This is a genomic window from Polaribacter sp. (assembly GCF_965660385.1).
Classification (GTDB): Bacteria; Bacteroidota; Bacteroidia; order Flavobacteriales; family Flavobacteriaceae; genus Polaribacter.
Genome location: NZ_CBFHZT010000011.1, coordinates 1 through 57,671 on the forward strand (window position 1 = coordinate 1; position 57,671 = coordinate 57,671).

48 protein-coding genes and 1 tRNA gene (1 of these 49 running past the window's edge) are annotated in these 57,671 nt (G+C 29.7%); 25 read left to right on the plus strand and 24 right to left on the minus strand.

Features of this window, described 5'->3' with window-relative positions:
- Positions 1-352: 352 nt before the first annotated feature.
- A tRNA-Met gene (locus ACTG3V_RS05105) sits at positions 353-425 on the minus strand.
- Positions 426-535: 110 nt separating this feature from the next.
- On the opposite strand from ACTG3V_RS05105, the gene era reads away from it, so the two are divergent.
- Positions 536-1,420 carry a GTPase Era gene (gene era / locus ACTG3V_RS05110; RefSeq protein ID WP_439131062.1) on the plus strand — a complete coding sequence of 295 codons (885 nt, stop codon included), beginning with the start codon at positions 536-538 and terminating at the stop codon, positions 1,418-1,420.
- On the opposite strand, the gene ACTG3V_RS05115 is transcribed toward era, so the two are convergent.
- Positions 1,411-1,941: a GTP-binding protein gene (locus ACTG3V_RS05115; RefSeq protein WP_439131063.1), complete on the minus strand. Its 531-nt coding sequence runs from the start codon at positions 1,939-1,941 to the stop codon at positions 1,411-1,413. The genes era and ACTG3V_RS05115 overlap by 10 nt on opposite strands.
- Positions 1,942-2,021: 80 nt before the next feature.
- Between ACTG3V_RS05115 and der the strand changes: the two genes are divergently transcribed.
- The 6 genes from der to ACTG3V_RS05145 all read left to right on the plus strand — a co-directional run bounded on the left by der (position 2,022) and on the right by ACTG3V_RS05145 (position 12,480).
- Entirely contained in the window at positions 2,022-3,332 is a 1,311-nt protein-coding gene (gene der, locus ACTG3V_RS05120; RefSeq protein WP_439131064.1) for a ribosome biogenesis GTPase Der, read from the plus strand.
- Between the two features lie 101 nt (positions 3,333-3,433).
- Positions 3,434-5,371: a leucine-rich repeat protein gene (locus tag ACTG3V_RS05125; protein ID WP_439131065.1), complete on the plus strand. Its 1,938-nt coding sequence runs from the start codon at positions 3,434-3,436 to the stop codon at positions 5,369-5,371.
- Positions 5,372-5,528: 157 nt separating this feature from the next.
- Positions 5,529-7,037 (plus strand): tetratricopeptide repeat protein, encoded by a 1,509-nt coding sequence (locus tag ACTG3V_RS05130; protein ID WP_439131066.1) that lies wholly within the window; start codon positions 5,529-5,531, stop codon positions 7,035-7,037.
- Entirely contained in the window at positions 7,037-8,644 is a 1,608-nt protein-coding gene (locus ACTG3V_RS05135; protein ID WP_439131067.1) for a glycosyltransferase family 2 protein, read from the plus strand. Before ACTG3V_RS05130 ends, ACTG3V_RS05135 begins: the two co-directional genes overlap by 1 nt.
- Positions 8,645-8,723: 79 nt before the next feature.
- Positions 8,724-9,908 carry a glycoside hydrolase family 26 protein gene (locus ACTG3V_RS05140; RefSeq protein ID WP_439131068.1) on the plus strand — a complete coding sequence of 395 codons (1,185 nt, stop codon included), beginning with the start codon at positions 8,724-8,726 and terminating at the stop codon, positions 9,906-9,908.
- Between the two features lie 184 nt (positions 9,909-10,092).
- Positions 10,093-12,480 carry a GAF domain-containing protein gene (locus tag ACTG3V_RS05145; RefSeq protein WP_439131069.1) on the plus strand — a complete coding sequence of 796 codons (2,388 nt, stop codon included), beginning with the start codon at positions 10,093-10,095 and terminating at the stop codon, positions 12,478-12,480.
- Here the strand turns inward: ACTG3V_RS05145 and ACTG3V_RS05150 are convergent.
- The 5 genes from ACTG3V_RS05150 to ACTG3V_RS05170 form a co-directional block, all read right to left on the minus strand.
- The gene (locus tag ACTG3V_RS05150) at positions 12,477-13,184 is read right to left on the minus strand and encodes a DUF2490 domain-containing protein (RefSeq protein WP_439131070.1); all 708 of its coding nucleotides are present in this window, start codon (positions 13,182-13,184) and stop codon (positions 12,477-12,479) included. The genes ACTG3V_RS05145 and ACTG3V_RS05150 overlap by 4 nt on opposite strands.
- Positions 13,174-13,785 carry a DUF4956 domain-containing protein gene (locus ACTG3V_RS05155; protein ID WP_439131071.1) on the minus strand — a complete coding sequence of 204 codons (612 nt, stop codon included), beginning with the start codon at positions 13,783-13,785 and terminating at the stop codon, positions 13,174-13,176. The genes ACTG3V_RS05150 and ACTG3V_RS05155 overlap by 11 nt, the downstream gene beginning before the upstream one ends.
- Position 13,786: 1 nt before the next feature.
- The gene (locus tag ACTG3V_RS05160; protein WP_439131072.1) at positions 13,787-14,536 is read right to left on the minus strand and encodes a polyphosphate polymerase domain-containing protein; all 750 of its coding nucleotides are present in this window, start codon (positions 14,534-14,536) and stop codon (positions 13,787-13,789) included.
- A 25-nt stretch (positions 14,537-14,561) separates the two neighbouring features.
- A complete protein-coding gene (locus ACTG3V_RS05165; RefSeq protein ID WP_439131073.1) occupies positions 14,562-18,368 on the minus strand; it encodes a lamin tail domain-containing protein in 3,807 nt (1,268 codons plus the stop codon).
- Between the two features lie 83 nt (positions 18,369-18,451).
- Positions 18,452-19,651 carry a Pycsar system effector family protein gene (locus ACTG3V_RS05170; RefSeq protein WP_439131074.1) on the minus strand — a complete coding sequence of 400 codons (1,200 nt, stop codon included), beginning with the start codon at positions 19,649-19,651 and terminating at the stop codon, positions 18,452-18,454.
- A 168-nt stretch (positions 19,652-19,819) separates the two neighbouring features.
- Between ACTG3V_RS05170 and msrB the strand changes: the two genes are divergently transcribed.
- On the plus strand, positions 19,820-20,266 hold the full coding sequence (msrB, locus tag ACTG3V_RS05175; RefSeq protein ID WP_439131075.1) for a peptide-methionine (R)-S-oxide reductase MsrB: 447 nt from the start codon (positions 19,820-19,822) through the stop codon (positions 20,264-20,266).
- A 112-nt stretch (positions 20,267-20,378) separates the two neighbouring features.
- On the opposite strand, the gene ACTG3V_RS05180 is transcribed toward msrB, so the two are convergent.
- Complete coding sequence (locus tag ACTG3V_RS05180) at positions 20,379-22,691, minus strand: M56 family metallopeptidase (protein WP_439131076.1); 2,313 nt, start codon at positions 22,689-22,691, stop codon at positions 20,379-20,381.
- A complete protein-coding gene (locus tag ACTG3V_RS05185) occupies positions 22,688-23,059 on the minus strand; it encodes a BlaI/MecI/CopY family transcriptional regulator (RefSeq protein WP_439131077.1) in 372 nt (123 codons plus the stop codon). Before ACTG3V_RS05185 ends, ACTG3V_RS05180 begins: the two co-directional genes overlap by 4 nt.
- Before the next feature lie 112 nt (positions 23,060-23,171).
- Here ACTG3V_RS05185 and ACTG3V_RS05190 point away from each other — a divergent pair, with 112 nt between their 5' ends.
- Positions 23,172-23,801, plus strand: a complete 630-nt coding sequence (locus tag ACTG3V_RS05190) for a peptidylprolyl isomerase (protein ID WP_439131078.1) — start codon at positions 23,172-23,174, stop codon at positions 23,799-23,801.
- A 67-nt stretch (positions 23,802-23,868) separates the two neighbouring features.
- On the opposite strand, the gene ACTG3V_RS05195 is transcribed toward ACTG3V_RS05190, so the two are convergent.
- The 3 genes from ACTG3V_RS05195 to ACTG3V_RS05205 form a co-directional block, all read right to left on the minus strand.
- On the minus strand, positions 23,869-24,483 hold the full coding sequence (locus ACTG3V_RS05195; protein ID WP_439131079.1) for a deoxynucleoside kinase: 615 nt from the start codon (positions 24,481-24,483) through the stop codon (positions 23,869-23,871).
- 73 nt (positions 24,484-24,556) lie between these two features.
- Positions 24,557-25,234, minus strand: a complete 678-nt coding sequence (locus tag ACTG3V_RS05200) for a response regulator transcription factor (protein WP_439131080.1) — start codon at positions 25,232-25,234, stop codon at positions 24,557-24,559.
- Positions 25,227-26,837: a sensor histidine kinase gene (locus ACTG3V_RS05205; RefSeq protein WP_439131081.1), complete on the minus strand. Its 1,611-nt coding sequence runs from the start codon at positions 26,835-26,837 to the stop codon at positions 25,227-25,229. Before ACTG3V_RS05205 ends, ACTG3V_RS05200 begins: the two co-directional genes overlap by 8 nt.
- Positions 26,838-26,959: 122 nt before the next feature.
- Between ACTG3V_RS05205 and ACTG3V_RS05210 the strand changes: the two genes are divergently transcribed.
- From ACTG3V_RS05210 to gldA, 6 genes are all read left to right on the plus strand, one after another.
- Positions 26,960-27,307 carry a hypothetical protein gene (locus tag ACTG3V_RS05210; RefSeq protein ID WP_439131082.1) on the plus strand — a complete coding sequence of 116 codons (348 nt, stop codon included), beginning with the start codon at positions 26,960-26,962 and terminating at the stop codon, positions 27,305-27,307.
- A gap of 5 nt (positions 27,308-27,312) precedes the next feature.
- A complete protein-coding gene (locus ACTG3V_RS05215) occupies positions 27,313-28,155 on the plus strand; it encodes a GLPGLI family protein (RefSeq protein ID WP_439131083.1) in 843 nt (280 codons plus the stop codon).
- A 98-nt stretch (positions 28,156-28,253) separates the two neighbouring features.
- Positions 28,254-29,081, plus strand: a complete 828-nt coding sequence (locus ACTG3V_RS05220; RefSeq protein WP_439131084.1) for a GLPGLI family protein — start codon at positions 28,254-28,256, stop codon at positions 29,079-29,081.
- A 51-nt stretch (positions 29,082-29,132) separates the two neighbouring features.
- Positions 29,133-31,874 carry a carboxypeptidase-like regulatory domain-containing protein gene (locus ACTG3V_RS05225; protein ID WP_439131085.1) on the plus strand — a complete coding sequence of 914 codons (2,742 nt, stop codon included), beginning with the start codon at positions 29,133-29,135 and terminating at the stop codon, positions 31,872-31,874.
- Positions 31,875-31,949: 75 nt separating this feature from the next.
- Positions 31,950-32,711, plus strand: coding sequence for a hypothetical protein (locus tag ACTG3V_RS05230; protein WP_439131086.1), 762 nt, complete (start codon positions 31,950-31,952; stop codon positions 32,709-32,711).
- 43 nt (positions 32,712-32,754) lie between these two features.
- On the plus strand, positions 32,755-33,672 hold the full coding sequence (gene gldA / locus ACTG3V_RS05235; RefSeq protein ID WP_439131087.1) for a gliding motility-associated ABC transporter ATP-binding subunit GldA: 918 nt from the start codon (positions 32,755-32,757) through the stop codon (positions 33,670-33,672).
- 149 nt (positions 33,673-33,821) lie between these two features.
- On the opposite strand, the gene ACTG3V_RS05240 is transcribed toward gldA, so the two are convergent.
- Positions 33,822-34,481, minus strand: coding sequence for an HAD family hydrolase (locus tag ACTG3V_RS05240; protein ID WP_439131088.1), 660 nt, complete (start codon positions 34,479-34,481; stop codon positions 33,822-33,824).
- The gene (locus ACTG3V_RS05245; protein ID WP_439131089.1) at positions 34,468-35,793 is read right to left on the minus strand and encodes a D-arabinono-1,4-lactone oxidase; all 1,326 of its coding nucleotides are present in this window, start codon (positions 35,791-35,793) and stop codon (positions 34,468-34,470) included. The genes ACTG3V_RS05240 and ACTG3V_RS05245 overlap by 14 nt, the downstream gene beginning before the upstream one ends.
- A gap of 411 nt (positions 35,794-36,204) precedes the next feature.
- Between ACTG3V_RS05245 and ACTG3V_RS05250 the strand changes: the two genes are divergently transcribed.
- The 5 genes from ACTG3V_RS05250 to ACTG3V_RS05270 all read left to right on the plus strand — a co-directional run bounded on the left by ACTG3V_RS05250 (position 36,205) and on the right by ACTG3V_RS05270 (position 39,559).
- Positions 36,205-37,077 (plus strand): WYL domain-containing protein, encoded by an 873-nt coding sequence (locus ACTG3V_RS05250; RefSeq protein WP_439131090.1) that lies wholly within the window; start codon positions 36,205-36,207, stop codon positions 37,075-37,077.
- Positions 37,070-37,819: a PD-(D/E)XK nuclease family protein gene (locus tag ACTG3V_RS05255; protein WP_439131091.1), complete on the plus strand. Its 750-nt coding sequence runs from the start codon at positions 37,070-37,072 to the stop codon at positions 37,817-37,819. Before ACTG3V_RS05250 ends, ACTG3V_RS05255 begins: the two co-directional genes overlap by 8 nt.
- 16 nt (positions 37,820-37,835) lie before the next feature.
- Positions 37,836-38,414 (plus strand): hypothetical protein, encoded by a 579-nt coding sequence (locus ACTG3V_RS05260; RefSeq protein ID WP_439131092.1) that lies wholly within the window; start codon positions 37,836-37,838, stop codon positions 38,412-38,414.
- 6 nt (positions 38,415-38,420) lie between these two features.
- Positions 38,421-38,630, plus strand: coding sequence for a hypothetical protein (locus ACTG3V_RS05265; protein WP_439131093.1), 210 nt, complete (start codon positions 38,421-38,423; stop codon positions 38,628-38,630).
- A 143-nt stretch (positions 38,631-38,773) separates the two neighbouring features.
- Positions 38,774-39,559 (plus strand): DnaB-like helicase C-terminal domain-containing protein, encoded by a 786-nt coding sequence (locus ACTG3V_RS05270; protein ID WP_439131130.1) that lies wholly within the window; start codon positions 38,774-38,776, stop codon positions 39,557-39,559.
- A 64-nt stretch (positions 39,560-39,623) separates the two neighbouring features.
- On the opposite strand, the gene dnaE is transcribed toward ACTG3V_RS05270, so the two are convergent.
- A complete protein-coding gene (gene dnaE / locus ACTG3V_RS05275; protein WP_439131094.1) occupies positions 39,624-43,961 on the minus strand; it encodes a DNA polymerase III subunit alpha in 4,338 nt (1,445 codons plus the stop codon).
- Between the two features lie 301 nt (positions 43,962-44,262).
- On the opposite strand from dnaE, the gene rpe reads away from it, so the two are divergent.
- Both rpe and ACTG3V_RS05285 read left to right on the plus strand, forming a co-directional pair.
- Positions 44,263-44,919: a ribulose-phosphate 3-epimerase gene (rpe, locus tag ACTG3V_RS05280; protein ID WP_439131095.1), complete on the plus strand. Its 657-nt coding sequence runs from the start codon at positions 44,263-44,265 to the stop codon at positions 44,917-44,919.
- A gap of 1 nt (position 44,920) precedes the next feature.
- Positions 44,921-46,285: an exonuclease domain-containing protein gene (locus tag ACTG3V_RS05285; RefSeq protein ID WP_439131131.1), complete on the plus strand. Its 1,365-nt coding sequence runs from the start codon at positions 44,921-44,923 to the stop codon at positions 46,283-46,285.
- A 161-nt stretch (positions 46,286-46,446) separates the two neighbouring features.
- Here ACTG3V_RS05285 and ACTG3V_RS05290 read toward each other — a convergent pair whose 3' ends face one another.
- Positions 46,447-46,866 carry a CBS domain-containing protein gene (locus tag ACTG3V_RS05290; protein WP_439131096.1) on the minus strand — a complete coding sequence of 140 codons (420 nt, stop codon included), beginning with the start codon at positions 46,864-46,866 and terminating at the stop codon, positions 46,447-46,449.
- Positions 46,867-47,023: 157 nt separating this feature from the next.
- Between ACTG3V_RS05290 and ACTG3V_RS05295 the strand changes: the two genes are divergently transcribed.
- A complete protein-coding gene (locus ACTG3V_RS05295) occupies positions 47,024-48,304 on the plus strand; it encodes an NAD(P)/FAD-dependent oxidoreductase (RefSeq protein ID WP_439131097.1) in 1,281 nt (426 codons plus the stop codon).
- 75 nt (positions 48,305-48,379) lie between these two features.
- On the opposite strand, the gene prfA is transcribed toward ACTG3V_RS05295, so the two are convergent.
- From prfA to ACTG3V_RS05335, 8 genes are all read right to left on the minus strand, one after another.
- Positions 48,380-49,456, minus strand: a complete 1,077-nt coding sequence (gene prfA / locus ACTG3V_RS05300) for a peptide chain release factor 1 (RefSeq protein ID WP_439131098.1) — start codon at positions 49,454-49,456, stop codon at positions 48,380-48,382.
- A 229-nt stretch (positions 49,457-49,685) separates the two neighbouring features.
- Positions 49,686-51,650 carry a protein-disulfide reductase DsbD family protein gene (locus ACTG3V_RS05305; RefSeq protein ID WP_439131099.1) on the minus strand — a complete coding sequence of 655 codons (1,965 nt, stop codon included), beginning with the start codon at positions 51,648-51,650 and terminating at the stop codon, positions 49,686-49,688.
- 72 nt (positions 51,651-51,722) lie between these two features.
- On the minus strand, positions 51,723-53,171 hold the full coding sequence (locus ACTG3V_RS05310) for a DUF3570 domain-containing protein (RefSeq protein ID WP_439131100.1): 1,449 nt from the start codon (positions 53,169-53,171) through the stop codon (positions 51,723-51,725).
- A gap of 19 nt (positions 53,172-53,190) precedes the next feature.
- A complete protein-coding gene (locus tag ACTG3V_RS05315; RefSeq protein WP_439131101.1) occupies positions 53,191-53,403 on the minus strand; it encodes a DUF4266 domain-containing protein in 213 nt (70 codons plus the stop codon).
- Positions 53,396-54,388 (minus strand): FAD:protein FMN transferase, encoded by a 993-nt coding sequence (locus ACTG3V_RS05320; protein WP_439131102.1) that lies wholly within the window; start codon positions 54,386-54,388, stop codon positions 53,396-53,398. The genes ACTG3V_RS05315 and ACTG3V_RS05320 overlap by 8 nt, the downstream gene beginning before the upstream one ends.
- A gap of 19 nt (positions 54,389-54,407) precedes the next feature.
- Positions 54,408-54,848 carry a Rieske 2Fe-2S domain-containing protein gene (locus ACTG3V_RS05325; protein WP_439131103.1) on the minus strand — a complete coding sequence of 147 codons (441 nt, stop codon included), beginning with the start codon at positions 54,846-54,848 and terminating at the stop codon, positions 54,408-54,410.
- A 90-nt stretch (positions 54,849-54,938) separates the two neighbouring features.
- The gene (locus tag ACTG3V_RS05330) at positions 54,939-55,376 is read right to left on the minus strand and encodes a thioredoxin family protein (RefSeq protein ID WP_439131104.1); all 438 of its coding nucleotides are present in this window, start codon (positions 55,374-55,376) and stop codon (positions 54,939-54,941) included.
- Positions 55,377-55,472: 96 nt separating this feature from the next.
- Positions 55,473-56,387, minus strand: coding sequence for a hypothetical protein (locus ACTG3V_RS05335; protein WP_439131105.1), 915 nt, complete (start codon positions 56,385-56,387; stop codon positions 55,473-55,475).
- A gap of 161 nt (positions 56,388-56,548) precedes the next feature.
- On the opposite strand from ACTG3V_RS05335, the gene ACTG3V_RS05340 reads away from it, so the two are divergent.
- Both ACTG3V_RS05340 and ACTG3V_RS05345 read left to right on the plus strand, forming a co-directional pair.
- Entirely contained in the window at positions 56,549-57,061 is a 513-nt protein-coding gene (locus ACTG3V_RS05340; RefSeq protein WP_439131106.1) for an RNA polymerase sigma factor, read from the plus strand.
- A 50-nt stretch (positions 57,062-57,111) separates the two neighbouring features.
- Positions 57,112-57,671: the 5' portion of a FecR family protein gene (locus ACTG3V_RS05345; protein WP_439131107.1), read on the plus strand. Its footprint extends 370 nt past the window's final position; only the first 560 of its 930 coding nucleotides appear in the window; it begins with the start codon at positions 57,112-57,114; its stop codon lies off the right edge, out of view.

The window sequence follows — 57,671 nt, forward strand, 5'->3', positions numbered from 1 at the left end:
GTTAATTCCAAATCTTAATCTTTTTGCAAAAATCTAAAATCTAAATCAATTTACACACAACTTTTGAACTTGATCCAAATAACTTTTGGTCCAAATAGCAAAATCATTTGAAAAAAGGTCAACCTATAGCAGTATAATACAGTTTGTCAAGAGCTGCTTTTTGTGCTTTTGTAGATAATGAAGACCAAGTGGAAATGCAATTCCTCCTTTGTAAATTTTAGGCTCTGAATAGTTCTTTTTCATGGTAAAATCGTGTACTGAATCGTGTACTCGCTGTAAAAGTAAGAAAATAGAAGACATAAAAAAACGAATTGCGAGACACAATTCGTTGATTTAAATGACTTTAGCCTTGTAGCGGGAACTGGACTCGAACCAGTGACCTTCGGGTTATGAGCCCGACGAGCTACCTACTGCTCTATCCCGCGATTTGGACTGCAAATATACAACATAAAGAAAGTAATTTCCAAACTTTATTTTAAATATTTTTTAATGGACTAAACCTTAACAAACTAAGAAAAGCCATTATCTTTGCTGTATGATACATAAAGCCGGTTTTGTAAATATTATTGGAAATCCTAATGTTGGTAAATCTACACTAATGAATGCTTTGGTAGGTGAGAAACTCTCTATCATTACCCCAAAAGCACAAACAACAAGACATAGAATTTTAGGAATTGTTAATCATGAGGAATATCAGATTGTGTTTTCTGATACTCCTGGTATCATTAAACCTGCTTATGAATTGCAAGCTTCTATGATGGATTTTGTAAAATCTGCTTTAGATGATGCTGATGTTTTAATTTACATGGTAGAAGTTGGCGAAACTGCTTTAAAAAACGAAGCTTTTTTTAATAAAATCATCAACAGTAAGATTCCAGTAATTTTATTATTGAACAAAATTGACAAATCTAACAAAGAGGAAGTTGACAAAAAGATTGCGTATTGGAGAGAGAAAGTACCAAATTCTTTTGTGTACGTAATTTCTGCTTTAGAGAAGTTTAACGTCGAGTCTGTTTTTTACAAAATCATAGAATTACTTCCAGAGGGACCTCCTTTTTACCCAAAAGACCAATTAACAGACAAACCTGAACGCTTTTTTGTAAATGAAAAAATTCGAGAGAAAATTTTAATTCACTACAAAAAAGAAATTCCATATTCTGTAGAAGTAGAAACCGAAAGTTTTATAGAAGAAGAAAACATCGTAAGAATTCGATCTATCATTATGGTGGAACGTGAAACTCAAAAAGGAATTATTATCGGACACAAAGGCACTGCTATAAAACGAGTTGGTGCTGAAGCTCGAAAAGATTTAGAACGTTTTTTTCAAAAAAAAGTGTTTATAGAATTGTATGTAAAAATCAATAAAAACTGGAGAAGCGATAAGAATCAATTGAAACGTTTTGGATACAATCAAAATTGATACTGAATTACTTTCAACATAAAATCGTGTAAATCATTCATTTGATGTTTGCCTGTGCTCTTGCCTATTTTTCCTAAAAAATACAACAACACCCAAATTAAGGGTAAAACTATCATCATTAAAATTGGGAAAAAGACAGATTCACCTAAAGAAAATCTTGTGTACAATAGCACACAAAAAGCAAGAAATGCGAATCCTATAACAAAATGGATAAACATAAAAAGCGTCCAAACTTGTGGTTTTGGACCAAATAAACCCTTTAAAGTTGAAGATTTTGATGTTTTTTCAAGAATTTCTATATGCAATTGAGGAGACCAAAAATGATCATCCTTTTTACAAATTGAAATAAAGATATGCCCATCAACAATATTTCCGTCTATTTTTGTATTATCTCCTTGTAATTCGTTAGAAAAAAGTTGTAATACTGTGTCTTTGTCATCATTTAAATCAATAGAAAATCTTGGTCGTAGAAAAACCTTACTATTTCTTTTCTCTATTAAAATATTTGTTTCTGCTCCCATAAAAACCTATTCTAGAACCCTTTAAATTTACAACTAATATCGTATAGTAAATTGTATCTTTGCAAAAAATATGAATTTAAATGAATAGCATTGTTGCCATTGTAGGAAGACCAAATGTAGGAAAATCCACTCTTTTTAATAGATTGGTTCAAAAAAGAGAGGCTATTGTAGACGCTGTGAGTGGTGTAACTAGAGATCGCCATTATGGAAAATCGGACTGGAATGGAAAAGAATTTTCTGTAATTGATACTGGTGGATATACAATTGGTTCTGATGATATCTTTGAAGAAGAAATCAGAAAACAAGTAGCACTTGCTATAGATGAAGCAGATATTATTGTTTTTGTGGTAGATGTAAGAGATGGCATATCTCCTATGGATGCTGAAGTGGCTAAATTACTACGAAAAGTAAAAAAACCCATTTTTACTGCCGTTAACAAAGTAGACAACGCGATGTTAGAGGCGGATGCTGTAGAGTTTTACAACTTAGGTTTAGGTGATTACCACACCATTTCATCAATTAACGGCTCAGGAACTGGAGATTTACTAGATGCAATAGTAGCAAAAATGCCAGAACCAGAAGTTATCGATTTAGAAAAAGAAGAATTGCCAAGATTTGCAGTTGTTGGAAGACCTAATGCAGGAAAATCATCTTTTATAAATGCCTTAATTGGTAAAGATAGAAACATTGTAACCAACATTGCAGGTACTACTAGAGATTCTATTGATACAAAATACAACAGATTTGGTTTTGATTTTAACTTGGTTGATACTGCTGGTATCCGAAAAAAATCTAAAGTAAAAGAAGATTTAGAATTTTACTCTGTAATGCGCGCAGTGAGATCAATTGAATATGCAGATGTTATCATTTTGGTAATTGATGCAACACGTGGTTTTGAGGGGCAAGATCAAAACATATTTTGGCTAGCAGAAAAAAACAGAAAAGGTGTTGTTATTTTAATTAATAAATGGGATTTGGTAGAAAAAGAAACCAATACCATGCGCGATTATGAGGCTAAAGTAAAAGAACAGATTTCTCCTTTTACAGATGTGCCTATAATATTTATCTCTGCATTAACAAAGCAACGCCTTTTTAAAGCCATTGAAACTGCGGTTGAAGTTTTTGAAAATAGAAAAAACAGAATACCTACAAGCAAGTTTAATGATGTAATGTTAGAGATTGTAAAAAGCTATCCACCACCAGCTATAAAAGGTAAGTTTGTAAAAATTAAATACTGCATGCAATTGCCTACACAAACTCCACAATTTGCCTTTTTCTGTAATCTACCTCAATATGTAAGAGATCCTTACAAACGTTTTTTAGAAAATAAGCTAAGAGAAATTTACAACTTTTCTGGTGTGCCAATTACCATCTATTTCAGACAAAAATAAAATCTTAAAATCATATCATTCTAAAAAATGAAAAAATTTTGATATATAGAATATTTAAATACCTTTGTTTGAATACTTTTATTACCCCTTAAACATCAAAAATGAAAAAAATAATTTATGCCTTCGCCTTGTTTTCTTTACTTATTACAGCTTGTAGTTCACCTACTACAATAGAAAACGATGTTCCTAATGCTGTTGATGATAGTGCCTCTACAGAACAAAATACTTCTATAAATATCAGCGTACTTAATAATGATGATTTTGGAAATGATGGGCCAAACTCTAGTGCTATTTCTGTAACATCAACTACTTCTGTTAGTAATGGTACTGTAAGTGTAAATACCTCAGGTACAAGTGATGATCCAACTGATGACACCATAGATTATACACCACAAACAGATTTTGAAGGAACAGATACCTTTGATTATACAATAACCGATAGCAATGGCGATTCTTCTACTGCTACTGTTAGTGTTGTTGTATTTCCGCCAACAGGGCCTGAAGTAGGAACTCCTTTTACTATTGGCGATTTAAAATATGTGATTACAAGTTCTGAAACAAAAGAAGTATCTGTTGAAAAAAACACAGATGACGGACCTTCAGGAACCTTAAACCTCCCTGAAACTGTGAATCAATTTGATTTAACCTACACAGTAACCAGTATTGCTAATGAAGGCTTTGCTTATAGTTATGATTTAATAAACGTTACCATTCCAGAAAGTATTACCACTATTGGTGAACTTGCTTTTTACGATTCTTCAAGAATAACAAGTATTGATATACCAAATACTGTTTCAGAAATAAAACATACAGCTTTTGGTCAATGTAAAAGTTTAACCTCTATAAATATCCCTGCAGCAACGAATAATTTAGCAGACAATGTATTCTTTGGTTGCGAAAGTTTGGCTACAATTAACATACCTTCTACAATAACTAGCATAGGGAACTCTGCTTTTTACTATTGTAGTAGCTTGAATAATGTTACCATACCTGATAGTGTTGCAAATGATGATATGGGTACAGCTGTCTTTGGATATTGTAATTCATTGACTACTGTGACTTTTCCAACAAGTTATACTACAATTCCTGAAGCCACCTTTTTTGCTTGTAATAATATAGAAACATATACAATTCCTAGCCATATAACCACAATAGGTGCTTCTGCTTTTTATTCTTGTTCTATTTTAAAAGAAATTACAATACCAAATACAGTAACTTCTATAGGTGACTCTGCTTTTGGTTTATGTGTAAATTTAACAAAAGCTGAAATTCCAGAAAATTTTACAAGCTTACCTGACAATTTATTTTATGAGTGTTCTAAACTTACCAATATTACCATACCTACAAATGTAACTAATATTGGCAATGCCGCTTTTTATGGATGTGCAAGTTTAGAAAATATTAGTTTACCAAGTACTGTAAGCAGTATTGGTAGTGCTGCTTTCGGAAATTGTTTTAGCTTAAAGAATTTTGCTTTACCAAGCAGTTTAACAACGATTGAGGCAACCCTTTTTTGGAACTGTAGTAGTTTAACTGAAATTAATATTCCTAATAGTGTAACTACACTAAAAGATGGGGCCTTTGGAGGCTGTAGTAGTGTTAGTGAAATTACAATACCAGAGGGTATCACTACCATTCCTGAAAATACTTTTTACGCTTGTAGTAGTTTAACTAAAGTTAATTTTCCAAGTACCTTAACCAGTATAGGTAAAACTGCTTTTGGTTTATGTTCAAGTTTAACAAACTTTTCAATTCCAAATACAATAACAAGTATAGCCGAACAAACTTTTTTTCAATGTACAAGTTTAACTGATGTTTCAATACCAAATAGTATTACAAGTATTGGTAATAGCGCTTTTTACAATTGTGGCAGTTTGCAAAATGTATCTGTTGATATAGCTACACCTTTAACTATAGATGCTAGTGTATTTGAATTTGTTCAGCTAAGTACTGCAACTTTAAAAGTACCAAGTGCTTCTATTGACTCCTACAAGAGCGCAACAGTTTGGAAAGACTTTGAAACAGTAAATGCTTTGTAAAACAGGAATTATAACCTTTTAGAGCAAAAACTCATCTAAATATTGAAGAACTATTTTAATATAAATATATATATTTGTTGCTTTTTGAAAAAGATTGTGGTTAATTTATATAATAAATATTTTAAAAACTTAAACTTCTTATAAATTTAATAAAATTATGATTTTAACAAGAGCAGGTAAAGTTTTTAAAACAACTGCTTTTTTCCTTTTTATTTTTTTTAATACAACTACTTTTTCTCAAAACACAGAAAATTCCTCCTCTTTAAAAAAAGATTCTATTAGCGTAAAAGATGCAAACGATGTACTAAGAATTTCTAAAGAATTCATTTCTAGAAATGAATACAAAAAAGCAATATTATTTTTCTCAAAAAATTACGATGATTTTTCTGAGAACCTCTACATCAATTGGTTATATGGGTATGTTTTATCAATGAATAACCAGAATAAAGAAGCAAAAAAGAAATTTAAAAAAGCGATTTCTATTAATCCTTCTGATAAAAATCTTCAGTTAGATTTTGCTCGCTTTTTATATAAAATTGGAGAAATCAATAAAGTAGAAACTATTTTAGCAAATTTTTTAGATGAAAATTCTAAAAATTTAGAATTTTTATTAATGCAAGCCAATATTAGTTACTGGAAAGGAGATTTAAAAAATTCCAGAAAAATAATTTCTAAGATTAACGAGATTTACCCAAATACAGATTACACAAAAAATTTAGAATCAGAAATTAATTCTGTTACTGCAACTTATATAAGAACAAATTTTGAATATCAAACAGATTCTCAACCTTTAGACCTTTTTGCGACGCATATAACTGCAGGAGAATATATTTCTAGGTATTTAAGTCCACAGTTAGCAATTTCAAGATATAGTTTCTCACCTCAAAAAGAAAGTGCTTTTATTGTTCAATTAAAAAATCAGTTTTACTTTAATAAAATACAGCTTACTGCAAATGTATTTGGGGGTTTTTATCAAAACCATTCTGATACTTCTGATTGGATTGGAGGAATTAGCCTTACTAAAAACATCTTTAAAAAAGCTTCTGTAAAAGTTGGTGCTACAAAAAATAGTTTATTAGGTACAATAGCCAGTACTTCAATCAATTTAACTTATCAAAGCCTTTTTAGTGAGTTAGATTACCAGAATAAATGGGTGATTTTTCATGCTTGGTACGACCATCAATTTTTTAAAGATGATAATGAAATACAATCACTTGGCGCTTGGATTTTATCACAACCTATCACATTTAAAAAACTTAGTTTTCAACTCGGTTATAGTTTTAATTATACCGATTCTAAAGACATCTTATTTTTCTTTGACAATCAAGGCGTTGGTGTTTACGACCCTTACTTTACCCCAAAAGAACAAGAAATTCACTCTGGTATATTTATCCTAAATTATAAACCCTCAAAAAAATTATCACTTGAAGCTAAGGTAAACTATGGTTTTATTGGTAATATTAGAAACCCTTACCCTGTAAGAACGCAAGCTAATACCTTTGAAGTTGGTGGTTTATATGATGATACTTTTACCCCTATAGAATATACAGGAAATATTAGCTACAATTTTTCAAAAGGTTTTACAGCTAAGATTACTTATATAGATCAAGAAACCTTTTTCTATGCCAGACAAAATATTAACTTCGGATTAAATTTCACGTTTTAATGAATTCAAAATTAAGAGATGATTTATGGGTATTTAAACAAGCTAAAAAGGTAACCAGCTTTGATAAAGCAATATTTTTAGGCTTAGCTTTAGCTGGTTTATTAAGCATGTTTAATTTAATGGAATGGTGGTTTAGAAAAGAACATATCGAAAATTTTCCACTATTCATAATTTTAAGTTTGCTATTTGGATATGGTGTAATTAGAATAGCTTTAATTTGGATTAATTACTTACGTATAAAAAAGCCAGCAGAAGTACCTGTTCCTAAAAAAGATTTAAGCGTTGCTGTTTTTACAACATCTTCTCCAGGAGAACCTTTATCGATGTTTGAAAACACCTTAAAAGCATTAGAAAACTTAAATTACCCACATACTACCTATTTATTAGACGATACAGAAGATGTTGCCTTTAAAGAATTGGCAGAAAAACATGGAGCTGTTTGGTTAAATTTAGTAAACATACCTGGAGCTAAAGCCGGTAAAATTAATGAAGCTTTAAAGATAACCAAAGAAGAATTTATTTTAGTTTTAGATCCAGATCATATTGTGTTTCCTAATTTTTTAGATCAAACCTTAGGTTTTTTTCAAGATGAAAAAGTAGGTTTTGTTCAAGTAAGTCAAGGATACTACAATATGTTTCGTTCGTTTACGGCACAAGCAGCTGCAGAACAAACTTATACTTTTTATGGACCTACTCAAATGGCGTTGTATGGTTATGGTGGTGCTGTTGCCATTGGTGCAAATTGTACTTTTAGAAGAAAAGCTTTAGAAAGTATAGGAGGACATGCAACTGGTTTATCAGAAGATTTAAACACTTCAATTCGAATACATTCAAAAGGATGGGAATCTGTATATAACCCTGTAATTGTTAGTCGTGGTTTGGTTCCAGAAGATTTCACTTCATTTTGTAAACAACAATTAAAATGGGCAAGAGGCGTTTTTGAAATGCTTTTTGATGAAATGCCAAGAGCCTTTAAAACATTAACTTTTTGGCAAAAATTATCTTATTTCTCTATAGGTACTTATTACTTGGTAGGCCCAATGACCGCGTTTTTTGTATTTGTACCTATTTTATTTTTTACAACAAAAATAAGTCCAGCTAGTATGGACTTTACAGAGTTTATAGTTCTTGGTGCACCTATTGTACTCATTGCTATATTAGTGTATGCGCATGCGCAACGTTTTTTATGTGATACAAAAACAGAAAGAGGAATTCATTGGAGAGGAATGGTTTTAAAATACTCTTGCTGGCCCGTGTTTACCTATGCATTTATTTTAGCCTTAATCAATAAAAAAGTACCTTATATACCTACAGCAAAAGTTGCTGTTAAAGGTTTTATGAGTCCGTTTGTAAAACCACTAATAATATACTGTATTGTTTTTATACTTGTGGTTACTGGGGTTTATATAGAAAGAAGATATTATATACCACAAAGTGAATTAATTTTAACAGCAGAAAAAACCTGGGGAATGTTAGGTTTTGCCTTGATTGCCTTTCTGCAATTTTTTGGTGGTTTGGTTGCTGCTTATAAATCTTTATACTTAAAAGCAGAAAATGCTTGGAGTAGAATCGTAATCACTAAAGACAAAAAAATAAAAGTAAAGTAATTATCTAAAAAGATAAAAATATTAATTTTACCAAATAAATGGTTTTTAAAGAAAGCCCATTATAAATCAAAATAGAATTATGTCATCATTCAAAAAAAAATCTAAAAGAATATTTAATGTTCTGCTTGCTTTAGTATTAGGTTATTTTATAGTTTACGGGTTATCATCTGTAAGCAAAAGCTCTAAAGGCCCTTTAGGCGGTTTTTTAGAGAGTATTGGAAATATGGTAAAAGATATAGAACAAGATAATATTTTAGGGAAAAGAGAAAAGAATAGAGGTAAAAAATTAGATTGGTTTAAAGACCAAAGACAAAACAAATATGCCCTTTTAAAAACCAAAAATATTTTATTTGGAGCTGCTGACGATAGTAATGGAGAATCTTATGAAAATATCATTAATTTAGAAGATTCTTTAGCACTTACATTTCCAATCATTCAAATTTATAAAGCTTGGGGAGAAGGTCAGATTTATGATTTCCCTAAAAATAAAATTGATGCCATTGTTAGAATAGGTTCTGTACCAATGATTACATGGGAGCCTTGGTTAGAAAAATTCTCACAAGAAAATTTTCCTAAAATTAAAAATTTAGAGCAAAGAAATGACCATGGTTTAGGCTCAATAGCAAATGGAGATTATGATGCTTATATTAAAGAATGGGCAACTGAGGCTGCAAAAGTAGATACGCCTATTTATTTAAGAATGGGGCATGAAATGAACGATCCTTATCGTTATCCTTGGGGACCACAAAATAATGATCCAGAAGAATATGTAGCAGCATTTAGGCATGTAAGAGAGGTATTTGAATCTGTTGGTGCTACAAATATTATATGGGTTTGGAGTCCGCATTTATCTTACGGAAAATTCAAAGAATATTACCCTGGAGAAGATTATGTTGATATTATTGCAACCGGAGTTTTAAATTATGGTACAAGCACTAGTTGGAGTGATTGGTGGACTTTTAAGGAAATCTTTGGTAATTATTACGATCAATTAGCTGCTTTTTACAAACCAATTATGATTGCTGAGTTTGGATGTTTAAAGCCTGGTGGAGATAGAGCCAAATGGTTTGGAGATACGCTAGAAAATTTTAATAAAAAATACCCATTCGTAAATGCCATTGTATTTTTTCATTATGCAAGTGATGGTACAATTACCTATAAAAATGTAGATTGGTATTTTAAAAATGATAAAGAAGTAACTGATGAAATAAAGAAACAATTGAAAAAATGGGATCCTAGAATAAGACAACCCGATATTCAATAATATATTAAAGTATTTACAAAAGCATTTAACGATTTATTAAATGCTTTTTTTTATACCGTAAAAAAGAGTAATCTTTAACTATTTATTTAAAGAATAAAAATTCTAAACTGTATGTTTTAATAAGTCCTTTTAATTTTGTAAATTAATATTATTAAAAACGACAAAAATTGTAGAAGTAAAGAATATGAGAATTATAGAATCTAATAAAATAGAAGAAGTAGCATTACCACTTCAGTTAAATATTTCCTTTAAAAAGGTATTTATATCATTTAAAAAATACGCACAAAAAGAGTTTAGCGAGCATCCATTTCATACTGCAGCTATTGAAATGGTAAATTTATTCAATAAACACCCTGAATTAAATGATGGCTTTTCTGATTTAAAGCTTTTAAAAACCTACAAAAAGCAAATAGATTTACTTTTAGACCCTTTGTTTCCAGAACCTTTACGTTTAAATGAAATAAAAGCTGCCAGTGTTCCTTTTTCATTTGCTTCATTTAAGTTTACTGATCGTTTTGAGAATATATTAAATAATGCTGGTGATGATTACGAGTTAACAGTTCGTAATTTTGAGGATAACAGCATGTATGTAATGGCTTGTACGTTTATTTTAGGCGACGTTTATGGTTTTAATATTGATATAAAAAGACCTTTTTATTTTGATATTCCAGACAAAACAAGTGGCACTATGAAATACTATAGAGCTACATTTAACGCTGATTTTTCTGAAATAACACCTACAGCAACTGCACCAGAATTAACCCAAGAAGATTTTAAAGAGCTTTTAAATAATTACGAAAATATAGCCATATGGAAAGAAAAATTTCCACCCAATAGCTATATTTTTAAAGGCTTTGGTTTAGTAAGTTTATTTGATGTTACTTCCGAAGAAATGCTTTCTGCCATTAAAGCAAATTTATTGGCTGGTGGTGATGATTTAATTTACAAATTGCAAAATAATTTAAGAGATTTTTACAGCATTAAAGACCTTAAATTGGGCTACTCAATTTATGATACTGTGAATTCTAAAATTTGTGAAACCGTTGTAAAACATTCAAACAGCATTATTTTAAATAAAAATACAGAAATACAATGCAATAATGGCTATTTCTGCAATGGCATTATAAACAAAGTATTTAAAAAACACGAAACTTTTATTATTTCTGACGTAGAGAACTATGGTTTTCATACCGATAAAAATCCTTTTTATCAAAATTTACATGATTCTGGCATTCAAAGTATTATTTTAATTCCTATAAAAGCCACAAAAAATGGAGATTTGGCACTGCTAGAAATAGCCTCTCCAAAATCCTACGATTTAAATTCGGTAAACATCAATAAACTTAAAGATATTATTCCTGTTTTTGAAGCAGCTGTAAAACGAACCTCAGAAGAACGTCAACATATTTTAGAAGCTACCATTCAAGAGAATTACACCTCTATCCATCAATCTGTAAAATGGCGTTTTTATGAAGCTGTTGAAAAGTTTCATGTAGAGAGTCAATCAAATGAAAATGCCAAGTTAGATGAAATTGTTTTTAATGATGTGTATCCCATATTTGGACAAAGTGATATCAAAGGCTCTTCTAATGCAAGAAATGAAGCTATTAAAGAAGATTTAACAACACAGTTATCCTTGGCTATTACTGTTTTAAAAGATGCTTGCAAAACTGAAAAATTACCTATTTACAATGAGTTAATGTTTAGAGTTACCTCATATTTAAACGATGTAAAGAAAGGTTTAGATGCAGGTGATGAAGTAAGTATACTAGATTTTTTAAGCAGTGAAATTTATCCTGTATTTAGCCATATTAAAGATATAAATAGTGAGCTTTCTGAGAAAGTAAATATCTACATGAATCGATTAGACAAAGATTTAAATGTAGTTTACGAAAGTAGAAAAGATTATGAAGATAGTGTTACACTTTTAAATGATAAACTTTCTAAATACATAGATAATAGGCAAAAACAAGCGCAAGAAATGTTTCCTCACTATTTTGAGCGTTATATAACTGATGGTGTTGAATACAACATGTACATAGGCCAATCTATTACAAAACATAAAAGGTTTGACGATTTATATTTGTATAATTTACGCTTATGGCAATTAAAAGTTACCTGTGAAATGGAAAACTTGGCATATTATGAGCGTAAAAACATGAAACATGATTTACGTGTTGCTTCTTTAATTTTAGTACATAGTAAGGCTATGGCTATAAAATTTAGAATGGATGAAAAACAGTTTGATGTTGATGGCGCCTATAATATTAGGTATGAAATTCTTAAAAAACGTATTGACAAGGCTTACATAAAAGGTACTCAAAATCGTTTAACAATTCCTGGTAAAATTGCCATTGTATATTCGCAAGAAAAAGATGCAGTAGAGTATCTTAAGTACATTACGTACTTACAATCAAAAAAACAATTAGGAAATGTAGAATATTTAGAATTAGAAAACCTTCAAGGCGTAACTGGGTTAAAAGCACTTAGAGTTGATGTAAAATATCAGCAAGATTTTGATGAAAAAAACATCATAACTTTTAATGATCTTATCAAAGAAATTGAAGCTTAGTTAATATCATAGGAATATTTTAAACCTAAAATTTTAGTTTGAAAATCGTTATCTACTCTAGTGTTTTCTTGATATCTAAAGTAGATACCGAATTTTCCGAACTTTTTTAAATTGTAACTGGTACCCCATGTAAGTCTGTACCTACTTAATTTTGCATCACCAATAAAAGAGGCTCCATCTCTTTTTCTATTAAAAATCTCTACAGCAAATTCAGGATCTAAAGGCCAGTTTTTAATACTGTATTCAAAAGCTGTTTTAAAACGAAGGTTTTCTCCTCTAATATCTTCTACACCATCTGCTAACTCTAACTCTCTTTTATTTTGATAACGAAGTCTAAAAGCAATATCTAATTTTTTAATAATATCTAGCTTGTAACTTAAATCGATGTTGTATCTAAAATGCTTTTCATAACCTTGAATTTTACCTTCATTATCATTCTCTCTAATAAAACGCACTGCACCACCAATCTCTAAATTTTTAATAATTTCAAATTCAGCCTGCACCTCTGTAAAATACTCATCTGTTACAGAGATATCTTCTTTTAATCTTAAATGTTGTTCTACACCCAATTTTATCCACTTTATAGGCGAATATTTAACCCCAATAGAGTTCCATAAAGCAAGATCTTTATTATCCTCTTCTTGTGCATGAAGTAATGCTGAAAAAAGAAGTATTACAATAATAATATAGGGTTTATTTCTCATTTTCTGTTTTGTTATAGTGTATAATTATTGTTGCGCTATCTTTTACAAAATCGATGTCGCCAATGGTTAACTGATTAATTTTTAACCCTGTTCTGCTTTCAAGATCTTGTTTTAAAATATCGTAGTTTTCTGGTTTTATGTTCTCAATAACTTCGTAAGTAATTTTTTTGGTAACCTCGTATTTTAAATGCCATAACTTTTCTATAACACCAATAACCACTACAATAACAAAGTTAGAAAAGAAGATTTCTGCATAACTTAGTTTTTTATTGGCTAATGCATTCATAATTGAAATTCCAAGCACAATAAAAAGATATCCCATTTCTCTAATAGGTATAGATTCTGTTCTGTACCTAATAATTCCAAAAATGGCAAATAGGCCCAGAGCTAAACCAACATCAATATTATACTTTTTTAATGTAAAGGTTAAGAAAAACACGATAATGCTCACCAAATAAAAGGTAAACAGGTAATCTTTTTTAGGAGTACTACTATAATAAAACCATCTTACTACTATGGTTAAAAAAGCCAGGTTTAGAAAAAAAAGAAAAACAAGTTTAAAAAAATCCTTGTCAAACAAAGGAATGTTCATGTAATCCATACTAAGCAGATATATTGTTAATTTTTAATAATTTTGATTTGAAAGTGTTTTGTTTTAAATGCTGATAAAGATTTGCTACACCAATACAATATTTGCTAATACTGTATGGATTATGCCCTATGTTTTTTAAGGCCTTTACTACTGCAGATTTTCTATCGAATCTACTCTGCTTAAGTTCTACCACTACTATATTGTTGTATTTTTTTTCTTTATCGTTTACAGTATACGTTAAATTTAAATCGATGGTAACACGTTCGTTATCTTTTAAATTTACTAGTGTAATTCTATTAAAACTATTCCAAAGACTTGTGGTTAAGTTATAATTTTCTTCAGTAATTTCTGTGATGAATTCTTTAGATGAGTCAGACAATTCGGTTTCAAAATCATCTATTTGAATTCTAAATTTATTGGTTTCTCCTTTCCCATTTTTCTTTTTTATCTCTAAAAAAGTCAAATCAGAATCTACATATTTTCGTTGCCTTATTTTAGTTCTATTTACTCTTCCATTATGATGATCTAGATAAAACTTAAAGGAATTGGTATCTAAATAAAGGGAAGCATAATTCATGATTCTTCTTCCCTTTATTTCTAAAACTTTATGAGATGCTAATAGTTCTTTTAAAACTGTTGGTAAATTAGAAACATGAATAACATATTTGGTATCTGTTCTTTTCATTAAGGCAACACTATTCATCTCATCTAGTGAAATGGGTTTGAATTGATTAACAGTGTGCACTAGAGTAGTATCCAAAATTTGTTTCTTTACTTAAATAGTATTATTTCTTCACTATTTTTTTAGTCATAGATTTACCATCCGTAAAAACTTTAACCATATAAATACCTTTAGCAAAATTGCTTACATCTACAGTAGCATCACTTTTATTTTCTGATGATGTATACATGGTTTGTCCGAAAATATTGTATACTAAAACTTGATCTATATTAGAATTTGAAGATATGTAAATTCTATTATTTACAGGATTAGGATAAATATCGATATTGTTTTCAGTGGAAGCAAAATCTTTTGCAGATAATACGTTTTTATCAATAGCACTTACTGCTATATTATTCAAAATTACTTTTTTGCCATTATCTGCAGTCATATTTGTTCCTCCAAAACTTAACCTTACTTTAAAGTTTTCATTTTCATCTGCCATAGCCACATTAGAAAAATCAAATTCTTTTCGTTCGTAATCTACTGCAATAGCTTGCGTGCTATTGGTTACCCAAGAAGCTCCATCCCAATATGATGCAGTTATACTATTTGCAGCACCATCAGAACTGATAGCAACAGAGACTTTTACATCTTCGTAGCCTACTGTAGAAAATTCTAACTCTAAAGAGTTTTCAGAACCACCTGATTGAAAAGGTTGCTTAATTTGTAAACCTCTCATTATTTGTGGTGCAAAAGGAATATCGTTATTTGCTAAACCTTGATAGTTTATTACTGTTGGTTCGTTTATACGTTCTAAAGAAGCTTTTCTCCAATTTGCATCAGTTGCATCAAATGGATACCCTGCAAGAGCGGAGTTATAATTCAATGTTGCAGTTGCATCATTTCTTGAATAAGTAGAATTTAAATTTTCTAATGGTAAATCATTCTCAATTTCATCATCTAATAACCAGAAGTATAATAAATGATCGTAATCTTCATCAGCTGTAAAAACAGCACGTATCTGCATATCATCTGTAGGAGTAATTGTAATTTTACTGCTAGTACTAGAAGATGCTCCTGTCCAATAAGAAAAGGTGTAACCAGGTCTTGGTTTAGCCTCTAATGTAATTGGAATGTTGCTAAAATACACACCAGTCCATGGATATGGCTTTTCATTTACACCAGGTGTTGAACCTTTAATATCAACCGTATTTAATGTAATATAACCTGCATTTGAATTAGAAACACTAAGATTTACATCAATCGTTTTTTCAATATCGAATAATTCATTTATTTGACCTCTAAAAATAGCAGGTCTTTCTTGAATCCAATCTAAAAGTCTAACTTTATCGCCATCTTCATAGAATCTTAATCTTGGAGAACGATTTCTATCTTCTTCTAAAAGTGGTGCTACTTCATCAAAAGTTGCATTTACAATAGCGTCAAATCTCTCTTTAGTAAATGCTGTGTTTAATAAATCTGCAGTACGATTGATGAATTTTACCTTAAACCCTTCATTATCAATTAGATTTGAAAATATATTACGTTGCCAACTGCTAGAATTTTGAGAAAAATCTTCTAACCAATTCAATCGACTAATCATTGCTGCTTCAAAATCCTGAGTATAAATACGAAACTTACCATCTCCAAACCCATCATTTACTGGATTTGTGGCTCTCCAAAATTTAATTTCATAACTATCCCCTTCAGAAAAGGTTTCTAGAGCAATATGATCTATATATGAATCTATATCTAAAACGTCTGCTACTTTTTGGTATTCAACATCAGACTTTAAATCATTATGCTTCAAATCTTTAAATAAATATCGTAATACCCTTTCAGGATTGCTATCACGATCGGTTGGTCCATCTTGTAATACACAAGATCCAACACAACTTACTATGGATACATTATCGCTGTCTAAACCAAAATTATTAGCAATATGGTGTACATCAAAACGATCTCTAAAAGCTGTGATTCCAAAATATTCACCATTTATAAAATTAACTGCTGTTTTAATTCTCATTACTCCATTAAAAAATGGTTGCATTAGCCTACTAAAAACCATGTCATTTGCAATTTGACCACCACTACCATTTCCACGCAGCATTAATCTTTTAAATGTATCGTTAAAAGGTTTTGGAGAGTTTGAAATTTGTTGATCGAAAATATTTAACTCAAATTCATTATCCTCATCGTACTCACTTCTAGCATATAGTCTTAAATTTTTAATAATATCTGCTCTTGATGTGTTACCATGAATTCTTACACCTGCATCTTGGTTTAAAATCGATTCTAATTTTTCGTTAAATACTTGAACATGTACTTCTCGTTCCCATTCTCTACCATCTTGTCCATAATTACTAAACTGTGCATTACCTGGCTGATTACCATTTGGCTCTGCAGTTCTCCAATCGTCAAAAGTTTTACCTGAGGTGTAAATACCTTTTTCATAACCAAATAAATTTTCTTCATATGTGGTTAAAGATAATATTGGAACATTATAAGGGTTCCCTTCTGACCAAACAAAATAATTTCGAGTTCTTGTTCTAGATCCTTTACCATTTAAAAAAACTTTAGCTCTTAAAACTGTGCCTTTTCTTACTTTAACTGGTGGTATATAAATGTCTGCAGAAACCGTATTTTTTCTTGCCAATATGTCTTCATCGTTAGAACGATCTCTTATTTCAATAGGACTAGAATATGAAAATGATTGATAGTTTTGAAGTAACATTTCTCCAAAAGCTTCGTTTATTTCGTAAGGATAATCGTTTTTATATTGAAAGCTAGAGCCATTTAAATTATTAATATCTGGTTCAGAACCATCTAAGGTATATACAATTGTTGCGCCTTGAATATCTGTAGATAATGATAAATTAAAACTATCTGCATATAAACCTGATGTGTGCGAAAAAGTAGGTGGCTCTAAAGAAGTTGTAGAACCGCTTTCTACATTAGATACTCCTGGTGTTGGCGTATCAAAAAAGAACCAAGCTCCAGTTCCATCTGGTTGTCTACCATAAGAGGTATCTTCAGCCAAATTTACAGAAGGTCCACCACTAATTAACAATCCATCTCCGTTTGTTAAAAGTAAGGTTTCACCTCCTGCCCCAATTTTAAAATTGGTATGTAGCTCACTCCCTGCATTGCTGCGATCTTTACCAGATGCAAACACTATAATATATTGATCAGGGTTAATAGTTACTGATGGAAAAACCCATTTGTAAGGCAAAGCTCTATCATCAGATAAGCCAAAACCGGACAAATTAACAGCGACCGAACCATAATTATAAATTTCAATCCAATCTTGACTGCTTGAATCTTCATCCTCTAATCCTGTAACGTTTGATGAAATCAACTCGTTTATTGCTATTTTTTCTGGATTTGCGCTTGAAGCTCCTGAATTATTTGCTTTTGGTGTTGGTGTTTCCAGAAAGGTCCAGTTTCCATTACCATTTGGAATTCTACCATAAGATTTATCTGTAGCTAAGGCAACTGCTGGTGATTCGCTAATTTTTGTACCTGAAGCATTTGATAAAATAATAGCTTCACCACCTGATTTTATTTTAAAATTTGTATGTAATTTATCTTTTTCTGCAACCCTATTTTTGTCTGATGCCCAAACAATAATATATTCTTTTGCAGCTAATTCTATATTTGGAAATACCCATTTAGAAGGATTATCTATTTGATCAGACAACCCAAATCCGTTTAAATTTACTGTGGTAGTTCCATAATTATAAATTTCAATCCAATCTTCAAATTCCCCATCTTCGTCTGAAGTTGTTGTTTCGTTAGAAGACATAATTTCATTTATAGAAATGTCTTGAGCATAAGATTGGATAGAAAATAGAAAAAATAAAACTACTGTTTTGTAAAAGAACTTCACATTACATAAAGGATTAAATTGCCTTACTTTTGATGACATATTTTAGGGTTTTTGCGAGCAAATATAACTAATTAATTTTATAGGATTAATATAGTGTTATTAAAAGTTTAACTAACTATTAATTAACTAGCTGCTTGCATTTTAAAAGACAATGCAAAGGCAATTACACTAGTAACAATACCAATTACAAAAACAGTATAGGTAATTCTTAAAATTTTATATTTTCTATTTAAAACCAAACCTAAAAAATACAAATCTTTGGTTAATGAACTATACAAATAATCTCGGTCTTGCATCATTTCAGAAATACCCCATTCAAAATCTTTTAATTGCATTTGATGAAAGTTTCCAAAAAATAGTAAGTTTACTTTTTTATTGGCAACATCTTCTTTAGTAAACTTACCTTCAGTAACGTTTGGTCTAGTTGCCAGAATGGATAAAATCATAGAAACCACAGTAAAACACACAAAAATAATAGTGGGTACAAACAAATGCGTATTTGAAGGATTATCTAATTTTGGTAACAGATTAGATAACGCCAAAGAAACAATAATTGCATTTACAGAGAGTAATATATTTGCTTTAGTATCGGCTATATTACTCAAGGTCATGTGGTTTTTTAAAGCGACTCTAAACATGGTTTCTATACCACGTTCTGGCACCTCAAATTTATTTTTTTTAATTTTTAAAGCTTCTTGCTTTTGACTAAATTTTCTAAGATCTTCTTGTAAACTCTTTAAGTTTTTCATTAACTTAGAAAGATTTTTCTCTTTTCTTTTTGTCCAGTTTTTTAAGGCATGTGCCGTGTTAAAACGATGTTCAACAGAAAAAAAACGAATATTTTCTTTAAGCCAATCTTCATCAGAAACCTTTTTAAAACCTGTAAGTTCCCATTCTTTTCTTAGCAACGCATTGTAATCAAAAAAACTTTTTGAAGCCAAATGTCCACAATCTGCATCAGCAATAATTTTCTCTAAATCATTTTGAGGCTTATCATTCATTTTAGTAACTAAAATGAGTTTAGAAATAGCATCTATTCTTTGTTTTTCTATGTTTTTTTTCAATAAAAAATCAACAAGAATACGTACACTTTCTTCTTCATGATTTTCTGCTTTTACAGTAAAACCAGTATCGTGAAACCATGCCGCAATTTCTACATTTTCGGCATCTAATGCTGTAAGTTCTACATTTTCTATAAGTTCTTTTGTTTTTTCAACAACTCTTTGGGTATGTGCTAAATTATGATATACGTATTTGGTATCTAGTTGATTGCTTAGTAAGTCAAAAACAAATTTTTGTGCATCAGCAATTAATGTACTCATATAAGATTATTTTATAAATGAATCAAAAAAAACTACAAGGTAATCTAAGACTTCAATACTACTTTGTTAATTTTTGTCGTAATTTTATGTTTTACTTTCAATAAATTACAAATTAAGAATTATTTACAAAGTAACAAGGTATTTAATATTTAAAAACAAAAACAGCCTATGCTAACTTGGAAAGATGTAATGCATTTTACAACAAAAGGAAATCCAGAACCTGATAAGAGAGTTGAAAAAACAGCTGCTGAATGGAAAGCGCAACTAACCCCTGAGCAGTTTAGAATTACTAGACAAAAAGGTACTGAAAGACCACATAGTGGTGCTTTATGTAGCATTTATGATGAAGGCAAATACAATTGTGTTTGTTGCCATACACCCTTATTTGATTCTACCATAAAGTTTAGTTCTGGAACAGGATGGCCAAGTTTTACACAACCTATTGCAGAAAATGCTATTAAATATCACAAAGACACTTCTTTTGGAATGATCCGAGTTGAAGTGATGTGTAATACTTGCGATGCTCATTTAGGACATATTTTTCCTGATGGACCAGAACCTAGTGGTTTGCGGTATTGCATTAACTCAGAATCTATGGTTTTAAAAGAATCGTAATACAGATGATTAAAATTAATAGAAAAATAGGTTTCACCTATAATTAAATTATAAAAAATCCTCAAAAAAACAGCATTAGTTTTTTGAGGATTTCACATGAAAATTATTTTCTTTACAACCTATTTCCTGCTCTTTTTTTCCAAACTTCGTAGGCTTTTTTCGCTTCTAAAATTTCTTCTTTTGTTGCATTTGGTTTTGGAGGTGGAGGTGGAATTAATAATTGAGGAGCATTTACTTTTGCTTTCTCAGTTTCTGATAATTTTTCCTTATATATTTTTTCTAAATAGATAAGGTTCTCTTTTCTGTTTTTAGAGGTGGTTTTAATTCTATGAGCTAATCTTTGATAAGTAAATAACCAATCTGGCTTTGGAGGTGGTGGTAATTTAGCAAGCACTTCATCAATGTTTTTCACTGAATTTTGCTGTTCTTTTGACATTGATTTATAGATAGCTTTTAATTTAGTTACAGTCTTAACTTTTATCACTGTTTTCTTTTCAACTTCTAAAATCAACCTTTTGTATTCTTGCATTTCCTCTATGGATGCTTTTTTTTGTTCAGCACTACTTTTTAATTTGGTTTCATTTAGAAAAGGCTTATCATCAAAAAACTCACAAAAAACATCGCCCTTATAAAATACTTTTTTTACATAGTTTTCTGGTATTATCTCACTTGCATTTGCCTTTTTAGTAGAGATTTGTTTTCCGTTTTCATCAAATAACTTACCTTCTTTATTATAAAATTTGGTTTTGTTATTAACATTTACATAATACAATAGAATTCCATTAATCAATTTAAAACCTGTACTATTTGCACCTGCATTATGATAAATAATTTCTAAAGCATTTACATCTTTTAATTTTAAACGAATATCTATAATTGCTTCTTCATTATGGTTTTTATGAGGTTTGGGAGAATTTTTATCAATTGTAAAACTTTGCTTTGAACCATTGCTACTTGGATAATTGTATTTTTGTATAGGAGAATCTATATATTCTTTTTTTTGAGTTTGTTTTTTTCTTTGCTCTTTTATTTCAATAATTTTTAAATTTCCTTTTTGCTCCACTACTTCAACAACTTCTTCTAATTTCGAATTTTTATCTACTAATTCTTTAAAGTATTTATTGGTATAAACAGAAACTTGGTAATTTTGAGGAAATTTTTTACTTCTTGCATTTTTATGGACAAAACTTTCTGAATAATAACTAAAATCTGATTCTTTATAATTTTTTAAAATTGAATTTTCTTTAGATTTTCCATCAACCCAAATAGCATATTCATCTTTATTTTGCCATTTTTTTAATTGATTTCCACTTACTTTTCTTTTACTCAATGAAACGTCAGCAACTATATAATGAAATATGTTTTCTACAGATTTTCTTTGTTCATCAGACATCTTTCTATATGTAGACGTCATCCAAACAACATCTTTTTGCTTAATTATTTCTGAATTTTTAACTTTTTCAACTAAAACCTTATATTTTTCAAAATCGTTTTTAGAAATATTCTGTTTTTCTTCAACTATAGTTTCAACTGGTTCTTCTACTACTTCAATAATTTCTTGTGCTTCAACTCTTTGTGCAAAAAGGAAAACAAATCCTGTTAATAACGGAATTATAGCCAGTTTTTTTAATAAGATTTTTGTTGGGGAGCTTTGTGTTGTCATCATTTTTAATCTTTTTTTAGTTACTAAATAATTTAAATTACTGGCCAAGTAATATTCGTTTTTCCAAGCAGCTTTGTTTAGTAATAAATGCTGGTATTGAAAGGTGTTTTTATGTTGTGTAATAACAGTTTCATCTGCTAAAAATTCATGATTTAATTGTACTGCTTTTTTTAATAGAATAAAGAACGGATTAATCCAGAATAGTGCTTGTGTTAATTCTAAAAGCAGCACATCTATCGTATGTTTTTGAGTAACATGAGTTAACTCGTGTGTAAAAAGTTCTTTTTCAATATTAGCATTTTCATATTCAGATTTATTAATAAAAATGTATTTCCAAAACGTATGTGGTAGAATTGTATCATTTACTAATACCAAGTTTGCCTTTTTGTAGTTAACCTTTTCATTTCTCTTTATTTTAACTATCATTTTAAAAAGGTTTCTTCCAAAACGAATTAACAAAAGAGCAGAAATTAAGCAATAAACACCAATAATTATATGAACATAGTCTATGGGTTTATCTGTGCTAATTACAGTAGGTATTTCATTAGTAGGATAAAAATTTGTAGCAGTTTGTACAGTTTCTAAAACAACAGGAGTTACATCAGTATAAATAATATATAGAGGTACTAAAAACGAAAACAACAAACTACCTAATAGATAAAAACGATTGAAATTATGCATTTTTTCTTTCTCTAAGACAAAATGATAAAATGCCAAGAGTAACCCCAAACAAGTTGCTGATTTTAAAAGATATGTTATCATTTTTGATGTTTTTTAATTTGAGAATCTATTACCTTTTTTAACTCCTCTAATTCTTCAGTGGTTAAATTGGTTTCTTTTGTGAAAAACGATGCAAATTGACTCGCAGAATTATTGAAAAAATTTTTAATCAACCCGTTTACGTGATTCGAGAAATAATCCGATTTTTTGACAATAGGATAATATTCTCTCGATTTTCCAAATAATTTATAATCAATAAAACCCTTATCTTTTATTCTTTTTAGCAACGTAGCTACAGTTGTAGTTGCTGGTTTTGGCTCAGAAAAATCTTCTAAAAGTTCTTTTAAAAATGCTTTTTTACGTTTCCATAAATACTGCATTAATTGTTCTTCGGTTTTAGATAATTGCATAATTCGATTATTTTACTCTACAAACATAGAATAAATATTTCTATTCTACAAATGTAGAGGTGTAATTTATAATTGTTTTCCCTACTTTTGTTAGTGAACCAATAAAAAAGAAATGAAAAAAGGTATTGTAATACTATGTGCTGTTTTGCTATCCTCTTGTGCAACCAAAAAATTTAAAGAAAAATGGTTAGAGAAAAAAGCACCAGAAAGTTTTAAGGCTCGTTTTGAAACAACAAAGGGGAATTTTGATATTGAAGCGGTTAGAGCATGGTCTCCAAAAGGTGTAGATCGTTTGTATCAATTAATTAAAAATGAGTATTATCAAGATGTGGCTATTTTTAGAGTAGTACCAAATTTTGTTGCTCAATTTGGGATTCATAATGACTCTATAATTAACAAAGCTTGGCAAAAAAGAGGAATTGAAGACGAACCTGTGAATGAGAAAAATGCTAAAATGACCATCTCTTTTGCAAGAGGTGGTGTACAAACCAGATCGAATCAAATTTTTATCAATTTAAAAGACAATTATCGATTAGATAAATTAGATTATTCTGGTGTTAAAGGCTTTCCTGTTGTTGCAAAAGTGATTGATGGAGAGGAAAATGTTTTAAAATTTTATGGTGGTTATGGTGATGAATTAGGTCGTAAACAAGGCAAAATAGCTAAAGAAGGGAATGCATTTTTAAAAGAAAACTACCCAAAAGTAGATTATATTGTAAAAGCCTATATTTTAAAAAAATAAGCAAAAAAAAGGGGAATGATTTAAATATCTTTCCCCTTTTTTATAAATTTTTATCGTGTACAACTTTTTAAAAAAGACCGTTAATTTGTGCATCTATTCTATCAATAATGTACCCCAAATCTTCCTGGTTTGTTACAAAATCTAAGTTGTCTACATCAATCACTAACAGTTTTCCTTTGGTATATTTAGAAATCCAAGCTTCATAACGTTCATTTAACCTGCTTAAATAATCAATACTAATCGAGTTTTCGTAATCTCTGCCTCGTTTATGAATCTGACCTACCAAAGTTGAGATGTCTGCACGTAAATAAATTAACAAATCTGGTGGAGAAATCAGGTTTTCCATCAACTCAAAAAGAGAACTATAATTGCTATAATCTCTATTTGTCATTAGTCCCATTGCATGTAAATTAGGTGCAAAAATGTGTGCATCTTCATAAATGGTTCTGTCTTGAATTATACTTTTGCCTGTTTGTCTTAATTCTAAAATTTGACGAAAACGGCTGTTTAAAAAGTACACCTGTAAGTTAAAAGACCAACGCTCCATTTCTGCATAAAAATCATCTAAGTACGGATTTTCATCAACAGCCTCAAAATGAGGCTTCCATTTGTAATGTTTGGCTAAAAGTTTGGTAAGCGTGGTTTTGCCAGCACCAATGTTCCCTGCAATTGCAACATGCATAGTTGTAAAATTTCTAAAAGATTAAAAAAAAGGGGCAGTCAAAGGTACTAAAAAATATAAGGTATTATAAAAGCTAGCAAATTAATTTATAGCCAAAACCTCGAATATTTAAAATTTTAATATTGCTGTCTTTCTTTAATTTTTTTCTAAGCTTACTTATAAAAACATCCATACTTCGAGCATTAAAAAAATCGTCATTTCCCCAAAGTTTGTTCAAAATAAAAGTTCTGTCTAACACTTTATTTTTCTTCTCAAAAAGATAAAATAAAAGTTGTGCTTCTCTGTGTGTTAAATTTTCTGTGTGTGCAGCATAAGACAACGTTTGTTTTGTAAAATTAAAGAAATATTCCCCTATTTTAAGGGTTTCTACGTTGGTTTTTAATTGAATTCTGTTAAGTAACCCTTTGATTCTTACAATCAACTCTTCCATAGAAAATGGTTTTTTTAAGTAATCATTTCCACCATGGTTAAACCCTTCTACAACATCACTCACTTGAGATTTTGCAGTTAAGAAAATAATAGGAATTCTTTTATTTTCTGCCCTTATTTCTTGCGCTAAAGTAAAACCATCTTTTTTAGGCATCATAACATCTAAAACCAAAATATCTGGTTTTGCTGTTTTGTAAATCTCTAAGGCTTCTTCGCCATTTTCTGCATGAAACACTATAAAATCTCTAGTCTCTAAACTTTCTTTTACAATCATTCCTAAACTAACTTCATCTTCTGCTAAAAGTACCTTTATGTTATGCATTCGGTAATGTTATTTTAAATATGGTTTGATTTTTATGTGATGAAACCGAAATCGTACCACCATGTTTTTCTATGATTTTTTTACAATAATATAAACCGATTCCAAAGCCTTTTACATCGTGAGTATTGCCTTTTGGCACCCTGTAAAACTTATCGAATATTTTTTCTTGTTGATTTTTTTCAATTCCATTACCATCATCTGCAATCGTTATTTCTGTTGATTTTAAAATAGCATTGATATTTATTTCAATATGATTACCTCCATATTTAATGGCATTATCAATTAAATTAGAAATAACATTTTCAAAATGAAACACATCAACATTCAAATAAATGGGTTTTATGTTCGATGAAAAAATAAGTTCCTTGGTTTTACTAAGCAATTGATGTTTGTACACCAACTTTTCTGACAATGTTACCACATCTACAGTTTCCTTTTTCAGTAACAGTTGCTCACTATCTAAAGTGGCAGTTTCTAACAATTTTTCTACCATTTGATGTAATTTTTTTAATTGTACAGCAGACATTGCCAAATACCTTTGGGTTTTTTCCTTATCGTTAATTACATTAAAATTTTCTATAGCCTCAATAGCAGTAGATACTGTTGCAATAGGGGTTTTAAATTCGTGCGTAATATTGCTAATTAAATCGTTTTTAATGGCTGCCAATTCTTTTTGTTGATTGATGATTTTTAGCAAATAAAACAAACAAGTGATAATCAATAACGACAAGATAAGCGACAAAAATATACCTCCAAAACTTCGTTTTAATGCTTCAAAATTTGGATTGCTATAATACAATTTAAAAGCTTCAAAGTCTTTTAAATACGTTGATTTAGAAGTAACTGCAAAATTATTATTTACTAAAGTAGTGTCTTTTGTTTGCTTAAAAATAGTATCATTTTTTATGTGATGAAAGCTATATGATAAATCGATTCCTTTTTTTAGCAATTGATTATCAATTAAGGAATCTATTTTTTTGTAATCTACAGATTGATCTAAAAAAGAAATAAAAATTGGTTTTAAATTACCAATCAACTTTAAACTATCTGCAGCCGCTTTTCCTTTAAAATATCTTACTTCAGATTGTGTGCCATTTTTATTCAAATGAATCCCCTTTTTATCATCAATAAATTGAGTTACAGATTCAATCGTATCAATTTTATATTTGGCTTTAAGAATAGAATCTTTTGTTGTGTTAAACTCGGCCACAAACTTTTTTGTGTCCAACATTATAGAATCTATTTTTTCTTTTGATAAATTATCATCACTAGTAATTTTAATATTACTTAAGGTTACCTTAGGTTTTCCTATTTTCTTTGTATTTCTGCGTAACTTCTTAAAAATAGTATCAAAAGAATTGTCACTTGTAAATCGTAATTTCTTTGATTTGGTATCTGCATTAATAATGGTTAAAAAATTACTTTTTGCGAGTAGAGAGTAATACTCCTCTACAGCATTATCTAAACTTAATTGAATTTCGTTGGCAACTCTTTGTTTATTTTCTTCGTAATTTTTATAATTCCAAAAAAATTGCACCCCAATTGTAGCAATAATAGTTAGGCTTATTAAATAAAAAATCCATTTGTATTTTTGGGTATTCATAATGCAAATATAGTATCTAATTGCAATAAAAATAGCTGGTTAACACTCGTTAACATTCGTTAACCTAAATTACAAGATGTGGTTTGCATCTTTGCAATGATTATTAATTTAAACCATTTATTATGAAAAAATTACTTTTGTTATTTGCAGTTTTAACCTCATCATTTCATTTCGCTCAAGATAAAGACATCAATCAAGAAATTATAAAAGTAACTAAAATGTCGGTTGAAGTAGATAGTGCAGAAGAACTAGAAACGATAGACTGGAAAGATATTAAAGAAGTTTTTGCTCACAACACAAAAAACGAAGCTATAGAAATGAGTTTTTCATTACACTATCCTAAATCTAAAAACAAAATAAAAAGTGCTATTAAGGTTGGTGGAAAATCTAAAAACATAGATTCACTAATTGTAATAGCAAAAAAAGGAATTAAAGCAATTATAAAATTAGCAAACAACCATAAAAACTAAACAACATGAAAACCATTATTACATCATTAGTACTATTATTCTTTGTTACATTACATGCACAAAATTTTACAGGAAAAGCTACTTATAAAACAAGCAGAAAATCGAATGTAACATTTGGAGAAAATCAAAAAGGAATAAACGATAAAATGCAAGAAGAATTGCAAAAAAGGTTGCAGAAAATGAACCAAAAAACTTTCTTTTTAGAGTTTGATAAAACCTCCTCTATCTATAAACAAGAAGAAAAATTAAATGCACCAAACCCAAAAGCCAATGGAACAAGAATGGTTGTTATGAATTTGGGCGGTTCTGGCAAAGGAGGTATTTACTATAAGAACCTCAGAGAAAAACGTTTTGTGAATCAAACTGAGATTATGGGAAAAGGTTTTTTAGTAAAAGATGCTCTACCTGTGTATGATTGGAAAATGACAACCGAAACTAAAAATATAGGACAATATACCTGCTACAAAGCAACTTATACAGAAGAAGTAGAAAATAAGAAAATTAGCTTTGTTAATGGCGAAACTAAAGAAACTGTTACCAAAGAAACCAAAGTAACCAATGCTTGGTATACTTTACAAGTGCCTATTAGTAATGGACCTAAAGATTACCAAGGTTTACCAGGTTTAATTTTAGAAATAAATGATGGTAAAAATTTAATTGTATGTACAGAAATTGTGTTAAACCCAAGTAAAACTATTAAAATCGAAGAACCTGAAAAAGGTAAAGTGGTTACTCAAAAAAAGTTTGACGAAATACAGCAGCAAAAATCTAAAGAAATGATGGAGAAATTTAAAAGTAGAAATGGTGTAGATATTGGTGGTGGAATTAATATTAAAATGGGAGGTTAAAACATTGTGTTAAACTTTTGCCAACGTTGTTAAACTTTTAAGTTTTTTTTAAGTCTTACAGAATATTAATACAGGTACTTTTGCAAAAACTAAAAAAAATGAAATCATTACTTAGGCTGGTGTTTATACTAGCAACTATTACAACCTTTGCTCAGAAAGATTTTCAAGGTAAAGCAACTTATATGTCTAAAACTACTATTGATATGAGTATGTTTGGAGATAGAATGACTGAACAACAGAAACAGCAAAGGCTTGCTAGAATGAAAAACTTCTTAGAAAAAACCTTCACATTAAGTTTTAACAGAACTGAGTCTTCCTTTAAAGAAAATGTAAAATTAGATGCACCAGGTGCTTCATCTGGTCGTGGTTGGGGTGCTAGTAATGGTCAGGGTTCAATTTATAAAAACCTTAAAGACCATGAAATGATTGAAGATGTAGAGCAATTTAGCAAACGTTTTCTTATTGTTGAAAAAATGGAGCAACCAAAATGGCAGCTAGGTACAGAAACAAAAAAAATAGGTCAATACACCTGTTATAAAGCTACATTGACAACTGTAGATACCAAAATTGATTGGGGTAGTATTTTTAGAAGAGGAAGAAATCAAGAAAAGGATTCTACAAAAACTGAAGAAAAAAACGATATTAAACTATTACAAGTTACGGCTTGGTATACACCGCAAATTCCTGTAAGTTCAGGGCCAGAAAGCTATTGGGGTTTACCAGGTTTAATTTTAGAGTTAAATGCAGGAAGAACAACAATGTTATGTATAGAAATTGTCTTAAATCCAGAAGACGCAGTAGAAATTAAGAAACCTACCAAAGGAAAAGAAGTTAACAGAGAAGAATATAACCAAATCATCAAAGAAAAAACAGACGAACTTAAAGCCCGTTTTCAAAATAGAAGAAGAAGTGGTGGTCGATTTTAATAATTACCCAAAACTTTACTTTTTTAAACCAAACAAAATTAATTCAAATACATGAAAAGAATATTACTTATCACCATATTAATGGTGTCTTGGGTAGCTACTGCCCAAATTAAATTTACAGGAGTCGTAAAAGATTCTATTGGAGAACCTTTAGAAATGGCAAATGTTATTGCTTTAGATACTGTTGCAAAAAGCATTGCATCTTATGGTTTTACTGATGCTAAAGGTACTTTTAAATTAGATTTAAAGAAAAATACGGTATACAATATAAAGATTAGCTATGTTGGTTTTAAAGAAATTAGTGAGTTTGTAAAAACTAAAACTACAGACATTTCTAAAAACTACACCATGTTTGAAGATAACATGTTAGATGGTATTAATATTGTGGCTAAAATGCCTGTTACTGTTAAAGGAGATACCATTATTTATAATGCAGATTCTTTTAAAAATGGTTCTGAACGAAAACTAAAAGATGTTCTTGAAAAATTACCTGGTGTTGAAGTTAATGATGCTGGACAAATTGAAGTAGAGGGTAAAGCTGTAGAAAAAATTATGGTTGATGGTAAAGAATTTTTTAGTGGAGACACAAAATTAGCTACCGAAAATATTCCATCAAATGCGGTTGATAAAATTCAAGTTTTAAGAAATTATGGCGATGTTAATCAATTAAAAGGGGTACAAAATAACCAAGATCGTGTTGCTATAAATATCAAACTAAAAGAAGGTAAAAAGAATTTTTGGTTTGGAGATATTACTGCTGGTGGTGGAGATTCTCCAGATACAGGTCTCTATTTATTTCAACCCAAACTATTTTATTACACACCCAAATACACCATAAATGTTATTGGTGATGTAAATAATATGGGAGAAGTAGTAATTAGTAGAAGAGATGCCAGAAGTTTTGGTGGTACTTTTCAAAGTCAAAGCCCATCAAATGGTACCAACATTAACATTGCAGACGCTGGTATTGGTTTTTTAAATGCTGGTGCTAGAAATGCAAATAGAATTGAAACTCAATTATCTGCTGTAAACTTTAGTTACTCACCCAATAAAAAATTAGATTTAAGTGGATTTTTAATTTGGTCTGGTAATAGCAATGGCCAGAGAAACATCAACACTATAGATTATGTAGATCCTGCTACACCAGATGATGTTGTTGATAATACTACAAACCAAACAAGTAATACTGGTTTGTTTCGATTCAGCACTATTTACAAAAAAGATTTTAACAATCAATTAAATTACAACATTGCTGGTCGTTTTTCAAATGAATATAGAACAGACAATGTTACCTCACAAGTTTTAAGTGATATTACCGAAAATGAGAGTGCAACACCATTTACCATTAATCAAGATTTAAGCTATTTCTACACCGCTAGCGAAACCAGTATTTTTGCCTTAGAGGTTAAACATTTGTTGCAAGATGAAGATCCTTTTTACATTGCATCTTTAGAAAATGATCCAAATAATAATGATGATGCTAATAATGATGGTTTTGATGATGCAGCTGAAACTTTAGGACTAGATAGAAGTTTAACATATTACGATTTAGAACAAGACAGACGTGTAAAAACCAATCAATTAGATGCTAAGTTAGATTACTATTATATTTTGAATCAAAAAAGTAACTTGAATTTTGTTGCAGGTACAATTTTAAGTAATCAAAGTTTTAACTCAGAATTTTTCCAATTAGGAACTTCAAATTTACCAAATCCAAATATACCAGGTATAAATGATGAGCAAATAACAAACGATACCGAATACAAATTCACAGATATTTATGCAGGTTTAAGATACCGTTTAAAAACAGGAATATTTACAATAACTCCTGGGTTTACATTACACTCGTACAACTCTAACAACACACAATATGGTACAGAGTTTTTTAAAGATAGCTTTTTTAAAGTATTACCAGAGTTTGAAACTATTGCGCAATTTAAAAGAAGCGAAAGTTTAACCTTTACATATAAACAAGAGGTTAATTTTACTGATGTAAATCAAATTGCAAGAGGTATTGTAGCCAATAATTACAACTCGTTTTTTGCAGGGAATGCTGAGTTGTTAAATGCAAGTTTCCACAATGTATCATTATTCTATAGAAGCTTCAATTTGTTTAATAATAGTAGTGTATTTGCAAGGGTAAATTATACAAAAACTATGGATCAAGTAAATAGAAATACCATCTTTGAACCTGGTTCTGTAGTTTCTAGTAGTACCTCTATAAACTCACCATTAGATAACGAAAGATTTACAGCTTTTGCTAGTTTAAGTAAAACCATAAAAAAAATAACAGCAAGATTAGGTGGAAATTTTTCGTATAATAAAAGTTATCAATTTATCAATTCTTCAGAAAATACAAACGAAAATATCTCTAGAGGTATAAATACTAGAATTGGTACAAACTTTATAAAAGCACCAAATGTTAGTTTACGATACAATATTAATTTTAACGATCAAAGTAACAGTGCAAGAACTCAAGATGTAAAAACGGTAACACACACACCTTCAATTAATTTTGATGCTTACATTTGGAACTCTGTAACCCTTACCTCTGATTTTTCTTTTACAGATCAAAGACGAGATGGTGAAAGTATAAATACATTCAAAATTTTTAATGCAAAATTAGCCTACAGAAAAGATAGAGATGCAAAATTAGAATATGAGTTAATAGGTAGCAACTTATTAGCTACTGGTTCTCAAGCTTCTGTAAATCAAAGTATCGTAGCTTTTACAACCAACGAACGTTTTATTTTACCAAGATTTATCAGTTTAAGAGTTCGTTATCAACTGTAATGAATATTTAAATTTTACTTTTTAAAATGGCTCTTTTTAGAGCCATTTTTTGTTTAGTTTCTATATTTTTGTTGCATGAGTATTATTGCCTCAAAATCATCTTTATACACCACTTTTAGAAGTTTAGGTTTATTATACCTATTTTTTATTGTTGGTTTATTTTTAGACAGCTTTTACATGGTAGCAATAACAGAAAACGCACAGTTTTATGCAAATTTGTTAATGTTTACAGTATTTGCCATCACCATTTACAAGGTAAATAAGAGATTAAAAATTCAGATGCTATTTGCTGTTCTTATAGGTTTTGTTGGTGAATATCTTTTTTCAGTTTTATTGGGTATGTATACCTATCGATTAGAAAATGTACCACATTACATTCCTTTTGGCCATGCGTTTGTGTATTTGGCTGTTTTACTTTTTGCAAAAGCTGCTTCTATAAAAAAACATCACCTAAAAATTGAAAGATTTTTGGCCATATTTATCATCATTTATGCAAGTGTATTTCTAATTTTTAAAAACGATGTATTTGGTTTTGTAATGACCATTGCAACACTTTTAATTTTAAGAAACAAACCTAGAGAACGTTTGTTTTATTTAACCATGTACATTTCTGTAGCAGTTTTAGAAATTATAGGTACCTATTACAAATGCTGGTGGTGGCCAACTACGGCTTGGAATGTTATACCATTTTTACCCAGTTCTAACCCACCAAGTGGCATTAGCTTATTCTATTTTTTATTAGATTTAGGTACCTTGTGGTTGTATAAACAAACTCATAAAACAGCTTGGAGAAGAATGAAAAATATAAGAAAACTACGGTTACAAAGTATAAACTAAACCACAGTTCTTTACGTTATATCTCAAACAAAATCATTTATAAATGTCTATAAAAGTTACTTCAGTTACCAAAACCTACTCGTCTCAAAAAGCATTAAATGAGGTTTCTTTTACTGCAGATAAAGGGCAAATTATTGGTTTTTTAGGACCAAATGGTGCTGGAAAATCTACCATGATGAAAATCTTAACAGGCTTTATAAAACCAAATTCGGGTAAAGTTTTTGTTGATGAGATTGATGTACTACAAAATCCTTTAGAAGCTCAAAAAAATATTGGCTATTTACCAGAACATAACCCTTTGTATAGAGATATGTATGTGCGTGAATACTTGCAATTTCAAGCATCCATTTTTAACATCTCGACTGCACTCGATGTGACAGAAAAAGAGCAGATCGAAACTTGTATTCGTAGCGTTGGGCTGGAAGCAGAAGCACATAAAAAAATACAGCAATTGTCTAAAGGATATCAGCAAAGAGTAGGTTTGGCTGCTGCAATTTTACATAATCCGTCTGTGTTGATTTTAGATGAACCAACTACAGGTTTAGACCCAAATCAATTGGTAGAAATTAGAGCATTGATTAAAGAATTGGGTAAAGAAAAAACAGTGTTGTTTTCTACACACATTATGCAAGAAGTAGAGGCGATTTGTGATCGTGTAATTATTATAAAAAAAGGTGAAGTTTTAGTAGATAAAAAGTTAAAAGAACTCCAAAAAAACAATCAACAAGTTATAAAGGTAGTTTTTAATACTTCAATTGATGAGGATAAGTTACAACAAATTCCTTATTTGTTCTCTATTGATAAATTAGACAATACTTCTTGGAAATTATTTTTTAAAACCGAAGAAGATATGCGCTCTCAAATTTTTGACATTGCTCAAGAAAATGAGCTTAAAATTTTAGAATTGGCATCAGAAAATAAAAATTTAGAAAGTTTGTTTAGAGCGTTGACTTTACAATAAATTTCTCTACCTAAAAAATATAGACCTCGCAGGATTTAAAACCTGTGAGGTCTGAAAATAAATGAATTTAATTCAGGATATAGTAAAAAAAATGAGTGTCTTTCAACTCTGCTCAAGATAAATTTCACTCTTAACCTAAAGGAAACGCCTTAAAGCTTTTGATGCTGTAAATATTGATAAGCCTCTAACAAGGTTGGAAAAACCAATTGACTGCCAGCTTCTCTAAGTTCTTTTTCTGTGTATTGGGTTAAAATTCCAATAGGAATCATACCCGCTAATTTGGCAGCAGTTGTACCTGTTAAACTATCTTCAAAAACCCAAATATCTTTAAAATCAGCATTAACAAAACCTAAGGCATTGGCTAATTTTATGTAAGCTTCTGGTGCTGGTTTTGGTTTATCATAATCTTGAACCCCAAAAATGGTTGTAAAATTCAAAGCTAAATGATGAACACTATTTTTTAAAAATTGCTTGGTAGCATTACTTGCAATTCCGTAAGGTATTTTTTCTTCTGATAAAAAAGCTGTAATTTCTCGAACACCTGGTAATAATTCAGGAACCTTAAAGTACTTATCTAGATGGCTGTCTTTTAACAAATATAATTCTTCAGTTTGTGCTTGTTTATCAATTAGACTACAAAAATATTCAGCAATAATCAAAGGTGATTTTCCTGAATGAAATTTTGGAAAAGGTGCAATTTCTTCATTAAATAGTTCTTTGAAAGCCGATTTCCAAGCAGAAAAATGGCTTTCAAAGCTATTTACAATTACACCATCAAAGTCGAATAAAAATCCTTTAGGCAATTTCATTAACCAATTTTTTAGCAGCTACTAATTTAGTTAAATATGGATTCAAAAACTTGTTAGTTGGGTCTAATTTTTGTCTTACTTCTTTAAAATCTTCCCATTTTGGATATATTTTAGCAAGTTGAGCATCTTTAGCTGCAAATCGTTTGCCCCAATGTGGTCTTCCACCATGTTTTAAAAATATTTTTTCTACACTTTTAAAGGCTTCATACGTATCTGCGGTTGCTGCGTTTCTAGAAACACAACCCATGGTTACTGTATCTTGTTTGTAAGCATAACTTAACCAAGAGTTGTCCTTATACACAAAACGCACATCCATAGGAATATGAATAAATGATTTGTTGCTCCATTTGTTAATTTCTGTTTTTAACTCTTCAAAAACTTGTGGAAACTTATCTAAAGCAATGGTCCATTCTGCTAGTTCTAAAGTAGATCCTCTAGATTTCGTAACAGTTGCCTGATATAAACTTCCTTTGTGTTCTTTCTCTGAATTAAAAAATGCTTTAGCTATAATTTTATTTGCAATAGAGGTAATCCAAGGAAATTTATGAGAATATTTGTATAATATTTTAGAAACTGTTCTTCTATGTTTTAAATAACCTGGTCCTTTATTTTCAACAACTTCTTTGTTCGGATCGATTTTATCTCCTGTAATTACATATCCTGTATCTGTATGTGGCAACCATAAAATTCTTAAAAAATCGTGTTCTTTTAGTCTGCTTTTAATTTTAGGTAACCATTCTTTATCATTTTCAGGTTTTTCTTTTACATGTAAAATATATTCTGGCTCACATTGAAATGTAATTGTAGACATTACGCCTAACATTCCTAAAGAAACTCGTAAAGCATCCATTAATTCATCATCTTTGGTTACTGTTTTTACACTACCATCAGCAAGTACGAGTTTACACTCTATCATGTATTCAGACAATAATTTTCCGCTTGTTCCGTGAGTTCCTGTAGCCAAAGCACCACCAATCGTAATTGTATTAATGTCTGGCAAACAAGGTATACACCAACCAACAGATGCTACAGCTTCTAGTAATTCGCTTAAAATTAAACCAGACTGTACTGTTATTGTTTTGGCATTATAATCATAAGAAACAATTTTATTGTAACTTGTCATATCTATAAGCACATCTGTACCAGCTGCGATATCCGCAGATGACTGTTTGCTACCAAAAAAACGAATTTTTTCGTTGTTAGCTACAACTTCTTGAAGTTCTTCCTCTGTAGTAATATCATACTTTGTGGTGTAGTTGTACTTAAGGTTTTCATTCCAGCTAACCCAAGTTCCGTTGTTTTTTTGTTTCATGATTATTTAATTTGGTTAAACAAAATTACAGAATAAAAAGCGTTGCTAGTGTTTTATAAATGTTAAGAAAAACCAAAATCAACTTCTGCTAAAAAAAGAAATCAAATATTACGAATACAACAAAACTATTCTTTTAAAAAAAGAATGTGATACTTTTAAGTGATAAAAAAGGTTTTAAAGACTTTTAGTTTTAAAGAAAAAAATGATTTAATTCAACTTATACTTTATCTGCTGCCTTTGTAAAGTGGCCAAAAGTTCGTTTGTAATATGAATTTTTGTATTTCTACTAGGTAAACTTACTTCTATTTTTACTATTAAATATGTATAAAACTAAAAATTACTACAATTAATATCAACAACGACATCTTTTGACGTTCAATATTTTTACTTTTGATATAGTATTTAATATATATGAAAAATAAAAATAAATTATTCATTTTAAATAGTGTTTTTAATTCACCTTTTGCAATAAGCAAAACTAATTTATTAGAAATACTAAAAAACAATGATATTCAAATTTCAAAAAGAACTTTAGAGCGATATTTAAAAGAACTCATTGATCACTTTTTTATAGAATTCTCTAGAGATAAAAAAGGATACATAAAAAATACATTGCTGGATAATAACGAGTTAAATCTCTATGTTCAATATTTAAACATTAATGTTTTATCACAACAATTAATTCATTTTTCTGAAAACACTTTAAAGAATAAAAAGTTTATAATTTCTGAGAATATTGTTTTTAAAGGTATTGAATATATTGATAAGATATTATTATCACTTGATAAAAAATCAGAATTATCTTTTACATACAACAAACAGTATTCACAAAAAGAAAAAAGAGATGTAATTCCATTATTTCTGAAAGAATATCAAAAAAGATGGTATTTGTTGGCTTTAGATAAAAACAGAAATAACGAATTAAGAACTTTCGGTTTGGATAGGATAGAATACCTACAGATAAAAACAAATGTAAAGACTAAAATTAACACAGAACCTTATAGACAAGTTTTTAAAAATGTAATTGGTTTAGATTTAAGACCATCAAATTCAGATTTTCCTAAACCAATTAAAGTTTTATTGAAGGCTATAAATTTACAACCTCATTATTTTAAATCATTACCTTTTCATGAATCACAGAAAATATTAGAAGAAAAAGAGGATTTTACCATTTTTAAATATAAACTTCTAGTAAATTATGAACTGATACAAAACATAAATATGTATAGACCTTTTTTGGAAGTAATATCTCCAGAATGGTTAAAAGAAAGAGTTAATGAATAAAAGAATACAAAAATATATAATTTTTAGTAATTTGTTAGATAGTTTCTCTGAAATGAAAAAGAGTAATTATGATCAACAAAAATTAAACTTTAATACTATTTATAGTAGATTTTATAAAATTAAAGAAAAAACAGGATTAATTTTAAAAGACACTTCCTCAGAATTAAATATTTTCAATGTAATAAAAACCTCAGAGCTAATTCATAGTGAAATTTTAGCCGATTTTTTAAACCCTAAAGGATCTCATGGACAAGGTAAATTATTTTTAATCAAATTTTTGCAAAATTTAGGAATAGAGAATCCTCATATCGGAATTTGGAAAATTTCTGTAGAATTAAGGAATATAGATATATTATTGAAGAGGAACTTTCCAAAAACAATTGTAATAATTGAAAATAAATCAAATTGGGCTATAGACCAAAGCAATCAATTGTATAGATATTGGTATCAGGAAATGTTCAAAGAAATTAATAAAACAGATGCAGTTTTTTGGTCGAATAACAGCGATAAATACAAAATTCTATATTTATCACCTGATATAGAAAAAACACCCTCTGAAAACAGCAAAAGTAGACCTTCCTATCTACCTTCAAAATTACCAAATAAAATACCTTTAACAGTTAGTATTTGGAGTTACAACAAACAGATTGTAAAATGGTTAGAAAATTGTCTAAATGAGCTTCCAAAGGACAATCATAGAATAAAAGAATACGTAAAACAATATATAGAATTTTGGAATTAATACTAAAAAAATAATTATGAATAAAGAACTTGCTAAACAAAGCTTAAAGCTATTTGACACGCCAGAAAAATGGAATACATTCATCGAAATTAATAGATTGAAAGACGAGATGAGAAATCAAATTTTTTTAATAACAAAAAATAGACTGGTTAATTATTTTAATTCAAACCCTGTTGATGAGTGGTCTTTTAAAAGCTTTGGTCATTGTAACTGGGATTATAGATGGTTTTTAACTGATTACAAAGAAAACTCTGTTGGTATTTGGATGAATGGTGTGCAAGTTGGATTTTATTATGAAGGTGAAAAAAAAGAAAAAGTTTTAGAGTTGTTTAACAGTAAAAAATTTTCTGATTTGAAAAAATGTTTTAGACCAGATAATGATAATAATAATACTCTTTTTTATTGTGAATATGGCAACTTCAAATTCGATTCTCCTGATGATGAAAATTTTGATTTAGATTCTATAGCTGGTTATTTATTAAATAAACCTAATGAGTACATTAGTCAAGTAATTCAAAAAATAGATAACGTTAGAAAAAATACAGAATTTCTCAAATTAATTAAAAGTTTAAATCAGGAATTAAATGAATTATAATTAAAAATGAAACAATTATACGAAGTTAAAACAGATAAACACAAAACATATTTTGTTATGGCTCTAAGTTTCGATAATGCAAAAAATAAAGTAGAAGATTCAATTATCGAAAATAATACAGATAATATTTTAAAAGCAGATGGTTCCTTAAATAAAGAGTATGAAAACGAAAATGTTAAAGAAATAAAACTACTTGTTAGCAAACTAATAATTTAATTCTAAACGACAATATTTGACATGAACTGTTTTTACTTTTAACAAAAATACAATATATTGCAACAAGTTTAAACAGTTTAATTTTTGAATATCAATTAGAAGTAAATTATAATCCAGATAAGCTTACAAAATTATGCACTGGAATCTCTAAATTAGATTTTACCACTCAAGGATTTAAAAAAGGTAGCGTAACAATTTTTTCAGCAAGAAAAGGAAATGGTTTAATAGCTTTTAGAAATAATTTATTGCATGATTTAAATCTTAATACTTTATTGATTTCTCAAATTAAGAAACAAGAATTTTTGTATTCCTTTCTCTCTAGTAAAAGCGGTGTTTCAAAGACTAAATTAAAGTTTAAATTCTTTTTAGAGCACGAATTAAATCACTTAAATAATACTTTTAAGGAGACACAAAATTCTCCTATTTTTTTTAAGAAGAAAAAAAGAATCAATTTAAAATATTTAGAAGTTCTTTTAAATAAAAATACTGATTTAGATTGTGTAATATTAGAAGATTTAACATCTTTTGAAGAAAAAGAAGAAGTTTTATTCAAAGGACTTAAAAAAATAGCTAAAAAACACAATATTGTATTTGTCTGTTTCTTCGAATTAAAACGATTAGAAAATCATGAATCTTACTGCACTTTAAAACCAAAAATGAATGATTTTACAGACCAATACCCACTAAAATCTAATTTAAAACATATTGATAACATTGTTTTTTCTTGGAGACCAGAATATTATGGTATTGAAAGTTTTAAAAAGCCAAAAACATCTTCGGAGTCTAAAGGAGAAATTATTGTTTACAGAAAAGAACACAGTAAAAGGAGTTTTATAGTTTCTTTTAAAGGAGGCAACAATATGTTCAAAGATCTTAAAGATTATAATGAATTAAATTGGGTTGAGAAATTGAAAGCATTAAATACCTAAAAAGCAAACGGCCTTTTGAACCTCACAGGTTTTAAAAACCTGTGAGGTTTAATTATCGGTAATATTAATTCAACTTATACTTTATCTGCTGCCTTTGTAAAGTGGCCAAAAGTTCGTTTGTAATATGAATTTTTGTATTTCTACTAGGTAAACTTACTTCTATTTTTTCATGTTCATCCCAAACTGTAAAATTTAAGCTTTGTTTTCCTGGTGTGTTTTTTAAGATTGTTTCTAAATTAAGGATGGTGTTTGCAGTAATTTCTTGCAAAGGAATTTGAATAGTCACTTTCTTACACAAATCGTCCATAATATCGTGCAACAATTTCATTTCTGTAAATTTTAGCCTTGGCTCTCCTGTAACACCTTCTTTGTTTGTCCAACCTGGTTGAATGGTACAACGCACAAATAAAAATGAACTAGGCACTAAAAAATGTTTCATTTTCAGGTAATCTTCACCAAAAATTCTAAACTCGTTGCTATCTCCATAATCTTCAATCGTAAACGCAGCCCAACCTTTACCAGCTTTAGAAACACGATGTTGCACATCTGTAATAATCCCTGCAAAAGACAAGTTCATACCTACATATTTGGCCAAATCACCTTTGAAGTATTGCAAAGTAGCATTGCAAAAAATGAGCTCGTTTTTAAAATCATCTAAAGGATGTGCAGAAATGTAAATTCCGATAACCTCTTTCTCTTGAGATAATAACTCCATGGTTCCCCAAGTTTCACAATCTGGTATTTCTGGCTCTGGAAATTGCACAGTTGAAGTTTCACCAAACATAGAAACCTGAGCAGAATTTTTATTTTCTTGATATTTACTACCAAATTTTAAAGCACGTTCTAAAAAAGTGAGTCCTTTTTCATCGGTTGTAAAATATTGAGCTCTGTGCGTATCTGTAAAAGAATCAAAAGCACCTGCTTTTATTAAACTATCAAACGATTTTTTGTTGGCAGTTCTTAAATCTACACGTTTTGCCAAATCGAAAATAGAGGAATAATTGCCATTTTCTTCACGTTCTTTAATGATGGCTTTTACAGCAGAATTTCCTACACCTTTTACAGCTGCCATTCCAAAACGTACAGCCCCTTCTGCATTTACCGAAAACTTTAAAAACGATTCGTTAATATCTGGCCCTAAAACTGCTAAACCCATTCGTTTACATTCCTCCATAAAAAAGGAAACAGATTTAATATCATTCATATTATTAGAAAGTACAGATGCCATATATTCTGCAGGATAATGTGCTTTTAAATAGGCAGTTTGATAAGCAATCCAAGCATAACAAGTAGAGTGACTTTTATTAAAGGCATAACTAGCAAAGGCTTCCCAGTCTTTCCAAATTTTCTCTAATTTTTTTTCATCATGCCCATTTTTACCTGCTTGTTCAATAAATTTTGGTTTCATTTTATCTAAAACCGCAATTTGTTTTTTACCCATGGCTTTACGCAAAACATCAGCTTCACCTTTGGTAAAATCTGCCAGTTTTTGCGAGAGTAACATTACTTGCTCTTGGTACACTGTAATTCCGTAGGTTTCTGCCAAATACTCTTCCATTGCTGGTAAATCGTATTCTATATCTTCTGTACCATGTTTTCTGTTGATAAAACTCGGAATGTATTCCATTGGTCCTGGTCTGTACAAGGCATTCATGGCAATTAAATCTGCAAAAACGGTAGGTTTTAAAGAGCGCATGTGTTTTTGCATACCTGGCGATTCGTACTGAAAAATACCAACAGTTTCTCCTCTTTGAAACAGTTCGTAGGTTTTTTCATCATCTAAAGGAAAATTTTCTGGATCTAAATCAATATTGTGTTTTGCCTTTACAATTTTAACGGTGTCTTTGATTAAGGTTAAGGTTTTTAATCCTAAGAAATCCATTTTTAGCAAACCAGCAGATTCTACCACAGAGTTGTCAAATTGCGTAACGTACATGTCAGAATCCTTGGCTAAAGCCACAGGTACATAATTCGTAATATCGCCAGGCGTAATAATAACACCACAAGCATGAATACCTGTATTTCTAACAGAACCTTCTAAAATGGTTGCTTTGTTGATGGTTTCTGAAGTTAAATCAACTCCATTTGCCATCATTTGCAACTCTTCTACCATTACTTTTTCTTCGGCACGTAAGCCTGCAATTTTACCTTTACTTTTTTCATCATTCCCAAAGATGTTTTTTAGTTTTACCCCCGGAATTAATTTTGCAATTCTATCGGCTTCAAAAAGTGGCAAATCTAAAACTCTGGCTGTATCTCTAATCGATGATTTTGCAGCCATGGTTCCGTAAGTAATAATTTGCGCTACTTGATTAGCACCATATTTATCAATTACATAATCCATTACTCTACTTCTACCTTCATCATCGAAATCAATATCAATATCTGGCATAGATACACGCTCAGGATTTAAGAAACGCTCAAAAAGTAAATCGTATTGAATAGGATCTATATTAGTAATCCACAAACAATAGGCAACTACAGAACCTGCTGCAGAACCACGTCCTGGACCCACAGCAACATCCATATTTCTGGCTTCTCTAATAAAATCTTCAACAATTAAAAAGTATCCTGGATAACCCGTATTTTCAATAACAGAAAGCTCAAAATCTAAACGTTCTTTTATAGCTTCTGTAATTTCTCCATAACGTTTTTTGGCGCCTTTATATGTTAAGTGACGTAAAAAATTATTTTCTCCTCGTTTTCCTCCATCCTCTTCATCCTTAGGATCTTTAAATTCATCTGGAATATCAAAAGCAGGTAATAAGACGTCTCTTGCAAGTGTAAATATTTCTATTTTATCTACAATTTCTTGAATGTTACTAATGGCTTCAGGAATATCTGCAAAGAGTTTTTTCATCTCATCTGTAGATTTGAAATAATACTCTTCATTAGGCAAACCGTACCTATACCCACGACCTTTACCTTTTGGTGTGGCTTGTTTTTCGCCATCTTTTACACACAATAAAATATCGTGTGCGTTGGCATCTTCTTTATTTAAGTAAAATGTATTGTTAGTGGCTACAATTTTAACATCGTGCTTTTTAGAAAATTTCAACAACGTTTCGTTAACAATATTTTCATCTTGCTGATTATGTCGCATCAACTCGATGTAAAAATCATCTTGAAACTCTTGTTTCCACCAAAGCAAAGCTTCCTCTGCTTGTTTTTCTCCAAGATTTAGAATTTTACTAGGTACTTCTCCATACAAGTTCCCTGTTAAAACAATAACATCTTCTTTGTATTTTTTGATAACTTCTCTATCAATTCTTGGTACGTAATAAAAACCATCAACAAAAGCAATGGAAGACATTTTTGCTAAATTGTGATAGCCTTTTTTATTTTTTGCCAACAAAACAACTTGATAGCCATTGTCTTTTTGCGACTTGTTTTTATGATCTTCACAAATATTAAATTCACAACCTATAATTGGTTTTATCGGTTTTTCTGCATTTTTATTATGATTTAAAACGGCGCTTACAAAATGAAAAGCAGCCATCATATTCGCTGTATCTGTCATGGCTACAGCAGACATATTGTCTTTTGCAGCAGCTTTTACAATATTGCTAATTTGCATGGTAGATTGCAAAACCGAATATTGTGTATGATTGTGCAAATGCGCAAACTGAACCTCTTTTAATTCGGCTAAACCTTCTGATGTAGATTTGGTTTCTTGAACATCTTTTAACTTTTCAAGACGTTTTCGAATCTTAGCACTTTCTCTTTTTAGGTTGATGTGTTTTAAACCAATTACTTGAATTGGCTTAGGATTTGCTTCTGAGAAATTTTTAAAATAATCAGCATCAACATCTAATTGTTCTTTGGTAAATTCACGCAAACGAATTAACTCTAAAAAACAACGCGTTGTTGCCTCAACATCTGCAGTGGCATTATGTGCTTCACCAAAACCAACTCCAAATAAATGATTGTGTAACTCTGTTAAAGTTGGGAGTTTAAATTTACCTCCTCTACCTCCAGGAATTTGACACATTTGTGCCGTCTTTTCTGTACAAGTATCTAAAACCGGTAATTTTGTTAAGTTATTTTCTACACCCAATCTATGGAATTCGCATCCCATAATATTAACATCAAAACCAACATTTTGCCCAACAATAAATTTGGTTTTTTGTAAAGCTTCATTAAATAATTGTAAGCCTTCCTCTAAATCAATTCCTTGTTCATCTGCTAATTCTGTTGATATTCCGTGAATTCTTTCGGCGTCATAAGGAATATTGAAACCTTCTGGTTTAATTAAAAAATCATTATGTTCTAAAAGGTTTCCCATTTCGTCATGCAGTTGCCATGCAATTTGTATACACCTAGGCCAGTTATCTGTATCTGTGATTGGTGCATTCCAACTTTTTGGTAAACCTGTAGTTTCTGTATCGAAAATTAAGTACATGAAAATGTTTTTTATGAGAACGATTCACTGTGTAAACGTATTGTAAAAATAGTTTTTTTTGATGGATTACGATGTTAGTAGTAGTACTGTTTTTTGCTTTTTAGGTCTAGTATTGTCATTTTTACACAAGTAGAAATCTTATAAAATTGCTATGTTTTGTGTTAGCTTCTTTGAGAGACTTCTTCTTTTATTCGAAGTGACAAGGGTTTACGGTTTTAGTGCTTATACAATTGTATCACCGCAAAAATAATATCCAACCTCAAAACGATTTAATTATCTTTGCTGAAACATAATATAACAAATGAATAATTTAATTGCACCTTCAGTTTTGGCAGCAGATTTTGCCAATTTACAAAGAGATATAGAAATGGTAAACAATAGTGATGCAGACTGGTTTCATATTGATATTATGGATGGTGTGTTTGTACCTAATATTTCTTTTGGAATGCCTGTTTTAAAAGCAATTAGTCAACATGCAAAAAAAACAATTGACGTACATTTAATGATTGTAGACCCAGACAGGTATATCGAAACTTTTGCAGATTTGGGCGCAGCTATTTTAACAGTTCATTACGAAGCTTGTACACATTTGCATAGAACAGTTCAAGCCATAAAAGGTGCAGGTATGAAAGCTGGTGTTGCGTTAAATCCGCATACACCAATTGCAGTTTTAGAAGATATTATTGCAGATTTAGATTTGGTATGTATTATGAGTGTTAATCCAGGTTTTGGAGGGCAATCTTTTATTGAAAATACCTACAAAAAAATTAATCAGTTAAAACACTTAATTGAGTTTACTGAATCTAACTGTCACATAGAAATTGATGGTGGTGTAACCAACAAAAATGCAAATGCTTTAATTGAAGCTGGCGCAAATGTTTTGGTGGCTGGTAGTTATGTTTTTAAAAGTGATGACCCTACTGCAACCATTGCAGATTTAAAGGCTATTGTGGGTTAATTTGTATGCGGTTGTAGACATAGAAACCACAGGAAATGGCTATAAAGGTCAGAAAATAACTGAAATATCTATTTTTATTTTTGATGGAAAAACTGTGGTTGATGAGTTTACATCATTAGTAAACCCTGAGCAAAACATCCCTCCTTTTATTACCAATTTAACAGGCATTACTAATGCAATGGTTCGCTATGCCCCAAAGTTTTACGAAATTGCTAAAAAGGTAGCAGAAATTACCAAAGACACTATTTTTGTTGCTCATAATGTAAATTTTGATTACAACATCATTAAAGATGAGTTTAAGCATTTAGGTTTCGATTTTAATCGTAAAAAACTCTGTACAGTTCGTTTAACTCGAAAAATAATGCCAGGATTACGTTCTTATAGTCTGGGTAATATTTGTGCTGATGAAAATATACCTATAAATGGAAGACACAGAGCAAAAGGAGATGCAGAAGCCACAACAGAATTATTTAGACGATTAATTGAAAGAGATGATCAATTTATCATTAATTCGTTTTTAAATCCACGTTCAAGACAAGCTACTTTACCACCACTTTTAGACAAAAAAGTAGTGGATAATTTACCCGAAACTTTTGGTGTGTATTATTTTAAAAACACTGCCAAAGAAATTATTTATATAGGTAAAGCTAACAATATCAAGCAAAGAGTTATCAGTCATTTTTACAATAAAAAGAAAAAAGAACGAGAACTTTGCATGGAAACTGCGCATATTTCTTTTACAGAAACTGGCAGCGAAATTTTAGCACTTTTACTAGAATCCTCAGAAATAAAAACAAAATATCCAAAATACAATCGATCTCAAAAAAACAAGAAAGATGCTATTGGTTTGTTTTCCTATGAAGATCAAAAAGGGATAATTCATTTGGCTTTTAATAAGCTAAAATTAGTGCCAAATACTCTGATGAATTTCTATTCTGTTGCAGCGTGCAGAAATTTTTTAGAAAAACTCTGTAAAGAGTTTACCTTATGTCCAAAATATTGTCATTTACAAACCAACGTAAAAGCGTGCTTTCACCATCAATTAAAAGAATGTAAAGGTGTTTGTTGCGATAGAGAATCTGTTAACGACTACAATATTCGTGTACAAAACGCCATAGATTCTATTGGTTTATCCTTAGAAAACAGGGTAATTAAAGAACAAGGTAGAACCAAAAATGAAATTGGTTTTGCGTTAATTTTAGGAGGAAGTTATCAAGGTTTTGGATTTATTGATAAAACTATTGCTGCTAGTTTTACGAATCCTGAAGATTATCAATTTTATTTACAACCTAAAAAAGATAATAGAGATATTCAACGAATTTTAGCAAGCTACCTAAAGAAAAAAGAGGAAGCTACAAATCTTTAACTTTAAGGATATTCAAGCAATTTTTTTTGAGGTTTGCGCAAAAAACTGCTAAAACAAATGATAAAAAAATGAGCTTGCCAAAGTTTAAGATAGGGATTAAAACTTAAAATATTTTGACAAGCTCATAAATTCACTTAATTAAAACTAGACAATTTTTTAAATCAATTCAATTGCGCCATTAAATACATGCTTAAATCTGTAGTAGTTATAATGCCTTTTAAAACATCTTCTTGAACTACTGGCAAAGCATGAAATTCTCTTTCTGAAAATATTTGTGCCACATCTTTTATGGTTACTTCTGGAGTAACAACTGTTAAATTTTTTGCCATTAATTGCTGAATGGTAAACATATTATATACATAAGCATCTACGTTTTCTTCATTATTTGTTACATCTGCAAAACTAATTCTTAATAAATCAGAGTAACTTAACATCCCCACAATTTTACTATCGCTTACTACAGGAATATGTCTTATTTTATGTTGTTTAAATAGTTTTTCGGCTGTTTCTAAGGTATCAAAAACACCCAACGTAATTAAATTAGTACTCATTATTTCGGATATTGGTGTTCTTTTTTTCATCTTATAAAGTATTGATTGACACATCAAATTTTGCAAATAATTAGTATTTAAATCATGATTTTCATCATAAATCAAATTGAAATTTATTTGTATACTGAAACACTTTATCATAAAACATAGAAGTAGTATCTTTATGCTTATAATCGATATTGTTTTTATGAAAAAAACTGATTACAACATTCATATTATTGGTGCAGGCATAAGCGGTTTAATTGCGGCTCAAGTTTTAGAAAATCATGGCTATCATCCTACAATTATTGAAGCTTCAAGTACTGTTGGTGGGCGAGTAAAATCGGATTTAATAGAAAATTATATATTAGACCACGGTTTTCAAGTACTTTTAACTTCTTATCCTGCTGCAAAGCATTATTTGAATTATGATGATTTAGATTTGCAAACGTTTTTACCTGGTGCCACTATTTTTAAAGAAGGCAAACAACAAACTATTGGAGATCCTTTACGTAGTTTGTCTTTATTATTCCCAACACTTTTTGCTTCGATTGGTAATTTTGCTGATAAAACAAAAATTTTAAAACTAAATGCCCTTTTAAAAAAGAAAAAAGTAGTTGAAATATTTAAAACCGAAGAAAAATCGACCTTAGAATATTTACAAGAATTTGGGTTTTCTGAAGCTATTATCAACGATTTTTTTAAACCTTTTTTTAGCGGAATTTTCTTAGAACCTAATTTAAAAACCTCGAGCAGAATGTTTGAGTTTGTGTATAAAATGTTTGGTGATGGATTCGCTGTTTTACCAAAAGGTGGTATTCAAGAAATACCAAACCAATTAAAATCAAAATTAAAAAACACAAAGTTTTTATTTGATACTGCTGTAAAAGAAGTTAAAGACACTAAAATTATTTTAAAAAATGATGAGGTTCTTCAAAGCGATATGACCATTATTGCTACTGAAGCAAGTCAATTGATTTCTAATCTTAAAAATCAAGAAACTGAATGGAAAAGCTGTGACACTTTTTATTTTGAAACCCGAAATAAAGTAATTAACAAATCCTTAATTGGTTTAATTGCTGATGAAAATGCATTGATTAATAACATCTTTTATCATACAAGCTTAGCCACTTTAACAAAAGGAGATAAAGAATTACTCTCTGTAACAGTGGTTAAAGAGCACAACTTACCGAAATTAGATTTGATATTAAGAGTTACAGAAGATTTAAAAAAATACTGTGCTATTGATGCTGTGAATCTCTTAAAACATTATCATATTAAAAGAGCGTTACCAAAATTAGACAACTTGCAATATGAAATTTCGAGTACAGAAACCAAATTAAAACCTACTGTATTTCTAGCTGGCGATCAATTGTTAAACGGTTCTTTAAACGCTGCTATGATTTCTGGTGAAAGAGCAGCCATTGGCGTAATACAAACTTTAGAAGATGGTTTAATTGTGGACGAACTAACCTCTGAATATTCGTAATTTTATTACAATAAAATTCATAAAAAAACCTCGAAAATTTACTTTCGAGGTTTGTTATTTTAAAGGATAATGGTGTTAAATGCCATCTCCTAATTCTTTTAATTTTTCGGTGTTTTCTGCCAACATTAATTCATCAATAATTTTCTGAATATCGCCATTTACAATGTTAGATAAATCGTATAAAGTTAAATTAATTCTATGATCGGTAACACGTCCTTGAGGGTAATTATAGGTTCTAATTTTAGCACTTCTATCACCAGAAGAAACCATAGAGCCTCGTTTTAAGGCATCTTCTGCTTGTTTTTTAGCCAATTCTAAATCGTACAAACGAGAACGCAATACTTTAAATGCTTTCTCTTTGTTTTTATGCTGACTTTTTTGATCTTGACATTGTGCAACTAAACCTGTTGGAATGTGGGTTAAACGCACAGCAGAATAGGTTGTGTTTACGGATTGACCTCCTGGACCTGATGAACAGAAAAAATCGATTCGTACATCTTTTGGGTTAATTTCTACATCAAACTCTTCTGCTTCTGGAAAAACCATACACGTAGCTGCAGAAGTATGCACACGACCTTGAGTTTCTGTTTGTGGCACTCTTTGTACACGATGCACACCAGCTTCGAACTTTAAGGTTCCATAAACATCATCTCCATTAACTTCGAACTGAATTTCTTTAAAACCACCATTTGTACCTTCAGAATAATCTACAGTAGACACTTTCCATCCTTTGCTTTCGCAATATTTGGTATACATTCTAAACAAATCTCCTGCAAAAATACTGGCTTCATCTCCACCAGTTCCTGCACGTAATTCAACCACTGCATTTTTACTATCTTCAGGATCTTTGGGGATCAGTAAAAATTTTATTTCTTCTTCTAATTCAGGAATTCTGGTATTGGCTTCATCCATCTCCATTTTAGCCATTTCAACCATTTCAGCATCAGAACCATCAGCAATAATTTCTTTTGCCTCTTCTATATTGTTGGTTAAAGTTTGGTATTCATCTCCCTTTTTAACAACGCTTCCTAAATCTTTATATTCTTTCATCAATTGCGCATAACGCTTCTGATCCATAATGATTTCTGGCTGAATAATTAAATCAGAAACCTCGTCATAACGTTGTTTTACAATTCTTAATTTATCTAACATCTTCTGCTCTTTACTTGGTTTGCGAATTTACAATTTTTAAAGAGATCTTTTACAAAACTAAAACTATTTTCTAAAATGTTGATAGACCTTTATTTATAAGTTCTTACTAAAATTAGAGATCAATAAATAAAAATATGGTATTTAATAATTTTTTGAATTGTAAAAACAAACTTGAAACCCCAAAAAATGAATTATTCTTAATACTACTTTTTTTTGACGAGTAAAAAGGTTATAAGATAGATTGTTTAAATTTTTGATTACTTTTTGATAACCAATTATAATACTCATCAATACCAGAGTATTGTTTTGCTTGGTTAAGTATTTCGAGTTTAGCGTTCAAAACAACATAATAAGGTTGAGATGCTGTATTGAAATTTACATATTGAAAAGTAGACCACTTATCTCCCACTGTTTTAATTGACTTTAAGTGGTTGTCATGCAATTTTACTTTAAATTGAGCATCTTTTGGAAGTTTTTTTCTATCATCTATATACAATGAAATAAGAACATAGTCATCTTTTAAAAGCTGATAAACTCTGGAATCACTCCAAACATTTTCCTCCATTTTTCTGCAATTTACACATGCCCAACCTGTAAAGTCTAGAAGAATAGGTTTATTATTTGCTTTTGCATAAGCCAGACCTTCATCAAAATCTTTGAAACAGTCTAATCCTAATGGACAATCTGATTCTTGTTCATACAAACTATAAAAGGTTGGTGGTGGAAAACCTGCTAATAATTTTAAATGAGAATTTTTAGTAAGACCAGTTCCTAGATAAATTACAAATGCAGCAATTAGAATAGCAAATGAAATTTTCGGGAAACTAAATTTCTTTTTTCCATCGTGAGGAAAACGTATTACACCCAAGAAATACAATGCCATTAAGATGAAAATAACCATCCAAATACCAACAAATACTTCACGTTTTAAAATACCCCAATGTGCAACTAAATCTGCGTTTGATAAAAATTTGAATGCCAATGCTAATTCTACAAAACCTAATAAAACTTTTACGGTTGTTAACCATCCACCAGATTTTGGTAATGATTTTAATAGATTAGGAAACAATGCAAAGAGTGCAAAAGGCAAAGCTAGTGCAGCTCCAAAACCTGTCATACCTGCAGTTAATTGAAATGCGCCACCATCACTTGTTAATGAACCTGCTAAAAGTGAACCTAAAATTGGACCTGTACAAGAAAAAGAAACTAAAGCTAAAGTAACTGCCATAAAGAAGATACCAATTAAGCCTCCTGAATTTGAAGCATTGTCCATTTTATTAGACCAAGAATGAGGTAGTGTTAATTCATAATATCCAAAGAACGAAAAAGCAAAAAAGATAAATATGATAAAGAAAATTACATTTAACCAAATATTAGTGGATATTGTGTTTAAGATTTCTGGGTTAACTGAATCTAAAAAATGAAATGGAATGCTTAATGCTACATATATTACAATAATAAATACACCATATAAAATTGCGTTTTTAATTCCTTTAGATTTTGTATCAGATTGTTTTGTAAAGAATGATACAGTAAGTGGAATCATAGGGAAAACACATGGCGTAAGTAAAGCAACCAAACCACCTAAAAAACCTAGAACAAAAATTTTCCATAGATTACTTTTTATTGTAATTGAATCTAAGCCCATATCTAAGCGTTCTTTGTGCTTTAAATCTAATATTAAATTATTGGATAGCACCTTGCTTTCGTCATTTAAAATGGTATTGGTTAGAGTTGTTTTAGAGCCATCTAAATTTAAGATAAAATACTTTTCATTGTTAAAACAAACATCTTTACAAGCCTGATATTTAAGTTGTATGGATACTTTATTGATAGTTGTATTCAATATTTTAATTCGTTGCTTAAACTCAGCCTTATTTAAAAAATAAGTTTCATTTACCTTAAAAACATCGTTATATGCTGTTGTTGTTTTACTTTCTTTAGCAACCCCAATAAGTTCATAATTACCCTCTGAATTTTCGAAAGTAAGTACTGCTGGTAATGAACCTTCTTTATCAGTAAACTGTGAGTATACGTGCCATTCGTTATCGATAGTACCTGTTAAAATAATTTCAAATTCTGTATCAGAAATTTTTTCAATTTTAGAATTCCATTTTACTGGATTAATTATTTCTTGTTGGGCATTTGCTGCTAAACTTATGGTTGCAAGAAAAATTAGTATTATTTTTTTCATTTTAGTGTTTGATTTTTTATCTTAATTGATTGGAATATCATAAGGAAATTTAATTTTACAAAAATGTTATATTTAATCCATTACAAACTTTAGTGCAACATTTACAAGATTAGAACCAAATGTGGTATTTCTGTCATATCTATAGTATTTAAGGTCTAAACTCTTGAGACCCAATTTGTATAAATGCGTTTTTGCAAAAATATCTGTATAGGAGAACCCAAAGCTAAACTGATTAGAATTAAATGGAGATAGATCGTAATCTGAAGTATAGTATTTTTCTGTAGATAAATGCTGATCATAAGGCGCAAAATAATTTGCAGCTGTTTGCGTATAAAACCTGTAAGCAGGATATAATGTAAATTTATCTGAAATTTTTATTGGAACTTCTAGACTTGCTGTATGAGATTGTAGCCCCCAATTATCAAAATAATAACGATAATACGTTCTTACCACAAAGGTTTCATTTACATAATAATTAAAGCGCATACCTAATGGTATTTTAATTCTGCTATGTGGCAGTCTTTCAATATCATCTGCCAATTGAAAAACATCTTTATTATTGCTAAATGTATAGTTACTAATACTACTTGCGTTACCAATATAATAATTTGCAACATCTTTAAAGTACACACGCTGTAATGGGTTTGCCAGCCAACCTTGTTGATTTATAACATCTAAGAATATTGATATTTGTGCATTTTTACTTAGAATCTGTGAAAAACTTACAGATACAGCATAAGTATTTCTTGCCTTATTTTGTATAACATTAAATTTACCATCTAGAGGTTTCCAATTTGTACTTGCGTTACCATTTTGGTCAAGAATAGTTATTCCTGTGAAAAAACCTTGTTTTAAATTACCATTAACTAATTTATAAGACTTTAATTCAGTGGGATAAACAGGACTCCAATTGTCTAAATAAACTTTAGCGTTTATACCAAAAGTAGTGTTTTTTTCGTTAAATTGTTTTAACAAACCACCTCCAAAACCTACTGATGTATAATCATATTCTGATGCAAATGAAGTGTTTGCATTCCAAGTGAAGTTTCTATCATCTGATGTGTGTGAATAATCTATATTTACAGTTGACCAAACATCACTTTTTGATGCACCAGAGGAAGCAACCCAGGGGCTACCAATAGTATTTGCTGCTTTAGCTCTACTTTTATCATCATATTCATCGTCATCATCATATCTATTTCCTGAAGCTCCAGTACTATCGAAAGGATTTCCATTACTAGAAGAAGCAGAAGTATAGGCAGAAATACCTGCATCAATAGTTAATAAATCATCTGCATTTAATGGCATGCTAATAATTATTGATGACGCTGCATCTGTTAAGAATTCATTACCTATACCTCCTGTAACAGATGCATTATCACCATTTTGCACATAATAACTTGCTATAAAATCTACTTCAGTAGTTTCTAAAACACGTTTTTTGTAAACATTTGTAGAATCTTTTTGAGCGGTAATAGTTTGCACAAGAAAAAGTGATATTAAAATAGATAAATATTTCATGGTATCATTTTTAAAAAAATTAGTTACAGCCACAACCACCCCCAGATTTCCCACCATTTGCACCTGCAGCCCCTTCACGATACACCTGAGCAATTGTTCCATATTTATCTACTTTTTTTTGAGCCAACAACATATCTGGATCATTAATTTTTATTTTTTCATAATCTTTAACTGCAACACATGAACTTGCAAAAAGAATTAAACCTAAAAAAACTAAACTTTTTTTAATCATTTTTTATCGTATTTAATTGTATGTTTTTAGAGGTAATTATTTTATTGTTTTCATTAATAATAATACACTCTACACCTTTTAGTTGGTTTATAAAATTTAGACCAGTATCTACACCCATTACAAAAATTGACGTTGCCAAAGCATCTGCAAGTTCTGCTGTTTTTGTAAAAATAGTTACACTCAAAACACCAGTTGCAGGATAACCTGTTCTTGGATCTATAATGTGTGTGTATAAAACATTATTGAATTTTACATATTTTTCATAGTTACCAGAAGTTACAACAGCACTGTTAAAAACAGGCATCCAAGAAAATACTTTTTCTTTATTTAAAGGATTTACAATGGCAACTAACCAGTCTTTTCCATTAGGTTGTTTTCCCCAAGTATTTAAATCTCCAGAAGCATTGATAATACCAGAAACTACTCCTTTTTTTTGTAATAAAGCTTTTGCTTTATCTGCTGCATATCCCTTTCCAATAGCACCAAAGCCAATTTTCATACCACTTAATTTTAAAAATACAGAATGCTTTTTTTCATTTAAAATAATATTTTGATAACCTACTTTTTCTACAGATTTTTTTATCACTTTTTCAGATGGCATTTGTGTCATACTTCCATCAAAAAACCAAACTTTATCCATAGAAGCGTAACTAATATCAAAAGCACCTTTTGTAAGTTTAGATATTTTTAAGGCACGTTTTATTAATTGAAAAAGTTCTTGGTCTACAACAACAGGTTTTATACCTGCGTTTCTATTTATTTTTGATGTTTGAGAATTTTTATCCCAAGAAGATATTAATTTTTCTATTCTAGTTATTTCTGCAATAGCCAAATCAATATTTTTATTTGCGCTTATAGAATTATTATCTACTACTGTTATCTCAAAACGACTACCCATAAGTTTAAGAGTTCGTTTGTATGGTTTTTGGGCTAAGACTGCTATTGAAAAAAGTAGAATAAAAAAATGTATTATAGTTTTCAACATAAATTTTTTTGTTAAATAATTAAGCAAAAATGCTTAAGAGATTACCATCTAAAGAGGTCTTATAAGTTTTTAAATTATTTTTGCCCTTACTATTTAAACCATTACCAGCAGTATTAAAACGCGCTGAATGTTCTTTGCAATAGTATTCATTATTTCTAAAGATAATTTTATCTCTGGGTTCGTGACTACATCTAACTGTAGCTGCTACATAATTGCCATTTAAATCTTTTGCCACAACTATTCTATTTTTAATTAAGTAACCGCCATTCTTTTTTAAAGAATTTGAAGCTGTATCTGTTAGATCTATAGTTAATAATGCTCCTGTATCAGGGTCTGGTTCTATGGCAATTTCTTCTGGAAAAAAATCTCCATTATCATTTGTACACCCTCCTAAACAAGAGAAAGTTATTGCGAAAGCTGCTCCTGCACCTAATGTTTTTAAAAATTCTTTACGTTTCATAATTTGTTTTATATTTTATTTATTGCCTATTTAATAGTTATACAACTTCGCTATAAAAAACCCTACTTAAGTGTTTTATTTTTGTATAATTTATTTAATAAATGCAAGTAACTCTTTAATATATTTTTCTGGTGTCGTTTTTTTATAACTAGTTTCTCCAAATACTTTTCCTTTACTATCCATAACAACTACAAAAGGGAAAATTCCGTTTTTATTATATGTTTCAAATAATTTTCCATTTGCTTCTGCTTGTTCTTTTGGTAAAGCATTTTTCTTTTTTCTAGGGAAATCTGCTTGTAGCATTACAAAATGTGCTTCTGCATACTTTTTAAATGCTTCAGAACTCCAAATTTCATGATCTAATTTAATACATGGAGCACACCAGTCTGATCCTTGAAAAACAAGAATAATTGGTTTGTTTTCTGACGCTGCAATTTGCTTTGCTATATTAAAATCGGTTTTCCAATCTTGTGCTTTTATTGAAAGAGATAAGAGCAATAAAAGTACTACTTGAACTAATTTTTTCATCATTTTAGGTTTAGAAATTTGTAAGCTTCATCATAGTTTTATAATGAAGCTTACTAAAAACAATTAATCAACTCAACTATTATATATTAATATGTTTTAATTACCTCCATTTTCATTGTCGTTATCATTGTCATTGTTATCACCATCATTGTTATCACCATCATTGTCATCACCATCATTGTCATCACCATCATTGTCATTACCATCATTGTCATCATCATTATTATCATCACCATTTCCATTATGCTCATCAGAATCATTTGTTCCATCATTGTCATCATCATCATCATTTCCATCATCTGTACCATCATTATCAGAATCTGTATCTGTATAATCAGCATCACCATCACCATCAGAATCATCATTTGTGAAATCACCATCTCCATCATTATCTTCATCTTGGTCTAATTGACCATCATTATCTGAGTCTGTATCTTGATAATTTGCAACACCATCATTGTCTGCATCATCATTTGTATAATCACCATCATGATCTGCATCTTCATTAATATCAGCAGCTCCATCTCCATCATCGTCTGTATCTTTATAATCTGGAGTTCCATCATTATCTGTATCTTTTCTATTTATGGCTACAATAAAATCACTTTCTGAACTTATAGTTTCTTTTGTACCATCTTTATCTATTTCAAAAGGGAAACTAATACCATCTATAAAATTAGAAGTAGAGATGTTTTTTGCAATACTTGCTAATTCTTCAATTGAATTAATTTGAACTTTAATGCTATTGTTATAAGATATAGATATTGGGTATGAAAATTTGAAACCTAAATCGAAAGTCATGCTACTTTCTGGGTTAGTAGAATTGTAAAAAGTACCATCTGTTTTTAAGTGACTTTTTACCACCTCTACTACTGTTTTTGCAGATGCACTTTTTTCTGTAGTTTCATTTGTTTCGTTTGGATCTGTTAATTCATCTTCGTTATTAGTTGTACATGAGAATGTTAATAAAGAGATTAACATTAAGAAAGTAATTGATTTTAAAGTTTTCATTTTATCTAATTTTAAAGTTATTTTTAATTTTATGAGCCCTTTTTTACGACTCTTCAAATACTATACAATCTCAAAATAAAAACCCCTACCTTTTTTTATTTATTTTTTTAACTACATTTGAAAACTCTTTTAAAATTCCCTTTTAAAATTAATAGACTTAAATGATAAAAGATTTAAAAAACATCTGTAATTCTAAAGTCTTTGAAGAAGTATTTACTAATTATGTTAAAGATGTAAAACGTTTTATGTTATTTAAAACTAAAGACATTGACTTAACAGAAGATATTGTGCAAGATGCTTTTGTAAAACTTTGGGACGAATGTAAAAACGTGAAATTTGAAACTGTTAAGAATTATTTATTTACAATTGCTAATAATTTGTTTCTAAACATTATTAAGCATAATAAAGTAATAGACAAACATCAAAAAGGTTATGTGCACGAAAACAGCAATGAAACACCAGAGTTTATTTTTTTAGAAAATGAATTTTATGATAAACTACAAAATGCAATTGCTAGTTTAACAGAAAAACAACGCGAAGTATTTTTATTAAGTAGGATAGAGAAAAAGAAATATAAAGAAATTGCTGTACAATTAAATATTTCTGTAAAAGCGGTTGAAAAAAGAATGCATACAGCATTGGTTAATTTACGAGAAAAAATTGATTTTTTTTAAAGGTAGGGTTTTTACTCTTTAAATTGTATTATATATATCAAATCTATAAAATGGCAGAAAAAACTACTTTTAATGATACTTATTTAGCAAAATGGATTGCTGATGAAATTACAGATAATCAATTAAAAGAATTGGTATCTGATAAAGATTATAAGGCTTATAAAAATTTAAAAATAGGTGTACATGCATTTGAATATTTAGAAGCACCCTATAATGCTACTTTAACTTCTATAAAAGATAAAATAGCAGCTAAAAAACCTGTTAAAAAAGGTACAAAAGTAAAATCTTTATTTGCTAAAAGCATGATGGCTGTAGCAGCTTCTATTGCTTTATTTTTTAGCGTTAGCACTTTTTTAGATTTTAGTGATGTTACTGTTGAATCTGATTATGGGGAAATAAAAACAGTAGCGCTCTTAGATAATTCTCAAGTAGTTTTAAACGCAAAATCTAATTTATCTTACAATAAAAAGGATTGGAAAAATAAGAGGAATGTAAATTTACAAGGTGAAGCGTATTTTAAAGTTCAAAAAGGAAGCACATTTAATGTAATTACAGAAAACGGAATAATTTCTGTTTTAGGCACACAATTTAATGTAAATTCTCAAAAAGA

What these genes read in the sequence shown, in the direction of transcription:
- ACTG3V_RS05140 (WP_439131068.1), top strand. Translation starts at nt 8,724, where the DNA reads ATGTCATCATTCAAAAAAAAATCTAAAAGAATATTTAATGTTCTGCTT.
- ACTG3V_RS05185 (WP_439131077.1), bottom strand. Translation starts at nt 23,059, where the DNA reads ATGCAATTATCTAAAACCGAAGAACAATTAATGCAGTATTTATGGAAA.
- ACTG3V_RS05165 (WP_439131073.1), bottom strand. Translation starts at nt 18,368, where the DNA reads ATGTCATCAAAAGTAAGGCAATTTAATCCTTTATGTAATGTGAAGTTC.
- ACTG3V_RS05195 (WP_439131079.1), bottom strand. Translation starts at nt 24,483, where the DNA reads ATGCATGTTGCAATTGCAGGGAACATTGGTGCTGGCAAAACCACGCTT.
- ACTG3V_RS05265 (WP_439131093.1), top strand. Translation starts at nt 38,421, where the DNA reads ATGAAACAATTATACGAAGTTAAAACAGATAAACACAAAACATATTTT.
- era (WP_439131062.1), top strand. Translation starts at nt 536, where the DNA reads ATGATACATAAAGCCGGTTTTGTAAATATTATTGGAAATCCTAATGTT.
- ACTG3V_RS05315 (WP_439131101.1), bottom strand. Translation starts at nt 53,403, where the DNA reads ATGATTAAAAAAAGTTTAGTTTTTTTAGGTTTAATTCTTTTTGCAAGT.
- msrB (WP_439131075.1), top strand. Translation starts at nt 19,820, where the DNA reads ATGCTAACTTGGAAAGATGTAATGCATTTTACAACAAAAGGAAATCCA.
- ACTG3V_RS05115 (WP_439131063.1), bottom strand. Translation starts at nt 1,941, where the DNA reads ATGGGAGCAGAAACAAATATTTTAATAGAGAAAAGAAATAGTAAGGTT.
- ACTG3V_RS05305 (WP_439131099.1), bottom strand. Translation starts at nt 51,650, where the DNA reads ATGAAAAAAATAATACTAATTTTTCTTGCAACCATAAGTTTAGCAGCA.
- ACTG3V_RS05145 (WP_439131069.1), top strand. Translation starts at nt 10,093, where the DNA reads ATGAGAATTATAGAATCTAATAAAATAGAAGAAGTAGCATTACCACTT.
- ACTG3V_RS05230 (WP_439131086.1), top strand. Translation starts at nt 31,950, where the DNA reads ATGAGTATTATTGCCTCAAAATCATCTTTATACACCACTTTTAGAAGT.
- ACTG3V_RS05225 (WP_439131085.1), top strand. Translation starts at nt 29,133, where the DNA reads ATGAAAAGAATATTACTTATCACCATATTAATGGTGTCTTGGGTAGCT.
- ACTG3V_RS05205 (WP_439131081.1), bottom strand. Translation starts at nt 26,837, where the DNA reads ATGAATACCCAAAAATACAAATGGATTTTTTATTTAATAAGCCTAACT.
- ACTG3V_RS05220 (WP_439131084.1), top strand. Translation starts at nt 28,254, where the DNA reads ATGAAATCATTACTTAGGCTGGTGTTTATACTAGCAACTATTACAACC.
- ACTG3V_RS05325 (WP_439131103.1), bottom strand. Translation starts at nt 54,848, where the DNA reads ATGAAACGTAAAGAATTTTTAAAAACATTAGGTGCAGGAGCAGCTTTC.
- ACTG3V_RS05340 (WP_439131106.1), top strand. Translation starts at nt 56,549, where the DNA reads ATGATAAAAGATTTAAAAAACATCTGTAATTCTAAAGTCTTTGAAGAA.
- ACTG3V_RS05290 (WP_439131096.1), bottom strand. Translation starts at nt 46,866, where the DNA reads ATGAAAAAAAGAACACCAATATCCGAAATAATGAGTACTAATTTAATT.
- ACTG3V_RS05260 (WP_439131092.1), top strand. Translation starts at nt 37,836, where the DNA reads ATGAATAAAGAACTTGCTAAACAAAGCTTAAAGCTATTTGACACGCCA.
- ACTG3V_RS05335 (WP_439131105.1), bottom strand. Translation starts at nt 56,387, where the DNA reads ATGAAAACTTTAAAATCAATTACTTTCTTAATGTTAATCTCTTTATTA.
- ACTG3V_RS05155 (WP_439131071.1), bottom strand. Translation starts at nt 13,785, where the DNA reads ATGGATTACATGAACATTCCTTTGTTTGACAAGGATTTTTTTAAACTT.
- prfA (WP_439131098.1), bottom strand. Translation starts at nt 49,456, where the DNA reads ATGTTAGATAAATTAAGAATTGTAAAACAACGTTATGACGAGGTTTCT.
- ACTG3V_RS05330 (WP_439131104.1), bottom strand. Translation starts at nt 55,376, where the DNA reads ATGAAAAAATTAGTTCAAGTAGTACTTTTATTGCTCTTATCTCTTTCA.
- ACTG3V_RS05130 (WP_439131066.1), top strand. Translation starts at nt 5,529, where the DNA reads ATGATTTTAACAAGAGCAGGTAAAGTTTTTAAAACAACTGCTTTTTTC.
- gldA (WP_439131087.1), top strand. Translation starts at nt 32,755, where the DNA reads ATGTCTATAAAAGTTACTTCAGTTACCAAAACCTACTCGTCTCAAAAA.
- ACTG3V_RS05245 (WP_439131089.1), bottom strand. Translation starts at nt 35,793, where the DNA reads ATGAAACAAAAAAACAACGGAACTTGGGTTAGCTGGAATGAAAACCTT.
- ACTG3V_RS05255 (WP_439131091.1), top strand. Translation starts at nt 37,070, where the DNA reads ATGAATAAAAGAATACAAAAATATATAATTTTTAGTAATTTGTTAGAT.
- ACTG3V_RS05210 (WP_439131082.1), top strand. Translation starts at nt 26,960, where the DNA reads ATGAAAAAATTACTTTTGTTATTTGCAGTTTTAACCTCATCATTTCAT.
- dnaE (WP_439131094.1), bottom strand. Translation starts at nt 43,961, where the DNA reads ATGTACTTAATTTTCGATACAGAAACTACAGGTTTACCAAAAAGTTGG.
- ACTG3V_RS05295 (WP_439131097.1), top strand. Translation starts at nt 47,024, where the DNA reads ATGAAAAAAACTGATTACAACATTCATATTATTGGTGCAGGCATAAGC.
- ACTG3V_RS05215 (WP_439131083.1), top strand. Translation starts at nt 27,313, where the DNA reads ATGAAAACCATTATTACATCATTAGTACTATTATTCTTTGTTACATTA.
- ACTG3V_RS05180 (WP_439131076.1), bottom strand. Translation starts at nt 22,691, where the DNA reads ATGATAACATATCTTTTAAAATCAGCAACTTGTTTGGGGTTACTCTTG.
- der (WP_439131064.1), top strand. Translation starts at nt 2,022, where the DNA reads ATGAATAGCATTGTTGCCATTGTAGGAAGACCAAATGTAGGAAAATCC.
- ACTG3V_RS05240 (WP_439131088.1), bottom strand. Translation starts at nt 34,481, where the DNA reads ATGAAATTGCCTAAAGGATTTTTATTCGACTTTGATGGTGTAATTGTA.
- ACTG3V_RS05170 (WP_439131074.1), bottom strand. Translation starts at nt 19,651, where the DNA reads ATGAGTACATTAATTGCTGATGCACAAAAATTTGTTTTTGACTTACTA.
- ACTG3V_RS05135 (WP_439131067.1), top strand. Translation starts at nt 7,037, where the DNA reads ATGAATTCAAAATTAAGAGATGATTTATGGGTATTTAAACAAGCTAAA.
- ACTG3V_RS05125 (WP_439131065.1), top strand. Translation starts at nt 3,434, where the DNA reads ATGAAAAAAATAATTTATGCCTTCGCCTTGTTTTCTTTACTTATTACA.
- ACTG3V_RS05250 (WP_439131090.1), top strand. Translation starts at nt 36,205, where the DNA reads ATGAAAAATAAAAATAAATTATTCATTTTAAATAGTGTTTTTAATTCA.
- ACTG3V_RS05200 (WP_439131080.1), bottom strand. Translation starts at nt 25,234, where the DNA reads ATGCATAACATAAAGGTACTTTTAGCAGAAGATGAAGTTAGTTTAGGA.
- ACTG3V_RS05190 (WP_439131078.1), top strand. Translation starts at nt 23,172, where the DNA reads ATGAAAAAAGGTATTGTAATACTATGTGCTGTTTTGCTATCCTCTTGT.
- rpe (WP_439131095.1), top strand. Translation starts at nt 44,263, where the DNA reads ATGAATAATTTAATTGCACCTTCAGTTTTGGCAGCAGATTTTGCCAAT.
- ACTG3V_RS05320 (WP_439131102.1), bottom strand. Translation starts at nt 54,388, where the DNA reads ATGTTGAAAACTATAATACATTTTTTTATTCTACTTTTTTCAATAGCA.
- ACTG3V_RS05310 (WP_439131100.1), bottom strand. Translation starts at nt 53,171, where the DNA reads ATGAAATATTTATCTATTTTAATATCACTTTTTCTTGTGCAAACTATT.
- ACTG3V_RS05150 (WP_439131070.1), bottom strand. Translation starts at nt 13,184, where the DNA reads ATGAGAAATAAACCCTATATTATTATTGTAATACTTCTTTTTTCAGCA.